Origin of the sequence: Pseudomonas silensiensis (assembly GCF_050434865.1) — a bacterium.
GTDB classification, from domain to species: domain Bacteria; phylum Pseudomonadota; class Gammaproteobacteria; order Pseudomonadales; family Pseudomonadaceae; genus Aquipseudomonas; species Aquipseudomonas fluorescens_W.
The window spans coordinates 57,158-98,864 of record NZ_JBNDJH010000030.1 but is presented as its reverse complement, the minus strand read 5'-3'; the positions used below and the strand labels follow the sequence as shown (position 1 = coordinate 98,864).

49 protein-coding genes and 4 tRNA genes (1 of these 53 only partly in view) are annotated in these 41,707 nt (G+C 55.3%); 52 read left to right on the top strand and 1 reads right to left on the bottom strand.

Annotated elements, in window-relative coordinates; translation table 11 throughout:
- The first annotated feature begins 176 nt into the window (after positions 1-176).
- The 50 genes from birA (at position 177) to bfr (ending at position 36,753) form a co-directional block, all read left to right on the top strand.
- On the top strand, positions 177-1,136 hold the full coding sequence (gene birA, locus QF010_RS30320; RefSeq protein WP_033059470.1) for a bifunctional biotin--[acetyl-CoA-carboxylase] ligase/biotin operon repressor BirA: 960 nt from the start codon (positions 177-179) through the stop codon (positions 1,134-1,136).
- Positions 1,126-1,875: a pantothenate kinase gene (locus QF010_RS30315; RefSeq protein ID WP_033059469.1), complete on the top strand. Its 750-nt coding sequence runs from the start codon at positions 1,126-1,128 to the stop codon at positions 1,873-1,875. Before birA ends, QF010_RS30315 begins: the two co-directional genes overlap by 11 nt.
- Before the next feature lie 7 nt (positions 1,876-1,882).
- Entirely contained in the window at positions 1,883-2,323 is a 441-nt protein-coding gene (locus QF010_RS30310; protein ID WP_033059468.1) for a hypothetical protein, read from the top strand.
- A gap of 142 nt (positions 2,324-2,465) precedes the next feature.
- Positions 2,466-2,550: transfer RNA gene (locus tag QF010_RS30305), tRNA-Tyr, on the top strand.
- Positions 2,551-2,573: 23 nt separating this feature from the next.
- Positions 2,574-2,647, top strand: a tRNA-Gly gene (locus QF010_RS30300).
- Positions 2,648-2,673: 26 nt separating this feature from the next.
- Positions 2,674-2,749 (top strand) — tRNA-Thr (locus tag QF010_RS30295).
- An 84-nt stretch (positions 2,750-2,833) separates the two neighbouring features.
- Positions 2,834-4,027, top strand: coding sequence for an elongation factor Tu (gene tuf / locus QF010_RS30290; RefSeq protein ID WP_019693885.1), 1,194 nt, complete (start codon positions 2,834-2,836; stop codon positions 4,025-4,027).
- Between the two features lie 53 nt (positions 4,028-4,080).
- A tRNA-Trp gene (locus QF010_RS30285) sits at positions 4,081-4,156 on the top strand.
- Between the two features lie 45 nt (positions 4,157-4,201).
- Positions 4,202-4,570: a preprotein translocase subunit SecE gene (secE, locus tag QF010_RS30280; protein WP_007896620.1), complete on the top strand. Its 369-nt coding sequence runs from the start codon at positions 4,202-4,204 to the stop codon at positions 4,568-4,570.
- Between the two features lie 9 nt (positions 4,571-4,579).
- On the top strand, positions 4,580-5,113 hold the full coding sequence (nusG, locus tag QF010_RS30275; protein WP_007896622.1) for a transcription termination/antitermination protein NusG: 534 nt from the start codon (positions 4,580-4,582) through the stop codon (positions 5,111-5,113).
- A 117-nt stretch (positions 5,114-5,230) separates the two neighbouring features.
- Complete coding sequence (gene rplK / locus QF010_RS30270) at positions 5,231-5,662, top strand: 50S ribosomal protein L11 (protein WP_003210097.1); 432 nt, start codon at positions 5,231-5,233, stop codon at positions 5,660-5,662.
- Entirely contained in the window at positions 5,662-6,357 is a 696-nt protein-coding gene (gene rplA / locus QF010_RS30265) for a 50S ribosomal protein L1 (RefSeq protein WP_007896626.1), read from the top strand. The genes rplK and rplA overlap by 1 nt, the downstream gene beginning before the upstream one ends.
- 198 nt (positions 6,358-6,555) lie before the next feature.
- Positions 6,556-7,056 carry a 50S ribosomal protein L10 gene (rplJ, locus tag QF010_RS30260; RefSeq protein WP_008145489.1) on the top strand — a complete coding sequence of 167 codons (501 nt, stop codon included), beginning with the start codon at positions 6,556-6,558 and terminating at the stop codon, positions 7,054-7,056.
- Between the two features lie 80 nt (positions 7,057-7,136).
- Entirely contained in the window at positions 7,137-7,502 is a 366-nt protein-coding gene (rplL, locus tag QF010_RS30255) for a 50S ribosomal protein L7/L12 (RefSeq protein WP_008145490.1), read from the top strand.
- A 220-nt stretch (positions 7,503-7,722) separates the two neighbouring features.
- Positions 7,723-11,796, top strand: a complete 4,074-nt coding sequence (gene rpoB / locus QF010_RS30250; RefSeq protein ID WP_033059467.1) for a DNA-directed RNA polymerase subunit beta — start codon at positions 7,723-7,725, stop codon at positions 11,794-11,796.
- A gap of 64 nt (positions 11,797-11,860) precedes the next feature.
- A complete protein-coding gene (gene rpoC, locus QF010_RS30245; RefSeq protein ID WP_007896632.1) occupies positions 11,861-16,060 on the top strand; it encodes a DNA-directed RNA polymerase subunit beta' in 4,200 nt (1,399 codons plus the stop codon).
- A 216-nt stretch (positions 16,061-16,276) separates the two neighbouring features.
- Entirely contained in the window at positions 16,277-16,648 is a 372-nt protein-coding gene (gene rpsL / locus QF010_RS30240) for a 30S ribosomal protein S12 (protein ID WP_002555494.1), read from the top strand.
- 118 nt (positions 16,649-16,766) lie between these two features.
- Positions 16,767-17,237 carry a 30S ribosomal protein S7 gene (gene rpsG, locus QF010_RS30235; RefSeq protein WP_002555493.1) on the top strand — a complete coding sequence of 157 codons (471 nt, stop codon included), beginning with the start codon at positions 16,767-16,769 and terminating at the stop codon, positions 17,235-17,237.
- A gap of 30 nt (positions 17,238-17,267) precedes the next feature.
- A complete protein-coding gene (fusA, locus tag QF010_RS30230; RefSeq protein ID WP_033059466.1) occupies positions 17,268-19,373 on the top strand; it encodes an elongation factor G in 2,106 nt (701 codons plus the stop codon).
- Between the two features lie 31 nt (positions 19,374-19,404).
- The gene (tuf, locus tag QF010_RS30225) at positions 19,405-20,598 is read left to right on the top strand and encodes an elongation factor Tu (RefSeq protein WP_008145495.1); all 1,194 of its coding nucleotides are present in this window, start codon (positions 19,405-19,407) and stop codon (positions 20,596-20,598) included.
- Between the two features lie 141 nt (positions 20,599-20,739).
- Positions 20,740-21,051, top strand: coding sequence for a 30S ribosomal protein S10 (gene rpsJ, locus QF010_RS30220; RefSeq protein WP_003186070.1), 312 nt, complete (start codon positions 20,740-20,742; stop codon positions 21,049-21,051).
- An 80-nt stretch (positions 21,052-21,131) separates the two neighbouring features.
- Positions 21,132-21,767: a 50S ribosomal protein L3 gene (gene rplC / locus QF010_RS30215; RefSeq protein WP_003186059.1), complete on the top strand. Its 636-nt coding sequence runs from the start codon at positions 21,132-21,134 to the stop codon at positions 21,765-21,767.
- Between the two features lie 12 nt (positions 21,768-21,779).
- Entirely contained in the window at positions 21,780-22,382 is a 603-nt protein-coding gene (rplD, locus tag QF010_RS30210) for a 50S ribosomal protein L4 (RefSeq protein WP_007896707.1), read from the top strand.
- On the top strand, positions 22,379-22,678 hold the full coding sequence (rplW, locus tag QF010_RS30205; RefSeq protein WP_002555488.1) for a 50S ribosomal protein L23: 300 nt from the start codon (positions 22,379-22,381) through the stop codon (positions 22,676-22,678). The genes rplD and rplW overlap by 4 nt, the downstream gene beginning before the upstream one ends.
- Positions 22,679-22,692: 14 nt before the next feature.
- Complete coding sequence (rplB, locus tag QF010_RS30200; protein ID WP_003176423.1) at positions 22,693-23,517, top strand: 50S ribosomal protein L2; 825 nt, start codon at positions 22,693-22,695, stop codon at positions 23,515-23,517.
- A 16-nt stretch (positions 23,518-23,533) separates the two neighbouring features.
- A complete protein-coding gene (rpsS, locus tag QF010_RS30195; RefSeq protein WP_002555486.1) occupies positions 23,534-23,809 on the top strand; it encodes a 30S ribosomal protein S19 in 276 nt (91 codons plus the stop codon).
- Positions 23,810-23,822: 13 nt separating this feature from the next.
- Positions 23,823-24,155, top strand: a complete 333-nt coding sequence (gene rplV / locus QF010_RS30190; RefSeq protein ID WP_003103908.1) for a 50S ribosomal protein L22 — start codon at positions 23,823-23,825, stop codon at positions 24,153-24,155.
- A gap of 13 nt (positions 24,156-24,168) precedes the next feature.
- Complete coding sequence (rpsC, locus tag QF010_RS30185; protein ID WP_003176422.1) at positions 24,169-24,855, top strand: 30S ribosomal protein S3; 687 nt, start codon at positions 24,169-24,171, stop codon at positions 24,853-24,855.
- Between the two features lie 12 nt (positions 24,856-24,867).
- The gene (rplP, locus tag QF010_RS30180; RefSeq protein ID WP_008145497.1) at positions 24,868-25,281 is read left to right on the top strand and encodes a 50S ribosomal protein L16; all 414 of its coding nucleotides are present in this window, start codon (positions 24,868-24,870) and stop codon (positions 25,279-25,281) included.
- Complete coding sequence (gene rpmC / locus QF010_RS30175; protein ID WP_008030901.1) at positions 25,281-25,472, top strand: 50S ribosomal protein L29; 192 nt, start codon at positions 25,281-25,283, stop codon at positions 25,470-25,472. Before rplP ends, rpmC begins: the two co-directional genes overlap by 1 nt.
- A 2-nt stretch (positions 25,473-25,474) precedes the next feature.
- Positions 25,475-25,741: a 30S ribosomal protein S17 gene (gene rpsQ / locus QF010_RS30170; RefSeq protein WP_003176419.1), complete on the top strand. Its 267-nt coding sequence runs from the start codon at positions 25,475-25,477 to the stop codon at positions 25,739-25,741.
- A gap of 23 nt (positions 25,742-25,764) precedes the next feature.
- Entirely contained in the window at positions 25,765-26,133 is a 369-nt protein-coding gene (rplN, locus tag QF010_RS30165; protein WP_002555479.1) for a 50S ribosomal protein L14, read from the top strand.
- An 11-nt stretch (positions 26,134-26,144) separates the two neighbouring features.
- Complete coding sequence (rplX, locus tag QF010_RS30160; RefSeq protein ID WP_033059465.1) at positions 26,145-26,459, top strand: 50S ribosomal protein L24; 315 nt, start codon at positions 26,145-26,147, stop codon at positions 26,457-26,459.
- A gap of 20 nt (positions 26,460-26,479) precedes the next feature.
- Positions 26,480-27,019, top strand: a complete 540-nt coding sequence (gene rplE / locus QF010_RS30155) for a 50S ribosomal protein L5 (protein WP_003176415.1) — start codon at positions 26,480-26,482, stop codon at positions 27,017-27,019.
- Positions 27,020-27,032: 13 nt separating this feature from the next.
- Positions 27,033-27,338: a 30S ribosomal protein S14 gene (gene rpsN / locus QF010_RS30150; RefSeq protein WP_003176414.1), complete on the top strand. Its 306-nt coding sequence runs from the start codon at positions 27,033-27,035 to the stop codon at positions 27,336-27,338.
- Positions 27,339-27,547: 209 nt separating this feature from the next.
- A complete protein-coding gene (gene rpsH, locus QF010_RS30145) occupies positions 27,548-27,940 on the top strand; it encodes a 30S ribosomal protein S8 (protein WP_003186040.1) in 393 nt (130 codons plus the stop codon).
- 12 nt (positions 27,941-27,952) lie between these two features.
- A complete protein-coding gene (gene rplF, locus QF010_RS30140) occupies positions 27,953-28,486 on the top strand; it encodes a 50S ribosomal protein L6 (RefSeq protein WP_007896774.1) in 534 nt (177 codons plus the stop codon).
- A gap of 10 nt (positions 28,487-28,496) precedes the next feature.
- On the top strand, positions 28,497-28,847 hold the full coding sequence (gene rplR / locus QF010_RS30135; RefSeq protein ID WP_003186037.1) for a 50S ribosomal protein L18: 351 nt from the start codon (positions 28,497-28,499) through the stop codon (positions 28,845-28,847).
- A gap of 3 nt (positions 28,848-28,850) precedes the next feature.
- Positions 28,851-29,351 carry a 30S ribosomal protein S5 gene (rpsE, locus tag QF010_RS30130; RefSeq protein ID WP_007943782.1) on the top strand — a complete coding sequence of 167 codons (501 nt, stop codon included), beginning with the start codon at positions 28,851-28,853 and terminating at the stop codon, positions 29,349-29,351.
- Positions 29,352-29,353: 2 nt separating this feature from the next.
- A complete protein-coding gene (rpmD, locus tag QF010_RS30125) occupies positions 29,354-29,530 on the top strand; it encodes a 50S ribosomal protein L30 (protein ID WP_003186033.1) in 177 nt (58 codons plus the stop codon).
- Between the two features lie 3 nt (positions 29,531-29,533).
- The gene (gene rplO, locus QF010_RS30120) at positions 29,534-29,971 is read left to right on the top strand and encodes a 50S ribosomal protein L15 (RefSeq protein WP_007896782.1); all 438 of its coding nucleotides are present in this window, start codon (positions 29,534-29,536) and stop codon (positions 29,969-29,971) included.
- Positions 29,972-31,300, top strand: coding sequence for a preprotein translocase subunit SecY (gene secY / locus QF010_RS30115; protein WP_003228718.1), 1,329 nt, complete (start codon positions 29,972-29,974; stop codon positions 31,298-31,300).
- Between the two features lie 27 nt (positions 31,301-31,327).
- Positions 31,328-31,444 (top strand): 50S ribosomal protein L36, encoded by a 117-nt coding sequence (gene rpmJ, locus QF010_RS30110; protein WP_002555468.1) that lies wholly within the window; start codon positions 31,328-31,330, stop codon positions 31,442-31,444.
- Between the two features lie 130 nt (positions 31,445-31,574).
- Positions 31,575-31,931 carry a 30S ribosomal protein S13 gene (gene rpsM, locus QF010_RS30105; protein ID WP_003186020.1) on the top strand — a complete coding sequence of 119 codons (357 nt, stop codon included), beginning with the start codon at positions 31,575-31,577 and terminating at the stop codon, positions 31,929-31,931.
- A gap of 30 nt (positions 31,932-31,961) precedes the next feature.
- On the top strand, positions 31,962-32,351 hold the full coding sequence (rpsK, locus tag QF010_RS30100; protein WP_002555466.1) for a 30S ribosomal protein S11: 390 nt from the start codon (positions 31,962-31,964) through the stop codon (positions 32,349-32,351).
- Between the two features lie 18 nt (positions 32,352-32,369).
- Positions 32,370-32,990: a 30S ribosomal protein S4 gene (gene rpsD, locus QF010_RS30095; RefSeq protein ID WP_003210056.1), complete on the top strand. Its 621-nt coding sequence runs from the start codon at positions 32,370-32,372 to the stop codon at positions 32,988-32,990.
- 22 nt (positions 32,991-33,012) lie between these two features.
- Positions 33,013-34,014, top strand: coding sequence for a DNA-directed RNA polymerase subunit alpha (locus QF010_RS30090; protein ID WP_003186012.1), 1,002 nt, complete (start codon positions 33,013-33,015; stop codon positions 34,012-34,014).
- A 42-nt stretch (positions 34,015-34,056) separates the two neighbouring features.
- Complete coding sequence (gene rplQ, locus QF010_RS30085; RefSeq protein WP_008145500.1) at positions 34,057-34,443, top strand: 50S ribosomal protein L17; 387 nt, start codon at positions 34,057-34,059, stop codon at positions 34,441-34,443.
- Between the two features lie 241 nt (positions 34,444-34,684).
- Positions 34,685-36,139 (top strand): catalase, encoded by a 1,455-nt coding sequence (locus QF010_RS30080; protein WP_429534536.1) that lies wholly within the window; start codon positions 34,685-34,687, stop codon positions 36,137-36,139.
- A 149-nt stretch (positions 36,140-36,288) separates the two neighbouring features.
- Complete coding sequence (gene bfr / locus QF010_RS30075) at positions 36,289-36,753, top strand: bacterioferritin (protein WP_033059463.1); 465 nt, start codon at positions 36,289-36,291, stop codon at positions 36,751-36,753.
- A 65-nt stretch (positions 36,754-36,818) separates the two neighbouring features.
- Here bfr and uvrA read toward each other — a convergent pair whose 3' ends face one another.
- Positions 36,819-39,653, bottom strand: coding sequence for an excinuclease ABC subunit UvrA (uvrA, locus tag QF010_RS30070; RefSeq protein WP_033059462.1), 2,835 nt, complete (start codon positions 39,651-39,653; stop codon positions 36,819-36,821).
- Between the two features lie 191 nt (positions 39,654-39,844).
- On the opposite strand from uvrA, the gene QF010_RS30065 reads away from it, so the two are divergent.
- The gene (locus tag QF010_RS30065) at positions 39,845-41,242 is read left to right on the top strand and encodes an MFS transporter (protein WP_046053254.1); all 1,398 of its coding nucleotides are present in this window, start codon (positions 39,845-39,847) and stop codon (positions 41,240-41,242) included.
- A gap of 9 nt (positions 41,243-41,251) precedes the next feature.
- Positions 41,252-41,707: the 5' portion of a single-stranded DNA-binding protein gene (locus QF010_RS30060; protein ID WP_010467282.1), read on the top strand. It continues 72 nt past the right edge of the window; only the first 456 of its 528 coding nucleotides appear in the window; the start codon lies at positions 41,252-41,254; the stop codon falls past the right edge of the window.

Genomic DNA, 41,707 nt, shown 5'->3' with positions numbered 1-41,707 from the left:
TAGTGTGGGGTTTCCCCATGTGAGAGTAGGTCATCGTCAAGATTAAATTCCGAAACCCCTATCTGCGTATGCAGGTAGGGGTTTTGTTTTGCCCGCAGAAAACTGCCCTGTAGGGTTTCTATGCAATGGCGCGAGGCATGGCTATCATGCGGGCCTCATTGTGAGGCGAGACTTGCATGCTGACATTGTTAAAGCTTCTTAAAGATGGCCGATTCCATTCGGGTCAGGCCTTGGGCGTCGCCTTGGGTGTCAGTCGTAGTGCCGTTTGGAAGCAGCTTCAGCATTTAGAAGCTGAGCTGGGATTATCCATTCATAAGGTGCGGGGGCGCGGCTATCAACTGGCTGCGCCATTGACGCTGCTTGATCCTGTCGAGATAAGAGAGCAGGCGCCTTCTTGTGATTGGCCTATCCTGGTTTTCGATTCAATTGACTCCACTAATGCCGAGGCTTTGCGCGCCGTAGAGCGAGGGCAGGCGGCACCCTTTCTGGTGCTTGCTGAGCGGCAAACTGCAGGTCGCGGCCGGCGTGGACGTAAGTGGGCAAGTCCATTCGCGGAAAACATTTATTACAGCCTCGTGCTGCGTATTGAAGGTGGAATGCGTCAGCTGGAAGGCTTGAGCCTAGTTGTCGGGCTCGCCGTCATGCAGGCCCTGCGCGAGCTTGGTATTTCGGGGGCTGGGTTGAAGTGGCCCAACGATGTTCTGGTCGGTCAGAAGAAGATCGCCGGGATATTGCTCGAGCTGGTGGGAGATCCTGCTGATGTGTGTCACGTTGTGCTGGGTGTAGGAATTAATGTGAACATGCAGATTACCGATGAGGTAGATCAGCAGTGGACGTCCATGCGGCTAGAGTCGGGCAAGGTGTTTGATCGAAATCACCTGGTCGGGGAGTTGGGTGCGACGCTCCAGGCATATCTGTCTCGTCATCAAGTCGACGGATTTTCAGCTATCCAGGCAGAGTGGGAGCAAAATCATCTCTGGCAGGGGCGGGCTGTGTCGTTGATCGCAGGTGTTAACCATATAGATGGCGAAGTGCTGGGTATTGATAGTCAAGGTGCTCTGCGCTTGAAGGTGGATGGTGTGGAAAAGGTCTTTAGTGGTGGTGAGCTCAGTCTGAGGTTGCGTGATGATTCTTGAGCTCGACTGCGGGAACAGTTTTATCAAGTGGCGTGTGCTCGACGCGGATGTTCGGCGGGTGGTTGGCGAGGGCGTCGTTGATTCGGATCTCGCTTTGTTGGAGGGCTTGAAAGCGCTGAAGGGACTCGCTCTCAAGTTTTGTCGGTTGGTCAGTGTCAGGACCGCCGAAGAAACCAGTGCACTGATTTCTCTGCTGACAGAAGCTTTTGGTGTGTCGGTGGTGTGTGCAGCGCCGTCCCGCGAAATGTCGGGGGTTCGTAATGGCTATGAGGAGTTTGAGCGGTTAGGGCTCGACCGTTGGCTGGCGATGCTTGGAGGATTCCATCTGGCTTCGGGTGCGTGCCTTGTGCTTGATTTTGGTACGGCTGTTACTGCGGACTTCATCTCTAAGGATGGAGAGCATCTCGGAGGATTTATATGCCCAGGTATGCCTCTGATGCGAAACCAATTGCGTACCCACACCCGTAGAATTCGTTATGGCGATCTAGCAGCCGAGCGCGCTCTGGAAAGTCTCGTTCCTGGTCGGACAACTGTCGAAGCGGTCGAGCGGGGTTGCTCGTTGATGCTGAGAGGCTTTGTCCTGACGCAGTTAGAGTTGGCGCGTAGCTATTGGGGGGGGGATTTTGCTGTGTTCCTCACTGGAGGAGATGCAGACCTGGTTTCCGAGATAGTGCCTGAGGCCAGGGTGATTCCTGATCTGGTGTTTGTAGGTTTGGCTATGGCGTGTCCCTTGTCCTGAGGTTTTTATGCGTTGGTTGTTTCTGCTGTTGCTTGTTCTCAATGTGTTCTATTACATCTGGCACCAGCAGGAGGCTCCTCTGCGCGCGAAGGATGTAACCCCTTTGAGCTTGTATAAGGGGGCACAGCAGGATATTCGCTTGTTGAGTGAGACGGCTGATGCGGCCCGTGATAAAGGAAAGTCTACGCAGGCAGATGATGGTTGCCTCTATCTGGGCGGTTTTACTCGTCAGGAAGCGGCTCAGGCTGTTGAGCGGCGATTGAGTGGTATGGAAATCAAGTTCGAGTCCTTGCTGAGGCCCCCTGCTGGGTCTGATGGTTACTGGGTGCGTGTGGCACCAGAAAGCCGGCGTTGGCTGGATGATTCGCAGCTGAAAAACCTTTCTAGAGAATTCAATGAGTTAAAACATAAAATAATGCCGTGCGAGGGGGTTGCACCCGCCGAATAGTTTGCATAGAATGGCGCCCGCTTCGCAGTGAAGACCTTTAATGGTTAACACCGCAAAGTGACGTCAACGCAGCTAACCTCAGGTTTTTAATGAGAAAATGCTTGACAGAAGGCTGGCATGATATAGAATGCCGGCTCGCTTAGGAGGGGTTCCCGAGCGGCCAAAGGGATCAGACTGTAAATCTGACGTCTACGACTTCGAAGGTTCGAATCCTTCCCCCTCCACCATTTTTAGCGAGAGCTGCAAGCTCGCGGGTATAGTTTAGTGGTAGAACCTCAGCCTTCCAAGCTGATGATGCGGGTTCGATTCCCGCTACCCGCTCCAAGTTTGCAGATCCTGCATAGCGTTACGCTCTTGTAGCTCAGTTGGTAGAGCACACCCTTGGTAAGGGTGAGGTCAGCGGTTCAAATCCGCTCAAGAGCTCCATATAACAAGGCAGATATGAAAATATCTGCCTTTGTTTTAATGGCTTGTTTGACCTGCTCAATTCTTCTCCTAGGGGTGATTTTGATGGCTAAGGAAAAGTTCGAACGTAATAAGCCTCACGTCAACGTAGGTACCATTGGTCACGTCGATCACGGTAAAACTACTCTGACTGCTGCTTTGACCCGCGTCTGCTCCGAAGTTTTCGGTTCGGCAAAGGTTGACTTCGACAAGATCGATAGCGCCCCTGAAGAAAAAGCTCGTGGTATTACCATCAACACCGCTCACGTTGAGTACGATTCGGCCGTGCGTCACTACGCACACGTTGACTGTCCAGGTCACGCTGACTACGTAAAAAACATGATTACCGGTGCTGCCCAGATGGATGGTGCGATTCTGGTTTGCTCGGCTGCTGATGGTCCGATGCCGCAAACCCGTGAGCACATCCTTCTGTCCCGCCAGGTTGGCGTTCCGTACATCGTTGTCTTCCTGAACAAGGCTGACATGGTTGATGATGCTGAGCTGCTGGAGCTGGTTGAGATGGAAGTGCGCGACCTGTTGAGTGCTTACGATTTCCCAGGTGATGACACTCCGATCATCATTGGTTCGGCGCTTATGGCGCTGAATGGTCAAGATGACAACGAGATGGGCACTACTGCCGTCAAGAAGTTGGTCGAGACGCTGGATAGCTACATTCCGCAGCCTGAGCGTGCTATTGATAAGCCGTTCCTGATGCCAATCGAGGATGTTTTCTCGATCTCCGGTCGCGGTACTGTTGTGACTGGTCGTGTTGAGCGTGGCATTGTCCGCATTCAGGAAGAAGTTGAGATTGTTGGTCTTCGTGACACTGTCAAAACTACTTGCACTGGTGTTGAGATGTTCCGCAAGCTGCTCGACGAAGGTCGTGCTGGCGAGAACTGCGGCGTATTGCTGCGTGGTACCAAGCGTGATGATGTTGAGCGTGGCCAAGTTTTGGTCAAGCCGGGCACTGTCAAGCCGCATACCAAGTTCACCGCTGAGGTTTACGTTCTGAGCAAGGAAGAGGGTGGTCGTCATACACCATTCTTCAAAGGCTACCGTCCACAGTTCTACTTCCGGACCACCGACGTGACCGGTAACTGCGAGCTGCCGGAAGGCGTTGAAATGGTGATGCCAGGTGATAACGTCCAAATGACGGTCACTCTGATCAAAACCATCGCAATGGAAGATGGTCTGCGTTTCGCCATTCGTGAAGGCGGTCGTACCGTCGGTGCTGGTGTCGTAGCTAAAGTCATCGAGTAAGTTGTTGTAATGTCTTTTTCGGGCCGGCATAATGGTCGGCCTGATTTTGTTTTAGGTCAGTAGCTCAATTGGCAGAGCGACGGTCTCCAAAACCGTAGGTTGGGGGTTCGATTCCCTCCTGACCTGCCAGATTCACTTGGTGTGTCTGGCTTTCTTTTCACAGGATCTTCATAGATGACTCCTAAAGCTGAAGCTCAAGGCTCTCGCTTCGATCTGCTCAAGTGGCTAGTAGTAGTTGCTTTGGTGGTTGTTGGCGTTGTTGGCAATCAGTATTACTCTGCTTCGCCGATCCTGTACCGCGTACTAGCTTTGCTCGTCATTGCTGCTGTAGCTGCCTTTGTAGGCCTGCAAACAGTCAAGGGCAAGTCTTTCTTTGTACTGGTTAAGGAAGCTCGCACCGAGATTCGTAAAGTCGTATGGCCAACTCGCCAAGAAACCACGCAGACCACGTTGATCGTTGTGGCTGTTGTGCTGGTTATGGCGTTGCTGTTGTGGGGGCTTGATTCCCTGCTCGGCTGGCTTGTTTCCTTGATTGTCGGCTAAGGGTGTCCCGTGGCTAAGCGTTGGTACGTTGTGCATGCTTACTCCGGTTACGAGAAGCATGTCATGCGCTCGTTGGTCGAGCGCGTAAAGCTGGCTGGCATGGAAGATGGCTTTGGCGAAATTCTGGTTCCCACTGAAGAAGTGGTTGAAATGCGTAATGGCCAGAAACGCAAAAGCGAGCGCAAGTTCTTCCCAGGTTATGTGCTGGTTCAGATGGACATGAATGAGGGTACTTGGCACTTGGTCAAGGATACTCCTCGGGTGATGGGTTTTATCGGAGGTACTGCTGATAAGCCTGCACCTATCACAGATAAAGAGGCGGAAGCGATTCTGCGTCGCGTTGCTGATGGTAGCGACAAGCCGAAGCCGAAGACGTTGTTCGAGCCGGGTGAGTCGGTACGTGTCAATGACGGTCCGTTTGCCGACTTTACTGGCACGGTCGAAGAAGTTAACTACGAGAAGAGCCGGATCCAAGTGGCAGTGCTCATTTTCGGTCGCTCTACTCCGGTAGAGCTAGAGTTCAGCCAGGTCGAAAAAGTCTAGCTGAACAAGCATCCCAACCCCGCAGCCCTAGGCTGTGGGGTTTTGTCGTCACTGGGATAAACGCGCAAGTAACCGGGGAGCCTTTCGAGGCGTTCGAACCCGTAATTGGAGTGCCTCATGGCCAAGAAGATTACCGCTTACATCAAGCTGCAAGTGAAGGCCGCTCAGGCTAACCCAAGCCCACCTGTTGGTCCTGCTCTGGGTCAGCACGGCGTGAACATCATGGAATTCTGCAAGGCTTTCAACGCCCGTACTCAGGGTATTGAGCCAGGTCTGCCGACTCCAGTGATCATCACTGTCTACAGCGACCGTAGCTTCACTTTCGAAACCAAATCCACACCTGCTTCGGTTCTGCTGAAGAAAGCTGCTGGTCTGACTAGCGGTTCCGCTCGTCCGAACACCGTTAAGGTTGGCACCGTTACCCGTGCTCAGCTGGAAGAAATCGCGAAAACCAAAAACGCGGATCTGACTGCAGCTGATATGGACGCGGCCGTGCGTACTATCGCCGGTTCTGCTCGTAGCATGGGCCTTAACGTGGAGGGTGTGTAATGGCTAAGTTGACCAAGCGTCAAAAGGCTATCGCCGGCAAAATCGAAGCAGGCAAGTCTTACAACTTTGTAGACGCTGCTGCTCTGCTGGCTGAGCTGTCGACCGTCAAGTTCAGCGAGTCGTTTGACGTTGCTGTAAACTTGGGTGTTGACCCGCGTAAATCCGACCAGGTCGTTCGTAGCGCTACTGTGCTGCCACACGGCACTGGCAAGACTGTTCGCGTTGCAGTGTTCACCCAGGGTCCAGCTGCTGAGGCCGCTTTGGCTGCCGGCGCTGACCGTGTAGGTATGGACGATCTGGCTGCCGAAATGAAAGGCGGCGACCTGAACTATGACGTAGTTATCGCATCCCCGGATGCAATGCGCGTTGTTGGTCAGTTGGGTCAGATCCTGGGCCCACGTGGCCTGATGCCTAACCCTAAAGTTGGCACCGTAACGCCAGACGTAGCTACCGCGGTTAAGAACGCCAAGGCTGGTCAGGTTCGTTATCGCACCGACAAAAACGGCATCATCCACACCTCCGTTGGCAAGGTTGGCTTCGACGCCGTCAAGCTGAAGGAAAACGTTGAAGCCCTGATCGCTGATCTGAAGCGTATCAAGCCAGCTTCCTCGAAAGGTATTTACGTCAAGCGCGTTACCCTGAGCACCACCATGGGTCCAGGCCTGGTCATCGACCAAGGTTCGCTCGACGCGTAAGACACAGGTTGGCGCAAGCGATTGCGCCAATTGAAAGATTGGGGTCCCTGCCTGGCGGGGGCTATCCAAGACCGTAGGCGACGCAAGTCTTAAACCTCAAGCCTACGCAGATGGTGCTCCCGGTTCCTTACCGAATCAGACACCAAAACGACATCTGGCCTCGGTTGGATGAAACGGTAACAAGCAGGAGTTTTTCCCGTGGCAATTAAACTTGAAGACAAGAAGGCCATCGTCGCTGAAGTCAACAAGGCTGCCCAAGTTGCTCTGTCCGCTGTCGTGGCTGATGCCCGTGGCGTAACAGTAGGCGCTATGACCGGACTCCGTAAAGAGGCTCGTGAAGCTGGCGTTTACGTACGTGTTGTACGTAACACCCTGCTCAAGCGCGCCGTTGCTGGCACTCAATATGACGTGCTCAACGACGTGTTCACCGGCCCGACCTTGATTGCATTCTCCAAAGATCATCCGGGCGCTGCTGCTCGTATCTTCAAAGAGTTCGCAAAAGGTCAGGATAAGTTCGAGATCAAGGCAGCTGCGTTCGAGGGCAAGTTCCTCGCAGCTAATCAGATCGACGTACTGGCAAGCCTGCCGACCCGTGACGAAGCAATTTCTCAGCTGATGAGCGTGATTCAAGGCGCAACCAGCAAATTGGCTCGTACTCTGGCGGCTCTTCGCGACCAGAAAGAAGCTGCCGCAGCCTAAGGCTGAGCGACTCCTTTCAGCGTTTATTGTTTATTTCGACGGCCGCGTAGGCTGTCACCCCAATACAGGAATTTATAGTCATGTCTCTGACTAACGACCAAATCATCGAAGCAATCGGCGAAAAATCCGTTCTGGAAATCGTTGAGCTGATCAAGGCCATGGAAGAGAAGTTCGGCGTTTCCGCTGCCGCTGCTTCCGCTGGTCCAGCTGCTGTCGCTGCCGTTGTTGAAGAACAAACTGAATTCAACGTCATGCTGCTGGAAGCTGGCGAGAAGAAAGTTAACGTGATCAAGGCAGTACGTGAACTGACCGGTCTGGGCCTGAAAGAAGCCAAGGCTGTAGTTGACGGCGCTCCTGGCGTTGTTCTGGAGGCTGTTTCGAAAGACGCAGCTGACAAAGCAAAAGCCACTCTGGAAGAAGCAGGCGCTAAAGTCGAGCTGAAATAAGCATCGACTTTGCGTCTCCAGCCCGAGCGTTAAGCGAAAGGCTGATGGCTGGTGGCTCTTGCCACCGGCCTTTTTCCGTTATTGGCAGCCGACTGGGTTGGTGCTGATAACGGGCTGTAACCACCCGATGCGGTGGCGCAAACCATGGGGTTTGCACGATTTTCTGGCTGCTCCCGTCGGGAGGGGCCAAACAAGCAGGTGACCAAGCTGGGGAACGCTGATGGCTTACTCATATACTGAGAAAAAACGTATCCGCAAGGACTTTAGCAAGTTGCCGGACGTCATGGATGTGCCGTACCTCCTGGCCATCCAGCTGGATTCGTATCGTGAATTCTTGCAAGCGGGAGCGACTAAAGATCAGTTCCGCGACGTGGGCCTGCATGCGGCCTTCAAATCCGTTTTCCCGATCATCAGCTACTCCGGCAATGCTGCGCTGGAGTACGTCGGTTATCGCCTGGGCGAGCCGGCATTTGATGTCAAAGAATGCGTATTGCGCGGTGTAACTTACGCCGTACCTTTGCGGGTAAAAGTGCGCCTGATCATTTTCGACAAAGAATCGTCGAACAAAGCGATCAAGGACATCAAAGAGCAAGAAGTCTACATGGGTGAAATTCCCCTGATGACTGAGAACGGTACTTTCGTAATCAACGGTACCGAGCGTGTAATCGTTTCCCAGCTGCACCGTTCCCCGGGCGTGTTCTTCGACCACGACCGTGGCAAGACGCACAGCTCCGGCAAACTGTTGTACTCGGCGCGCATCATTCCTTACCGCGGCTCGTGGCTGGACTTCGAGTTCGACCCGAAAGACTGCGTATTCGTGCGTATCGACCGTCGTCGCAAGCTGCCTGCATCGGTACTGCTGCGCGCGCTCGGCTATACCACTGAAGAAGTGCTCGACGCGTTCTACACCACCAACGTTTTCCATCTGAGCGGCGAAACTCTCAGTCTGGAACTGATTGCTTCGCGTCTGCGTGGTGAAATTGCTGTTCTGGATATTCAGGACGAGAAGGGCAAGGTCATCGTTGAGGCTGGTCGTCGTATTACTGCGCGCCACATCAACCAGATCGAAAAAGCCGGTCTCAAGACTCTGGAAGTGCCTCTGGACTACGTCCTGGGTCGCACTACCGCCAAGGCCATCGTGCATCCGGCAACCGGCGAAATCCTGGCAGAGTGCAACACCGAGCTGAACACCGAGATCCTGGCAAAAATCGCCAAGTCCCAGGTTGTTCGCATCGAAACTCTGTACACCAACGATATCGACTGCGGTCCGTTCGTCTCCGACACTCTGAAGATCGACTCCACCAGCAACCAATTGGAAGCGCTGGTCGAGATCTATCGCATGATGCGTCCAGGCGAGCCGCCAACCAAAGACGCTGCCGAGACTCTGTTCAACAACCTGTTCTTCAGCCCTGAGCGCTATGACCTGTCTGCGGTCGGCCGGATGAAGTTCAACCGTCGTATCGGTCGTACCGAGATCGAAGGTTCGGGCGTGTTGTGCAAAGAAGACATCGTTGCGGTGCTGAAGACTCTGGTCGACATCCGTAACGGTAAAGGCATCGTCGATGACATCGACCACCTGGGTAACCGTCGTGTTCGCTGCGTAGGCGAAATGGCCGAGAACCAGTTCCGCGTTGGCCTGGTACGTGTTGAGCGTGCGGTCAAAGAGCGTCTGTCGATGGCTGAAAGCGAAGGCCTGATGCCGCAAGACCTGATCAACGCCAAGCCAGTGGCTGCGGCGGTGAAAGAGTTCTTCGGTTCCAGCCAGCTTTCCCAGTTCATGGACCAGAACAACCCGCTGTCCGAGATCACCCACAAGCGTCGTGTTTCTGCACTCGGCCCTGGCGGTTTGACTCGTGAGCGTGCTGGCTTTGAAGTTCGTGACGTACACCCGACTCACTACGGTCGTGTATGCCCGATTGAAACGCCGGAAGGTCCGAACATCGGCCTGATCAACTCCCTGGCCGCTTATGCGCGCACCAACCAGTACGGCTTCCTCGAAAGCCCGTACCGCGTGGTGAAAGACGCTCTGGTCACCGACGAGATCGTGTTCCTGTCCGCCATCGAAGAAGCTGATCACGTGATCGCCCAGGCTTCGGCCACGATGAACGACAAGAAAATGCTGATCGACGAGCTGGTAGCTGTTCGTCACTTGAACGAATTCACCGTCAAGGCGCCGGAAGACGTCACCTTGATGGACGTTTCTCCGAAGCAGGTAGTTTCGGTTGCAGCGTCGCTGATTCCGTTCCTCGAGCACGATGACGCCAACCGTGCGTTGATGGGTTCGAACATGCAGCGTCAAGCTGTACCAACCCTGCGCGCTGACAAGCCGCTGGTCGGTACTGGCATGGAGCGTAACGTAGCTCGTGACTCCGGCGTTTGCGTCGTGGCTCGTCGTGGTGGCGTTATCGATTCCGTCGACGCCAGCCGTATCGTGGTTCGTGTTGCAGATGATGAAGTTGAAACCGGTGAAGCTGGTGTCGACATCTACAACCTGACCAAATACACCCGCTCCAACCAGAACACCTGCATCAACCAGCGTCCGCTGGTGCGTAAAGGTGATCGGGTTCAGCGTAGCGACATCATGGCTGACGGCCCGTCCACCGACATGGGTGAACTGGCGCTGGGTCAGAACATGCGCATCGCGTTCATGGCCTGGAACGGTTACAACTTCGAAGACTCCATCTGCCTGTCGGAACGAGTTGTTCAAGAAGACCGCTTTACCACGATCCACATTCAGGAACTGACCTGTGTGGCACGTGACACCAAGCTTGGGCCAGAGGAAATCACTGCAGACATCCCGAACGTGGGTGAGGCTGCACTGAACAAGCTGGACGAAGCCGGTATCGTTTACGTAGGTGCTGAAGTTGGCGCAGGCGACATCCTGGTTGGTAAGGTCACTCCGAAAGGCGAGACCCAGCTGACTCCGGAAGAAAAACTGCTGCGTGCCATCTTCGGTGAAAAAGCCAGCGACGTTAAAGACACCTCCCTGCGCGTGCCTACCGGCACCAAGGGTACCGTCATCGACGTACAGGTCTTCACTCGCGACGGCGTTGAGCGTGATGCTCGTGCACTGTCGATCGAGAAGACTCAACTCGACGAGATCCGCAAGGACCTGAACGAAGAGTTCCGTATCGTTGAAGGCGCGACCTTCGAACGTCTGCGTTCCGCTCTGGTAGGCCACAAGGCTGAAGGCGGCGCAGGTCTGAAGAAAGGTCAGGACATCACCGACGAAATCCTCGACGGTCTTGAGCACGGCCAGTGGTTTAAACTGCGCATGGCTGAAGATGCTCTGAACGAGCAGCTCGAGAAGGCTCAGGCCTACATCGTTGATCGTCGCCGTCTGCTGGACGACAAGTTTGAAGACAAGAAGCGCAAACTGCAGCAGGGCGATGACCTGGCTCCGGGCGTGCTGAAAATCGTCAAGGTTTACCTGGCAATCCGTCGCCGCATCCAGCCGGGCGACAAGATGGCCGGTCGTCACGGTAACAAAGGTGTGGTCTCTGTGATCATGCCGGTTGAAGACATGCCGCACGATGCCAATGGCACCCCGGTCGACGTCGTCCTCAACCCGTTGGGCGTACCTTCGCGTATGAACGTTGGTCAGATCCTTGAAACCCACCTCGGCCTCGCGGCTAAAGGCTTGGGCGAGAAGATCAACCGGATGATCGAAGAGCAGCGCAAAGTCGCTGAGCTTCGTAAATTCCTCGACGAGATCTACAACCAGATCGGCGGTCGTAACGAAGATCTGGATAGCTTCTCCGACCAGGAAATCCTGGATCTGGCGAAGAACCTGCGTGGCGGCGTTCCAATGGCCACTCCAGTGTTCGACGGCGCCAAGGAAAGCGAAATCAAGGCCATGCTGAAACTGGCAGACCTGCCAGAAAGCGGCCAGATGCAGCTGACCGACGGCCGTACCGGCAACAAGTTCGAGCGCCCGGTTACTGTTGGCTACATGTACATGCTGAAGCTGAACCACTTGGTAGACGACAAGATGCACGCTCGTTCTACCGGTTCGTACAGCCTGGTTACTCAGCAGCCGCTGGGTGGTAAGGCGCAGTTCGGTGGTCAGCGTTTCGGGGAGATGGAGGTCTGGGCACTGGAAGCATACGGTGCTGCTTACACTCTGCAAGAAATGCTCACAGTGAAGTCGGACGATGTGAACGGCCGTACCAAGATGTACAAAAACATCGTGGATGGCGATCACCGTATGGAGCCGGGCATGCCCGAGTCTTTCAACGTGTTGATCAAGGAAATTCGTTCCCTCGGCATCGATATCGATCTGGAAACCGAATAACACGTGACGCGAATCGAGAGCGGGGCAGGATTGCCCGCTCTCTGCTCCGCCAGGAGGAAAGGCCTTGAAAGACCTACTGAATTTGCTGAAAAACCAGGGTCAAGTCGAAGAGTTCGACGCCATCCGTATTGGATTGGCATCGCCTGAGATGATCCGTTCGTGGTCGTTCGGTGAAGTTAAAAAGCCGGAAACCATCAACTACCGTACGTTCAAACCTGAGCGTGACGGCCTGTTCTGCGCCAAGATCTTTGGCCCGGTAAAGGATTACGAGTGCCTGTGCGGTAAGTACAAGCGCTTGAAGCACCGTGGTGTGATCTGCGAGAAGTGCGGCGTTGAAGTTGCGCTGGCTAAAGTTCGTCGTGAGCGCATGGCGCACATCGAGCTGGCTTCCCCGGTTGCCCACATCTGGTTCCTGAAATCGCTGCCGTCCCGTATCGGCTTGCTGATGGACATGACCCTGCGTGATATCGAACGCGTTCTCTACTTCGAGAGCTATGTCGTTATCGATCCAGGCATGACCACTCTTGAAAAAGGTCAGCTGCTCAACGATGAGCAGTACTTCGAAGCGCTGGAAGAGTTTGGCGACGATTTCGATGCCCGTATGGGTGCCGAGGCTGTCCGTGAACTGCTGCACGCTATCGATCTGGAGCACGAGATTGGTCGTCTGCGTGAAGAAATTCCGCAAACCAACTCCGAAACCAAAATCAAGAAGCTGTCCAAGCGTCTGAAGTTGATGGAAGCCTTCCAGGGTTCCGGCAACCTTCCAGAATGGATGGTGCTGACCGTTCTGCCGGTTCTGCCGCCAGATCTGCGTCCACTGGTCCCGCTGGATGGCGGTCGCTTCGCGACTTCCGACCTCAACGATCTGTATCGTCGAGTGATCAACCGTAACAACCGCTTGAAGCGCCTGCTTGATCTGTCCGCTCCGGACATCATCGTGCGCAACGAAAAGCGTATGTTGCAGGAAGCTGTCGATGCATTGCTCGATAACGGTCGTCGTGGTCGCGCTATCACTGGTTCCAACAAGCGTCCTCTGAAATCCCTGGCTGACATGATCAAGGGTAAACAGGGTCGTTTCCGTCAGAACTTGCTCGGTAAGCGTGTTGACTACTCCGGTCGTTCGGTAATTACCGTAGGTCCGACCCTGCGTCTGCACCAGTGCGGTCTGCCGAAGAAGATGGCTCTCGAGCTGTTCAAGCCGTTCATTTTCGGCAAGCTGGAAATGCGTGGTCTCGCTACCACCATCAAAGCTGCCAAGAAGATGGTCGAGCGCGAGCTGCCTGAGGTTTGGGACGTTCTCGCTGAAGTGATCCGTGAACACCCGGTTCTCCTCAACCGTGCACCGACCCTTCACCGTCTGGGTATCCAGGCGTTTGAACCGGTACTGATCGAAGGTAAGGCTATCCAGCTGCACCCGTTGGTCTGTGCTGCGTACAACGCCGACTTCGACGGCGACCAAATGGCCGTGCACGTACCGCTGACACTGGAAGCCCAGTTGGAAGCGCGTGCGTTGATGATGTCGACCAACAACATTCTGTCGCCAGCCAACGGTGAGCCGATCATCGTTCCGTCGCAGGACGTTGTATTGGGTCTGTACTACATGACTCGTGAAGCGATCAACGCCAAGGGCGAAGGTCGTGTGTTCGCGGATCTGCAAGAAGTTGACCGTGTGTTCCGTGCCGGCGAAGCCGCACTGCACGCTAAAGTCAAAGTGCGGATCAACGAAACCGTCAACGATCGTGATGGTGGCAGCGTCAAGAACACCCGTATCGTCGACACCACTGTCGGCCGTGCGCTGTTGTTCCAGGTTGTTCCACCTGGCCTGTCGTACGACGTCGTCAACCAGCCGATGAAGAAAAAGGCGATCTCCAAGCTGATCAACCAGTGCTACCGCGTGGTTGGTTTGAAAGAGACCGTGATCTTCGCTGACCAGTTGATGTACACCGGTTTTGCCTATTCGACCATTTCCGGCGTTTCCATCGGTGTTAACGACTTCGTTATCCCGGATGAAAAAGCCCGCATCATCGGTGCTGCTACCGACGAAGTGAAAGAGATCGAAAGTCAGTACGCCTCCGGCCTGGTAACTCAGGGCGAGAAGTACAACAAAGTGATCGACCTTTGGTCCAAGGCGAACGACGAAGTTTCCAAGGCGATGATGGCCAACCTCTCGAAAGAGAAAGTCATCGACCGTCATGGCGTCGAAGTCGACCAGGAATCCTTCAACTCGATGTACATGATGGCCGACTCGGGCGCACGGGGTTCTGCTGCGCAGATCCGTCAGCTCGCCGGTATGCGTGGCCTGATGGCCAAGCCGGATGGTTCCATCATCGAAACGCCGATTACTGCGAACTTCCGTGAAGGTTTGAGCGTACTTCAGTACTTCATCTCCACTCACGGTGCTCGTAAAGGTTTGGCGGATACCGCGTTGAAAACTGCGAACTCCGGTTACCTGACTCGTCGTCTGGTAGACGTGGCGCAGGATCTGGTAGTAACCGAGATCGATTGCGGCACTGAACATGGCCTGGTAATGACTCCGCACATTGAAGGCGGTGACGTTGTTGAGCCACTGGGTGAGCGCGTATTGGGTCGTGTTATTGCCCGTGACGTGTTCAAGCCAGGTACCGAAGAAATCATCGTTCCTGCCGGCACGCTGGTAGACGAGAAGTGGGTCGAGTTCATCGAGCTGAACAGCATCGACGAAGTGATCGTGCGTTCGCCGATCAGCTGCGAAACCCGCTACGGCATTTGCGCCAAGTGCTACGGCCGTGACCTGGCTCGTGGTCACCAGGTGAACATCGGTGAAGCGGTCGGCGTTATCGCTGCCCAGTCCATCGGTGAGCCGGGTACCCAGCTGACCATGCGTACGTTCCACATCGGTGGTGCGGCAAGCCGGACCTCCGCAGCCGACAGCGTTCAGGTGAAGAATGGCGGTACCGTCCGTCTGCACAACCTGAAACACGTTGAGCGAGTGGATGGTTGCCTGGTTGCTGTGTCCCGTTCCGGTGAGCTGGCAATCGCTGATGACTTCGGTCGTGAGCGCGAGCGTTACAAGCTGCCGTACGGTGCTGTGATTTCGGTTAAAGAGGGTGACAAGGTCGACGCTGGCGCAATCGTGGCCAAGTGGGATCCGCACACTCACCCAATCGTTACCGAAATGAAAGGTACCGTGACCTACGTGGGCATGGAAGAAGGCATCACGATCAAGCGTCAGACTGACGAATTGACCGGTATGACCAACATTGAAGTACTCGACGCCAAAGACCGTCCAGCTGCCGGTAAAGATATCCGTCCTGCTGTGAAGATGGTTGATGACAACGGCAAGGATCTCTTGCTGCCGGGTACCGACGTAATTGCTCAGTACTTCCTGCCTGCTAACGCCCTGGTCGGTGTAGCGGACGGTGCGAAAATCGCGATCGGTGATGTTATCGCTCGTATTCCGCAAGAGACTTCGAAAACCCGTGACATCACCGGTGGTCTGCCGCGTGTTGCCGACTTGTTCGAAGCCCGTCGTCCGAAAGAAGCCTCGATTCTGGCTGAAGTCAGCGGCACCATCGCGTTCGGTAAAGAGACCAAAGGCAAGCGCCGTCTGGTCATTACCCCGAACGACGGTAGCGATCCGTACGAAGAGCTGATTCCGAAGTGGCGTCACCTGAACGTCTTCGAAGGCGAACAGGTAAACCGCGGCGAAGTTATCTCCGACGGCCCGAGCGATCCACACGACATCCTGCGTCTGCTGGGTGTGAGTGCGCTGGCCAAGTACATCGTGAACGAGATCCAGGACGTTTATCGTCTGCAAGGCGTGAAGATCAACGACAAGCACATCGAGACCATCCTGCGTCAGATGCTGCGTAAAGTTGAGATCGCTGAATCCGGCGATTCCAGTTTCATCAAGGGCGACCAGATGGAATTGACTCACGTTCTGGTAGAAAACGAACGTCTGGCTGGCGACGAGAAATTCGTTTCCAAGTTCACTCGCGTGCTGTTGGGCATCACCAAGGCGTCGTTGTCCACCGAATCGTTCATCTCGGCGGCTTCCTTCCAGGAAACCACTCGCGTACTGACCGAAGCGGCGGTAACCGGCAAGCGCGATTACCTGCGCGGCCTGAAAGAAAACGTGGTCGTGGGTCGTCTGATCCCGGCTGGTACCGGTCTGGCTTATCACAGCGAGCGCAAGCGCCGCCGTGATGCTGACAAACCGTTGCGCGTAAGCGCCAGTGAAGTGGAAGCTGCACTGACCGAAGCGCTGAACTCGAGCGGTAACTGAGTTCTGCGGTAAATAAGCGTAAGGCCCTGGCCATTCCGTTCATCGAATCGAGACAATTTGTCGAGGTTGGATGAGAGGGGAGGTCGGGGCCTTGCCTTGACTGGGGGCAAGATCCTCTTTAGACTCTTGTACCCCTAAATTTGGCGGGAATTCGTTCCTGCCATTTTGCTTTTCTTGCAAGACAATAGCGTCGCAAGACAACAGTGGAGCTAGTAGATGGCAACTATCAACCAGCTGGTACGTCAGCCGCGTAAGCGTATCGTCGAGAAATCCGACGTGCCTGCGCTGCAGAACTGCCCGCAACGTCGTGGCGTATGCACCCGTGTGTATACCACCACGCCGAAAAAACCTAACTCGGCACTGCGTAAAGTATGCCGTGTGCGTCTGACCAACGGTTTCGAGGTTTCCTCGTACATCGGCGGTGAAGGCCACAACCTGCAAGAGCACAGCGTGGTACTGATCCGCGGCGGTCGTGTAAAAGACTTGCCAGGTGTTCGTTACCACACCGTACGCGGTTCTTTGGATACTTCCGGCGTTAAAGGTCGTAACCAGGGTCGTTCGAAGTACGGTACCAAGAAGCCTAAGTAGTAGCGGCTTTTTGTAAAAACTGATTTTCTATTTTTCTGAGTCGATAAGAGTAAGGTCGGAGGCGTCCCGAAAGGGCACCGATTCCGAGCGAACCTGAAGACCGTTTGAGGGCTTATCCATGCCAAGAAGACGCGTAGCAGCCAAGCGCGAAGTGCTTGACGATCCAAAATACGGAAGCCAAATCCTGGCCAAGTTCATGAACCACGTGATGGAAAGCGGCAAGAAAGCCGTTGCCGAGCGTATCGTTTATGGCGCGCTGGAGAAGGTTAAAGAACGCAAGAACAGCGACCCCCTGGAAATCTTCGAGAAAGCTCTCGACGCCATCGCTCCGCTGGTCGAAGTAAAGTCGCGCCGTGTAGGCGGTGCTACTTACCAGGTTCCGGTTGAAGTTCGTCCGTCCCGTCGTAACGCCCTGGCAATGCGCTGGTTGGTAGACTTCGCCCGCAAGCGCGGCGAGAAGTCTATGGCTCTGCGTTTGGCTGGCGAACTGTTGGACGCTGCCGAAGGTAAAGGTGCTGCAGTTAAGAAGCGTGAAGACGTGCACCGTATGGCTGAAGCCAACAAGGCTTTCTCGCACTACCGCTTCTAATTTTAGCGTCACTAATTTTGCGAGGGCTTTATGGCTCGTACAACACCGATTAATCGCTACCGTAACATCGGTATCGTTGCTCACGTGGATGCTGGTAAAACCACCACCACCGAGCGCGTCCTTTTTTACACCGGCAAAAGTCACAAAATGGGCGAGGTGCATGACGGCGCCGCGACCACGGACTGGATGGTGCAGGAGCAGGAGCGTGGTATTACCATTACTTCTGCTGCTATTACCGCCTTCTGGCAGGGTTCCGAGAAGCAGCACAAAGACCAATACCGCTTCAACGTCATCGACACCCCGGGCCACGTTGACTTCACTATTGAAGTTGAGCGTTCCCTGCGTGTTCTCGACGGCGCGGTCGTTGTGTTCTGCGGCACCTCGGGTGTTGAGCCTCAGTCGGAAACCGTATGGCGTCAAGCCAACAAGTACGGCGTTCCACGTCTTGTTTACGTAAACAAGATGGACCGTGCTGGTGCGAACTTCCTGCGCGTGATCGGTCAGATCAAGCAGCGTCTGGGGCACACTCCGGTACCAATCCAGTTGGCTATCGGTTCCGAAGACAACTTCCAGGGTCAGATCGATTTGATCGCTATGGAAGCTGTTTACTGGAATGACGCTGACAAAGGCATGGTTCCAGTTCGCAAGCCTATCCCTGCTGAGCTGCAGGAATTGGCTGACGAATGGCGCGGCAACATGGTTGAAGCTGCGGCTGAAGCCAGCGAAGAGCTGATGAACAAGTACCTCGAAGGTGAAGAACTCACCAACGCGGAAATCAAGGCCGCTCTGCGTCAGCGTACTATCGCTGGTGAGATCGTTCTGGCTGTTTGCGGTTCTTCCTTCAAGAACAAGGGTGTTCCCCTGGTTCTCGACGCCGTTATCGACTACCTGCCTGCTCCTACCGACATTCCTGCCATCAAGGGTACTGACCCGGATGACGAGACCAAGGAAATGGAGCGTCACGCAGACGACAGCGAGCCGTTCTCGGCTCTGGCGTTCAAGATCGCTACCGACCCATTCGTGGGTACCTTGACCTTTGTTCGAGTTTACTCGGGCGTGTTGGCCTCCGGCGACGGCGTGATCAACTCGGTTAAAGGCAAGAAAGAGCGCGTGGGTCGTATGGTGCAAATGCACGCAAACGCCCGCGAAGAAATCAAGGAAGTACGCGCTGGTGACATCGCGGCCTTGATCGGCATGAAGGACGTCACCACTGGTGAAACTTTGTGCAACGCTGACAAGCCAATCATCCTGGTTCGCATGGACTTCCCGGAGCCGGTTATTTCGGTTGCCGTAGAGCCTAAGACCAAGGACGACCAGGAAAAAATGGGTATCGCGCTGGGCAAACTTGCTCAGGAAGACCCGTCTTTCCGCGTCAAGACTGATGAAGAGACTGGTCAAACGATCATCTCCGGCATGGGCGAGTTGCACCTGGACATCCTGGTTGACCGGATGCGCCGTGAGTTCAACGTCGAAGCCAACATCGGTAAGCCTCAAGTTTCGTACCGTGAGCGCATCACGAAGAGCTGCGAAATTGAAGGCAAGTTCGTTCGTCAATCCGGCGGTCGTGGCCAGTTCGGTCACTGCTGGATTCGTTTTGCTCCTGCTGACGAAGGTCAGGAAGGTCTGCAATTCCTGAACGAAGTAGTGGGTGGTGTGGTTCCTAAGGAATACATCCCGGCTATCCAAAAGGGTATCGAAGAGCAGATGAAGAACGGCGTTGTTGCCGGCTATCCGCTGATCGGCCTGAAGGCTACCGTGTTTGATGGTTCCTACCACGACGTCGACTCCAACGAGATGGCGTTTAAGGTGGCTGCTTCCATGGCGACCAAGCAACTGGCCCAGAAGGGCGGTGGTGAGTTGCTTGAGCCGATCATGGCGGTAGAGGTTGTTACGCCTGAAGACTATATGGGTGACGTGATGGGCGACCTTAACCGTCGTCGCGGCATGATCCTGGGTATGGAGGACACGGTTTCCGGCAAAGTGATTCGCGCCGAGGTTCCGTTGGGTGAGATGTTCGGTTACGCAACCGACGTTCGTTCCATGTCCCAAGGTCGCGCAAGCTACTCTATGGAATTCAAAAAATACAATACAGCTCCGTCGCATATCGTCGAAACTGTTACCAAAAAACAAGGCTGATTCAGCCCCTTTAGGCTAGGAGTTAATTGTCGTGGCTAAAGAAAAATTTGACCGTACCCTCCCGCACGTCAACGTTGGCACCATCGGTCACGTCGACCACGGTAAAACCACGCTGACCGCTGCTCTGACTCGCGTCTGCTCCGAAGTTTTCGGTTCGGCTGTTGTTGCTTTCGATAAAATCGACAGCGCTCCAGAAGAAAAGGCTCGTGGTATCACCATCAACACCGCGCACGTTGAATACAACTCGCTGATCCGTCACTACGCTCACGTTGACTGCCCAGGTCACGCTGACTATGTGAAGAACATGATCACCGGTGCTGCTCAAATGGACGGCGCTATCCTGGTTTGCTCGGCCGCTGATGGTCCGATGCCACAAACCCGTGAGCACATCCTGCTGTCCCGTCAGGTTGGCGTTCCGTACATCGTTGTCTTCCTGAACAAGGCTGACATGGTTGACGACGCTGAGCTGCTGGAACTGGTTGAGATGGAAGTGCGCGATCTGCTGAGCACTTACGACTTCCCAGGTGACGACACTCCGATCATCATCGGTTCGGCTCTGATGGCTCTGAACGGCCAAGACGACAACGAAATGGGCACCACTGCCGTTCGTAAACTGGTTGAGACTCTGGATAGCTACATCCCAGATCCAGTTCGTGTTATCGACAAGCCGTTCCTGATGCCAATCGAAGACGTATTCTCGATCTCCGGTCGCGGTACTGTTGTAACTGGTCGTATCGAGCGCGGTATCGTCAAGGTTCAGGATCCACTGGAAATCGTTGGTCTGCGTGACACTACCGTCACCACCTGCACCGGTGTTGAAATGTTCCGTAAGCTGCTCGACGAAGGTCGTGCTGGCGAGAACTGCGGCGTGCTGCTGCGCGGCACCAAGCGTGACGACGTTGAGCGTGGCCAGGTTCTGGTCAAGCCAGGTTCGGTTAAGCCGCACACTACCTTCGAAGCTGAAGTGTACGTGTTGAGCAAAGAAGAAGGCGGTCGCCACACTCCGTTCTTCAAAGGCTACCGTCCACAGTTCTACTTCCGGACCACTGACGTGACCGGTAACTGCGAACTGCCGGAAGGCGTTGAAATGGTAATGCCAGGCGACAACATCAAAATGGTTGTCACCCTGATCAAAACCATCGCAATGGAAGATGGTCTGCGTTTCGCTATTCGTGAAGGCGGTCGTACCGTCGGCGCTGGCGTCGTAGCCAAAATCATCGCTTAATAAGTGATGACTTGAAAAAGCCCCCGCCTAGCGGGGGCTTTTTTATTGGGTTGACACTGTGGTAGCCCGTCTATAGAATTGCGCCTCCTTTTAACGGGCGTATTGCGCTCGCTGGGAATAGCAGCCGGAGTCTGAAATCCAATGCAAAATCAGCAAATCCGTATCAGGTTGAAGGCTTTTGACCATCGCCTGATCGACCAATCCACCCAGGAAATCGTGGAAACCGCGAAACGTACTGGTGCTCAAGTGCGTGGTCCAATTCCACTGCCTACCCGTAAAGAGCGGTTCACCGTTCTGGTCTCCCCGCACGTCAACAAAGACGCGCGTGACCAGTATGAGATCCGTACTCATAAGCGTGTTCTGGACATCGTCCAGCCAACGGATAAAACCGTTGATGCTCTTATGAAGCTTGATCTTGCGGCCGGTGTGGAAGTGCAGATCAGCCTCGGCTAAGACTCGGTCTTAGTCGTGTAACGCTCTGAAATGGGCGGCCATAGCGGGTGAAAGCCCCGTACACTCATGAGGTTTACAACATGACTATTGGTGTAGTCGGTCGTAAATGCGGTATGACCCGTATTTTCACCGAAGAAGGTGTCTCCATTCCGGTCACGGTCATTGAGATCGAACCGAATCGCGTCACCCAGTTCAAAACTGAAGAGACCGATGGCTATCGTGCAGTGCAAGTCACTGTAGGCGAGCGTCGTGCTTCGCGTGTTACAGCTGCTCAAGCTGGCCACTTCGCTAAAGCGAACGTTGCCGCTGGTCGTACCGTAATGGAATTCCGTCTTGAAGAAGGCGAGTACCAGGCCGGCGATCTGATCAACGCTGAAATCTTCGCCGCTGGTCAACTGGTTGATGTAACCGGTCAGTCCAAAGGTAAAGGCTTCCAGGGTACGATCAAGCGTTGGAATTTCCGCGGGCAAGATAATACCCACGGTAACTCCGTATCCCACCGCGTTCCAGGCTCTATCGGCCAGTGCCAGACTCCTGGTCGTGTATTCAAGGGCAAAAAAATGTCCGGTCATATGGGCGCTGAGCGCGTGACCGTGCAGTCCCTCGAAGTAGTGCGCGTGGACGCTGAACGCAATCTGTTGTTGGTCAAGGGCGCTGTTCCTGGCGCTACTGGCGGCAACTTGGTTGTACGTCCAGCAGCCAAGGCTCGCGGTTAAGGGGAAGCTGACATGCAATTAAATGTAAATGACGCTCAAGCGATCGAAGTTTCCGAACTGACATTTGGCGGCGAATTCAACGAGACGCTCGTTCACCAAGCAGTCGTGGCCTACATGGCCGGCGGCCGTCAAGGTAGCAAGCAGCAAAAGACCCGTTCCGACGTTCGTGGTGGCGGTAAGCGCCCATGGCGTCAGAAAGGTACTGGCCGTGCTCGTGCCGGTACTATCCGTAGCCCAATCTGGCGTGGCGGCGGTACCACTTTCGCAGCTCGTCCTCAGGATCACACCCAGAAGCTGAACAAGAAGATGTATCGCGCAGCAATGCGTTCCATCCTTGCTGAGCTGGTGCGTACTGATCGTCTGGTTGTGGTTCAGGACTTCGCTGTTGATGCACCGAAGACCAAAGATCTGCTGAACAAACTGACCGGCATGGGCCTGACTGACGTCTTGATCGTGTCTGAAGTAGTTGATCAGAACCTGTACCTGGCTGCTCGTAACCTGCCACACGTTGATGTACGTGACGTGCAAGGTTCCGATCCAGTTAGTCTGATCGCATACGACAAGGTGTTGATCACCGTGTCGGCCGTGAAGAAATTCGAGGAGCTGCTGGGATGAACCAGGAACGCGTATTTAAAGTTCTGCTTGGCCCGCACGTTTCCGAGAAGGCTACGGTTCTGGCTGACAAGAAAGGCCAGTTCGTTTTCAAGGTTGCAACTGACGCAACCAAGCTGGAAATCAAGAAGGCCGTCGAAAGCCTGTTCAGCGTGAAAGTAGAGCGTGTTACTACCCTGAATGTTCTGGGTAAGAGCAAGCGCACTGCTCGCGGTCTGGGCAAGCGTAATGACTGGAAGAAGGCAGTTATCTCCCTTCAGCCAGGCCAAGATCTCGATTTCAGCAGCAGTGCTGAGTAAGGAAGGGGTGCATCATGGCAATCGTTAAATGCAAACCGACTTCCCCTGGCCGCCGTTTTGTGGTCAAGGTGGTCAACCAGGAGCTGCATAAAGGCGCTCCTCACGCACCGCTGCTCGAGAAAAAATCGAAGACTGGTGGTCGTAACAACAATGGTCGCATTACCACTCGTCACATCGGTGGTGGCCATAAGCAGCATTATCGTCTGGTCGATTTCCGTCGCAACGACAAAGATGGCATCTCTGCCACTGTCGAGCGTATTGAATACGATCCAAACCGTACTGCTCACATCGCTCTGCTGCTGTACGCAGATGGCGAGCGTCGCTACATCATCGCCCCTAAAGGCGTGAGTGCTGGCGACCAGCTGATCGCAGGTGCTCTGGCACCGATCAAGCCGGGCAACGCTCTGCAACTGCGTAACATTCCAGTTGGTAGCACCGTACACGGCATCGAATTGAAGCCAGGTAAAGGCGCGCAAATCGCTCGTTCCGCTGGTGCTTCGGCTCAGCTGATCGCTCGTGAAGGTGTCTACGTGACCCTGCGTCTGCGTTCTGGTGAGATGCGTAAAGTGCTGGCTGAATGCCGCGCGACCCTGGGTGAAGTCTCGAACTCCGAGCACAGCCTGCGTTCGCTGGGTAAAGCTGGTGCCAAACGCTGGCGTGGCGTTCGCCCAACCGTTCGTGGTGTTGCCATGAACCCGGTTGACCACCCACATGGTGGTGGTGAAGGTCGTACCTCTGGTGGTCGTCATCCGGTATCGCCATGGGGCTTCCCGACTAAGGGCGCGAAGACTCGTGGTAATAAGCGTACCGACAAAATGATCGTCCGTCGTCGCAAGTAAATAGAGGGATACGACAGTGCCACGTTCTCTGAAAAAAGGTCCTTTTATTGATCTTCACCTACTGAAGAAGATCGAAGTGGCGGCGGAAAAGAACGATCGCAAACCAGTGAAAACCTGGTCGCGTCGTTCGATGATCCTGCCACAAATGGTCGGTTTGACCATTGCAGTGCATAACGGTCGTCAACATGTTCCAGTTCTCGTGAACGAAGACATGGTCGGCCACAAACTGGGCGAGTTTGCCGGTACCCGCACATATCGTGGGCACGTGGCAGACAAGAAAGCCAAGCGTTAAGGGGTAAGGAACGATGGAAGTAGCCGCTAAGTTGTCGGGCGCTCGAATCTCCGCCCAGAAAGCCCGCTTGGTCGCCGACCAGATCCGCGGGAAGAAGGTGGGCGAAGCGCTCAACCTGTTGGCTTTCAGCAGTAAGAAAGCCGCCGAGATCATGAAGAAAGTGCTGGAGTCGGCCGTAGCCAACGCCGAGCATAACGAAGGCGCAGACGTTGATGACCTTAAAGTCAGCACCGTTTTCGTCAACGAAGGGCGTTCGCTGAAGCGAATCATGCCACGTGCCAAAGGCCGTGCTGATCGCATCGTCAAGCGGTCTTGCCATATCACTGTCAAGGTTGCTGACAAGTAACGGAGTCGAAGAGATGGGTCAGAAAGTACATCCCATTGGCATTCGCCTGGGAATCGTCAAGGAGCACACCTCCGTCTGGTACGCAGACGGTCGGACTTATGCGGACTATTTGTTCGCTGATCTGAAGGTGCGCGAGTATCTCCAAGACAAACTAAAAAGCGCGTCCGTAAGCCGTATCGATATCCATCGTCCGGCTCAGACTGCACGTATCACCATCCACACCGCTCGTCCAGGTATCGTTATCGGGAAGAAAGGTGAAGATGTTGAGAAACTGCGTCAGGACCTGACCAAGCAAATGGGTGTGCCTGTGCACATCAATATCGAAGAGATCCGCAAGCCGGAACTCGACGGTATGCTGGTTGCGCAGAGCGTAGCTCAGCAGCTGGAGCGTCGCGTAATGTTCCGTCGCGCTATGAAGCGCGCTGTTCAGAACGCCATGCGCATTGGTGCCAAAGGCATCAAAATCCAAGTGAGCGGTCGTCTCGGCGGTGCTGAAATTGCACGTACTGAATGGTATCGCGAAGGTCGTGTGCCACTGCACACCCTGCGTGCCGACATCGACTATGCCAACTACGAAGCTCACACCACTTACGGTGTGATCGGTGTAAAGGTTTGGATCTTCAAAGGCGAAGTAATTGGTGGTCGCCAAGAAGAACTGAAACCACAAGCACCAGCGCCTCGTAAAAAAGCTGCTAAGTAAGGGGTACGCCAAATGTTGCAACCAAAGCGTACGAAGTTCCGCAAGCAGATGACAGGCCACAACCGTGGTCTGGCACAGCGCGGTAGCAAAGTCAGCTTCGGCGAGTTCGCGCTGAAGTCTGTAGCTCGTGGTCGTCTCACCGCTCGTCAGATCGAGTCAGCGCGTCGTGCTCTGACCCGTCACGTTAAACGTGGCGGCAAGATCTGGATCCGTGTATTCCCGGACAAGCCTATTTCCAAAAAGCCACTCGAAGTTCGGATGGGTAAAGGTAAGGGTAGTGTGGAGTACTGGGTTGCCCAGATTCAGCCAGGCAAAGTCCTGTATGAAATCGAGGGTGTTACTGAAGAGCTGGCGCGTGAGGCTTTTGCCTTGGCTGCTGCAAAGCTGCCGCTCGCCACTGCCTTCGTTAAACGGACGGTGATGTGATGAAAGCGAACGAACTTCGTGAAAAAGACGCGCCGCAGCTTAACGAGCAACTGCTCGGCCTGCTGCGCGACCAGTTCAATCTGCGTATGCAGAAAGCAACTGGCCAGTTGGGGCAGTCTCACCTGCTCCGGCAAGTTAAGCGTGACATCGCTCGCGTGAAGACTGTGCTCAAACAGCAGGCAGGTAAGTAATCATGGCTGAAGCCGAAAAAACCGTCCGTACGCTGACTGGCCGTGTTGTCAGCGACAAAATGGACAAGACCATCACCGTTCTGATCGAGCGTCGCGTTAAGCACCCGATCTACGGTAAATACGTTAAGCGTTCGACTAAGCTGCACGCGCACGACGAAACCAATCAGTGCCACATCGGCGACAAAGTCACTATTCGTGAAACTCGTCCTTTGGCCAAGACTAAGTCTTGGGCGCTGGTTGATGTTCTCGAACGCGCTGTGGAAGTCTAAGGACTAGGGGTCGGAGAAATTATATGATTCAGACTCAATCCATGCTCGATGTGGCCGATAACAGCGGCGCTCGCCGTGTTATGTGCATCAAGGTGCTGGGTGGCTCCCATCGTCGTTACGCTGGTATCGGTGACATCATCAAAGTTACCGTGAAGGAAGCAATTCCTCGCGGTAAAGTGAAAAAAGGCCAAGTGATGACTGCTGTTGTAGTCCGCACTCGTCACGGCGTACGTCGTGCTGATGGCTCCATTATCCGCTTTGATGGCAATGCTGCTGTTCTTCTGAACAACAAGCAAGAGCCGATCGGCACCCGTATCTTTGGGCCAGTGACCCGTGAACTTCGTACTGAGAAGTTCATGAAGATCGTCTCGCTCGCCCCAGAAGTGCTGTAAGGAGATCCGACATGCAAAAGATTCGTCGTGACGACGAGATCATCGTGATCGCCGGCAAAGACAAAGGTAAGCGCGGTAAGGTGCTTAAGGTTCTCGCTGACGACCGTCTGGTCGTTGGTGGTCTGAACCTGGTCAAGCGTCATACCAAGCCTAACCCGGCGTCGGGCGTACAAGGCGGTATCGTCGAGAAAGAAGCGCCACTGCACGCTTCCAACGTTGCCATTTTCAACGGCGAAACCAACAAGGCTGATCGCGTTGGTTTCAAAGTAGAAGACGGTAAGAAAATTCGTGTCTTCAAGTCGACCCAAAAAGCGGTTGATGCTTGAACACTGCTAGGTAGAAGACCATGGCACGACTAAAAGAGATTTACTGGAAGGAAATCGCACCGAAGCTTAAGGAAGAACTTAAGCTTTCGAACGTGATGGAAGTTCCACGCGTTACCAAAATCACCCTGAACATGGGTCTGGGCGAAGCGGTCGGTGACAAAAAAGTCATCGAGCACGCTGTTGCCGATCTGGAAAAGATCACCGGTCAGAAAGTCGTTGTGACTTACGCTCGGAAATCCATCGCTGGCTTTAAAGTCCGTGAAGGTTGGCCGATCGGCGTCAAAGTGACTCTGCGCCGTGAGCGTATGTACGAATTCCTGGATCGTCTGCTGTCGATCTCCCTGCCTCGGGTCCGCGACTTCCGCGGCCTGAATGCCAAGTCCTTCGATGGTCGTGGTAACTACAGCATGGGCGTTAAAGAGCAGATCATCTTCCCGGAAATCGACTACGACAAGATCGATGCTCTCCGCGGTCTGGACATTACCCTGACCACCACTGCCAAGAACGATGATGAAGGTCGCGCGCTGCTGCGTGCTTTCAAATTCCCGTTCCGCAACTGATTGGAGTAGGAAAATGGCCAAGATGAGCATGAAAAACCGCGAGCTGAAGCGTCAGCTCACGGTTGCCAAGTACGCCAAAAAGCGTGCAGCACTGAAAGCAATCATCGTTGATCTGAACGCAAGTCCAGAAGCACGTTGGGAAGCTACAGTAGCTCTGCAGAAGCAGCCACGTGACGCAAGCGCCTCGCGCATGCGTAACCGCTGCCGCCTGACCGGTCGTCCACACGGCGTTTACCGCAAGTTCGGCCTTGGCCGTAACAAACTGCGTGAAGCTGCAATGCGTGGTGACGTACCTGGTCTGGTTAAAGCCAGCTGGTAAGCACTATCAAAGTCTCGGTGGTCCGGATCGCAAGATCCTGACCACCGGTGACCTTGAACTTGAATCAAGCCCCTATTGGGGCTTGATTCATTTGTGGGGTGTGTCTAGAATACCCGGCTCGCCTGAGCCCGTGCTTTTTTCGCATGGATGAGCTCGGCGACAAGTAGTAGCCGCAAGGCTAATTTTTTTGTATTAGGAGCGTCTAGCCCATGAGTATGCAGGACCCGTTAGCGGACATGCTAACTCGAATCCGTAATGCCCAGATGGCTGAAAAGTCCGTCGTAAGCATGCCATCTTCTACTTTGAAGGTAGCTGTTGCCAAAGTCCTGAAGGACGAAGGTTACATTGCGGGTTATCAGATCAGCAGCGAAATCAAACCACTGCTGTCCATCGAGCTGAAGTACTTCGAAGGCCGTCCGGTTATCGAAGAAGTGAAGCGCGTTAGCCGTCCAGGCCTGCGTCAGTACAAGTCCGTCGATGATCTGCCAAAAGTTCGTGGCGGTCTCGGTGTGTCTATCGTCTCCACCAACAAAGGTGTGATGACGGATCGTGCTGCGCGCGCTGCCGGTGTCGGCGGCGAAGTTCTTTGCACTGTGTTCTAAGGGGGGATAAGCATGTCACGCGTCGCTAAGAACCCCGTTAAGCTGCCAGCCGGTGTCGAAGTAAAATTCGCAGGCCAACAGCTTTCGGTGAAGGGTGCCAAGGGCACTCTCGAACTGAACATCCATTCGTCCGTTGAGATCGTTGAAGAAGCTGGTGAGCTGCGTTTCGCTGCTCGCAATGGCGATCAACAAACTCGCGCAATGGCTGGTACCACTCGTGCGTTGGTAAACAACATGGTCCAAGGCGTAAGCCAAGGCTTCGAGCGCAAGCTCCAGCTGGTCGGTGTTGGTTACAAAGCGCAAGCAAAAGGCACAGTGCTGAACCTGGCTCTTGGCTTCTCGCACCCAGTGGATTATGAACTGCCGGAAGGCATCACCGCTGAGACTCCTAGCCAAACCGACATCCTGATCCGGGGTATCGATAAGCAGCTGGTAGGTCAAGTGGCCGCCGAGATCCGCGACTTCCGTCCACCAGAGCCGTACAAAGGCAAAGGTGTGCGCTACGCGGACGAAGTCGTCCGTCGTAAAGAAGCCAAGAAGAAGTAGGGCATAGCAAATGACCGACAAAAAAGTTACTCGACTGCGTCGCGCTCGCAAAGCACGCCTGAAAATGCACGAACTCGAAGTCGTGCGTCTCTGCGTGTTCCGCTCGTCGCAGCACATCTACGCCCAGGTCATTTCGGCCGACGGCAACAAAGTCCTGGCATCTGCCTCGACTTTGGATAAAGAACTGCGTGATGGCGCCACTGGCAACATCGACGCGGCCACTAAGGTTGGCCAGCTGGTCGCTACGCGTGCTAAAGCCGCTGGCGTCTCGCAGGTGGCTTTCGACCGCTCTGGCTTCAAGTACCATGGCCGCGTCAAGGCGCTGGCTGATGCTGCTCGTGAAGCTGGGCTGGAGTTCTAAGTTATGTCAAATAACGACCAAAAGCGCGACGAAGGCTACATTGAGAAGCTGGTTCAAGTTAACCGCGTAGCCAAAACCGTTAAAGGCGGCCGTATCTTCACTTTCACCGCGTTGACCGTGGTGGGTGATGGTAAAGGGCGTGTTGGCTTCGGCCGTGGCAAGTCGCGTGAAGTGCCTGCTGCGATCCAGAAGGCAATGGAAGCTGCTCGCCGCAACATGATCCAAGTTGATCTGAACGGCACCACTCTGCAGTACGCAATGAAGTCCGGTCACGGCGCTTCGAAGGTGTACATGCAGCCTGCTTCTGAAGGTACCGGTATCATCGCTGGCGGCGCTATGCGTGCTGTCCTCGAAGTTGCTGGCGTTCAGAACGTTCTGGCCAAGTGCTACGGCTCGACTAACCCGGTAAACGTGGTTCACGCCACTTTCAAAGGTTTGAAAGCTATGCAGTCTCCTGAATCCATTGCCGCCAAGCGTGGCAAAAGCGTCAAGGAGATCTTCTGATCATGGCTACCGTTAAAGTTACGCTGATCAAAAGCATGACCGGCCGCATCCCTAACCACAAACTGTGCGTTAAGGGTCTGGGTCTGCGTCGCATCGGTCACACTGTAGAAGTACTTGATACTCCCGAGAATCGCGGGATGATCAACAAGGCTTACTACATGCTGCGTGTCGAGGGTTAATCGATGAAACTCAATGATCTGAGTCCAGCGCCGGGTTCCCGTCGCGAAAAGCATCGTCCGGGCCGTGGTATCGGTAGTGGTTTGGGTAAGACCGGTGGCCGTGGCCACAAAGGTCAATCCTCCCGCTCCGGTGGCACCATTGCTCCAGGCTTTGAAGGCGGTCAACAGCCGCTGCATCGTCGCCTGCCGAAGTTCGGTTTCGTTTCCCTGAAAGCCATGGACCGCGCAGAAGTGCGTCTGTCCGAGCTGGCTAAAGTGGAAGGCGACATCGTCACCGTGCAGTCCCTGAAAGATGCCAACGTGATCAACGTCAACGTACAGCGTGTGAAAATCATGCTGTCCGGCGAAGTTACTCGCGCTGTCACCATCGGAAAGGGAATCGGCGCCACCAAAGGTGCGCGTGCGGCTATCGAAGCAGCTGGCGGCAAGTTCGAGGAATAAATGGCTAAGCAAGGTGCTCTCTCTGCGCTCGGCAAAGGCGGTATGTCTGAACTCTGGGCTCGTCTGCGTTTTCTGTTCCTGGCGATTATCGTCTACCGAATAGGCGCACACATCCCGGTTCCAGGTATCAACCCGGACCGACTCGCGGACCTGTTTCGACAGAATGAGGGGACCATTCTTAGCTTGTTCAACATGTTTTCCGGCGGCGCGCTGGAACGGATGAGCATCTTTGCGCTGGGGATCATGCCGTACATTTCGGCATCGATCATCATGCAACTGATGACCGCCGTCAGCCCGCAGTTGGAACAGTTGAAGAAGGAAGGTGAAGCTGGCCGTCGCAAGATCAGCCAGTACACCCGCTACGGCACTGTCGTCCTCGCTCTCGTTCAGGCAATTGGCATGTCCATTGGTCTGGCAGGGCAGGGCGTTGCGTTCACTGGTGACTTTGGCTTCCATTTCGTCGCGGTATCCACTTTTGTGGCTGGTGCGATGTTCATGATGTGGCTGGGTGAGCAGATTACTGAGCGTGGTGTTGGCAACGGTATCTCGATGTTGATTTTTTCGGGTATCGTCGCCGGTCTTCCGAGAGCGATCGGGCAGTCTTTCGAGTCTGCGCGTCAGGGTGATATCAACATCTTCGCCCTGGTTGCCATCGGTTTGCTGGCAGTAGCGATTATCGGTTTCGTGGTGTTCATTGAGCGTGGTCAGCGTCGTATTGCTGTTCACTACGCCAAGCGTCAGCAGGGCCGCAAGGTCTTCGCTGCGCAGACTAGCCACTTGCCGCTGAAGGTGAACATGGCCGGCGTTATTCCGGCCATTTTCGCGAGCAGCATTTTGCTGTTCCCGGCTTCGTTGGGTGCCTGGTTCGGCCAGTCTGAAGGTATGGGCTGGTTGCAGGACATCTCGCAGTCGATCGCTCCTGGTCAGCCGTTGAATATTCTGCTGTTTAGTGCAGGGATTATTTTCTTCTGCTTCTTCTATACGGCGTTGATGTTCAATCCGAAAGACGTAGCGGAAAACCTGAAGAAGTCCGGTGCCTTTATTCCGGGCATCCGTCCAGGTGAGCAGTCTGCGCGCTACATTGATGGCGTTCTGACTCGCTTGACCATGTTCGGTGCTCTTTACATGACGGCCGTGTGCCTGTTGCCCCAGTTCCTGGTGGTTGCAGCAAACGTACCGTTCTACCTTGGCGGGACCTCGTTGCTGATCGTCGTCGTGGTTGTGATGGACTTCATGTCCCAAGTACAATCGCACCTCGTTTCGCACCAGTACGAATCCCTGATGAAGAAAGCCAACCTGAAGGGTTACGGCAGCGGCATGTTGCGCTGAGTACCCATAAGGTTCGAGGAGTTGGTGATGAAAGTTCGTGCATCGGTGAAAAAGCTGTGCCGTAACTGCAAGATTATTCGCCGCGAAGGTGTTGTTCGAGTAATTTGCAGCGCGGAACCGCGTCACAAACAGCGCCAAGGCTGAGTGTGATTGTGCTTCAAGCCCGGCAGCTAGTGCGCTGCCGGGTTGATTATTTGTTATTACAGCGATATTATCTCGCGCCCTATTTCTTGGCTTCCGGGGCGTAGGTAGCTGTCAATTGGAGTCCCACTGAATGGCCCGTATTGCAGGCGTTAACATTCCAGATAACAAGCATACTGTTATCTCGCTGACCTACATCTATGGTGTTGGTCGCACTACTGCACAGAAGATCTGTGCAGTGACTGGGGTAAACCCAGCCGCAAAGATCAAAGATCTGAGCGACGAGCAGATTGAACAGCTGCGTGGCGAAGTGGCGAAGTTCACCACTGAAGGTGACCTGCGTCGCGAAATCAACATGAAAATCAAGCGTTTGATGGACCTCGGTTGCTATCGCGGTCTGCGTCATCGTCGTGGTCTTCCAGTGCGCGGTCAGCGTACCAAGACTAACGCGCGTACCCGTAAAGGTCCGCGTAAGCCGATCCGCAAGTAATCGCCCCAGCGAATCGACAGGAAATTAATCATGGCTAAACCTGCTGCTCGTCCTCGTAAAAAAGTTAAAAAGACAGTGGTTGATGGCATCGCCCACATCCATGCATCTTTTAACAACACAATCGTGACCATCACCGACCGTCAAGGCAACGCTCTTTCCTGGGCTACCTCCGGTGGTTCGGGTTTCCGCGGTTCCCGCAAGTCCACCCCGTTTGCTGCTCAAGTAGCTGCTGAACGTGCTGGTCAAGCTGCGCTGGAATACGGTCTGAAAAACCTCGACGTTAACGTCAAAGGTCCAGGCCCAGGTCGTGAATCTGCAGTCCGCGCTTTGAACGGCTGTGGCTACAAGATCGCCAGCATCACCGACGTGACGCCAATCCCGCACAACGGGTGCCGTCCGCCGAAGAAGCGCCGCGTGTAATCCAGGAGATTGTAAAGAATGGCTCGTTACATTGGTCCAAAATGCAAACTCGCTCGTCGCGAAGGCACCGATCTCTTCTTGAAGAGCGGCGTGCGCGCGATTGAATCGAAGTGCAACATTGAAGCAGCACCTGGTATCCACGGCCAACGCCGCGGTCGCCAGTCCGATTACGGCACCCAACTGCGTGAAAAGCAGAAGGTCCGTCGTATCTACGGCGTTCTCGAGCGTCAATTCAGCGGCTACTACAAAGAAGCTGCTGGCAAGAAAGGCGCAACTGGCGAAAACCTGTTGCAACTGCTCGAATGCCGTCTGGACAACGTTGTATACCGTATGGGTTTTGGCTCTACTCGTGCCGAATCCCGTCAGCTGGTATCGCACAAATCCGTAAGCGTTAACGGTCAGACCGTAAACGTGCCGTCGTACCAGGTTCGTGCTGGTGACGTGGTCGCGATTCGCGAGAAAGCAAAGAACCAACTTCGCATTGTCCAAGCTCTCGATCTGTGTGCCCAACGTGGCCGCGTAGAATGGGTAGAAGTAGACACTGAGAAGAAGTCGGGCGTTTTCAAGAACGTTCCTGCTCGCAGTGATCTGTCCGCCGACATCAACGAAAGCCTGATTGTCGAGCTCTACTCCAAGTAAGGGCTAGAAAATAGGTGCATCCATGCAGATTTCGGTAAATGAGTTCCTGACACCCCGCCATATTGATGTGCAGGTTGTCAGTCCAACCCGCGCCAAGATCACTCTCGAGCCTCTCGAGCGTGGTTTCGGCCACACCCTGGGCAACGCGCTGCGCCGCATCCTGTTGTCCTCAATGCCCGGCTGCGCAGTAGTCGAGGCCGAGATTGACGGTGTGCTCCATGAGTACAGCGCCATCGAAGGTGTACAGGAAGACGTAATTGAAATCCTGTTGAACCTTAAAGGTCTGGCTATCAAGCTGCACGGCCGTGACGAAGTTACGCTGACCTTGTCGAAGAAGGGTTCGGGGGTGGTTACCGCTGCCGATATTCAGCTGGATCATGATGTCGAGATCGTTAACCCCGATCACGTAATCGCTAACCTGGCGTCTAACGGCGCCCTGAACATGAAGCTCACCGTAGCTCGTGGTCGTGGTTATGAACCGGCAGACTCGCGTCAGAGCGATGAAGACGAAAGCCGCAGCATCGGTCGCTTGCAGCTTGACTCTTCGTTCAGCCCGGTTCGCCGTATCGCATACGTGGTGGAAAACGCCCGTGTCGAACAGCGTACTAACCTGGACAAGCTGGTTATTGATCTGGAAACCAACGGTACTCTGGATCCTGAAGAGGCAATTCGCCGCGCTGCAACCATTCTGCAACAGCAGTTGGCTGCGTTCGTCGACCTCAAAGGTGACAGTGAGCCAGTGGTTGTCGAGCAGGAAGACGAGATCGATCCGATCCTGCTTCGCCCGGTTGACGATCTGGAACTGACTGTACGTTCGGCTAACTGCCTTAAGGCGGAAAACATCTACTACATCGGTGACCTGATTCAGCGTACCGAAGTAGAGCTGTTGAAGACTCCGAACCTTGGCAAGAAATCCTTGACTGAAATCAAGGACGTTCTGGCCTCCCGCGGTCTGTCCCTCGGCATGCGCCTCGACAACTGGCCGCCTGCAAGTCTTAAGAAGGACGACAAGGCGACTGCCTGATCGTCGTAATCACCGAACGTTGTGTTTGGTAAGGAATGAACCATGCGTCATCGTAAAAGTGGTCGTCACCTGAGCCGCACTAGCTCGCACCGCAAGGCCATGTTTCAAAACATGGCAGTGTCGCTGTTCGAGCACGAGCTGATCAAAACTACACTGCCGAAAGCTAAAGAACTGCGTCGCGTTGCTGAGCCGCTGATCACTTTGGCCAAGACAGACAGCCTGGCTAACCGCCGTCTGGCTTTCGACCGTACTCGTTCGAAAGCTATCGTTGGTAAGCTCTTCAACGACCTGGGCAAGCGTTACGCTACCCGTGAGGGTGGCTACCTGCGCATCCTCAAGTGCGGTTTCCGCACTGGCGACAACGCGCCTATGGCGTACGTCGAGTTGGTTGATCGTCCTGCCGGTGGTGAAGCTGTATCCGCTGAGTAAGACGTCAGTCTGAAACGAAGAACCGGGCCTAGTGCCCGGTTTTTTGTGTCTGTAAGAAACGCGCTGTTTATACAAGCTTTCCTGCGATCCATGCCGTCATGCTGCGAACGGGATTCGTTGGTAGTATTTTTCTATTGATCTCTGCAAATTAATGAATTTGTAGCCTTCCTGATCAATGGTCAATACTCCGTCCCAAGCCGATTAGCCGGCAGTTCAAAATACTGACAAAGGAAGAGATCGCATGAGCCAAAATAAAACACTTACCACTGCCAGTGGCGCTCCTGTCGCTGATAACCAGAATTCCCGTTCCGCCGGCCCTCGTGGCCCGCTGCTGCTCGACGACTTTCACCTGATCGAGAAGCTTGCCCACTTCAACCGTGAAAACATCCCTGAGCGCCGTGTACATGCCAAAGGTTCCGGTGCTTACGGTACGTTCACCGTAACTCGGGACATCACCGAGTACACCAGCGCCAAACTGTTTGAGTCTGTCGGCAAGCAAACCCCAACCTTCCTGCGGTTTTCCACCGTGGGCGGCGAGCGCGGTTCTGCTGATACCGAGCGCGATCCACGTGGTTTCGCCCTGAAGTTCTACACCGAAGAAGGCAACTGGGACATCGTCGGCAACAACACGCCCGTGTTCTTCATCCGTGATCCTTTGAAGTTCCCGGACTTTATTCACACTCAAAAACGTCTTCCACAAAGCAACCTGAAAAGTGCGCAAATGATGTGGGACTTCTGGTCGCACTCACCTGAGGCGTTGCACCAGGTCACCATTCTGTTCTCGGACCGCGGCATCCCCGATGGCTACCGTCACATGCACGGCTTCGGCAGCCACACCTACAGCCTGATCAACGCCAATGGTGAGCGTCACTGGGTGAAATGGCACTACAAGACCAAGCAAGGGATTAAAAACCTGGCGCCAGCAGAGGCAGCACGCCTGGCCGGTACCGATCCGGATTACGCACAGCGTGATCTGTTCGGCGCGATCGAGCGCGGTGATTTTCCGAAATGGCGCGTGTGCATCCAGATCATGACTGAGGCTCAGGCCGCAGCGCACTACGAGAACCCGTTCGACGTGACCAAGACCTGGTCGCAGAAAGAGTTTCCGCTGATCGAAGTGGGCGAATTGGAGCTTAACCGCAACCCGCAGAACTATTTTGCTGAAGTCGAGCAAGCCGCTTTCGGTCCGAGCAACATGGTCCCGGGTGTCGGTTTGTCGCCTGACCGTATGCTGCAAGGGCGAGTGTTCGCTTACGCCGATGCTCACCGCTACCGTATTGGCACCAACCACCAGCAATTGCCGGTGAACGCGCCTCGCAGTCCGGTGAACAGCTATCAGCGCGACGGTTCGATGGCGTTTGGCAGCAATGGCGGTGCGACACCTAACTACGAGCCGAACAGCTACGTCGAATCACCGAAACAAGCTCCTCGCTATGCAGAGCCAGCGCTGGCGCTGAGTGGTGCGGCTGATCGTTACGATCATCGCGAAGATACTGACTACTACAGCCATGCGGGTGCGCTGTTCCGTCTGATGAGTGATGAGCAGAAAGCCCTGCTGGTCAACAACATCGCCGGTGCCATGGCCGGGGTTTCCAGCGACGTGATTGATCGTCAATTGCAGCATTTCTTCAGGGCCGACCCGGCGTACGGAGAAGCAATCGCAACGGCGTTGGGCGTACAGCTTAACGAAGTCTAAACGAGAAGCAGAACCGCCCTCATTAGGGCGGTTTTTGCGTTATTTAAACCACTTTTCTCAGAATATCTTCGCTTTTATAGCGCGAGCAGAGTGACCAAACAGTCTGCTTGGTTCAAACTACAGACTTTCAAGCAGGGAGATGTAGGGCGATGCAAGGCCACCCAGACGTAATCGATTACCTCAACACGTTGCTGACCGGCGAACTGGCGGCGCGTGATCAATATTTCGTCCACTCGCGGATGTATGAGGACTGGGGTTTCACCAAGCTCTACGAACGTATCAACCACGAGATGGAAGAAGAGGCCGGGCACGCTGATGCCCTGATGCGCCGAATTCTGATGCTCGAAGGTACGCCACGCATGCGTCCGGACGACCTTGATGTCGGCACTTCTGTGCCGGACATGCTCGCCGCTGACCTGCGGCTGGAATACAAGGTCCGCGCCGCGCTCTGCAAAGGCATCAAGCTCTGCGAGCAGCACAAGGACTATGTCAGCCGCGAGATGTTGCGGGTTCAGTTGCATGACACCGAAGAAGACCACACCTACTGGCTCGAAAAGCAGATGGGTCTGATCAAGCTGATCGGTCTGGAAAATTACCTGCAATCGCACGCCTGATTGCACCGGGTACAAAAAAGCCCCTGTCACCGATGAGGTGACAGGGGCTTTTTCATGGGCCTGATTCAGGCTTTGTCGCGAGCCAGCAGCGGCTTGAGGTAGAAACCCGTGTGAGACTGCTTCATCTCGGACACTTCTTCCGGCGTACCGACGGCAATGATCTGGCCGCCCTTGGAACCGCCTTCCGGCCCCAGGTCCACCAACCAGTCGGCCGTCTTGATCACATCCAGATTGTGCTCGATCACCACCACGGTGTTGCCGTGGTCACGCAATCGATGCAATACGTCGAGTAGCTGCTGAATATCCGCGAAGTGCAGGCCAGTTGTCGGCTCATCGAGGATATACAGCGTCTTGCCGGTGTCGCGCTTGGACAATTCGCGGGACAGCTTCACCCGTTGGGCTTCACCACCCGACAGCGTGGTCGCTGACTGCCCGAGCTTGATGTACGACAGGCCGACATCCATCAGCGTCTGAAGCTTGCGCGCCAGGGCCGGCACCGCGTCGAAGAACACCCGCGCTTCCTCGATCGTCATCTCGAGGGTTTCGTGGATGCTCTTGCCCTTGTACTTGATCTCGAGGGTTTCGCGGTTGTAGCGCTTGCTCTTGCAGACGTCGCACGGGACATAGATGTCCGGCAGGAAGTGCATTTCTACCTTGATCAGACCATCGCCCTGGCAGGCCTCGCAGCGCCCACCCTTCACGTTGAAGGAGAAGCGTCCAGGGCCGTAACCGCGGGAGCGGGACTCCGGCACGCCAGCGAACAGTTCGCGAATCGGGGTGAACAACCCGGTGTAGGTCGCCGGGTTGGAGCGTGGCGTTCGACCGATCGGGCTCTGGTCGATGTCGACAACCTTATCCAGATGCTCCAGACCTTTGATGCTGTCGTGAGCTGCCGCTTCGAGCGTCGTCGCACCGTTCAATGCCGTAGCGCTAAGCGGGAACAGGGTGTTGTTGATCAGCGTCGACTTGCCCGAGCCGGATACGCCGGTTACACAGGTCAGCAGGCCGATCGGGATGTCCAGATCGACATCGCGCAAGTTGTTGCCACGGGCGCCCTTGAGGGACAGCGACAACTTCTTGTTACGCGGCGTGCGTTTGGCCGGGACTGCAATTTTAACCCGGCCCGACAAGTACTTTCCGGTCAACGAATCAGGATGAGCCATGACTTCGGCTGGCGTGCCTTCGGCGACAATGTGTCCGCCGTGTACACCTGCGCCCGGACCGATATCCACCACGTAGTCAGCCAGGCGAATCGCATCTTCGTCGTGCTCGACCACGATCACCGTGTTGCCGATGTCCCGCAGGTGCTTGAGCGTACCGAGCAGCCGATCGTTGTCCCGTTGGTGCAAACCAATCGACGGTTCGTCGAGGATGTACAGAACGCCCACCAGTCCGGCGCCGATCTGGCTGGCCAGACGGATACGCTGCGCTTCACCACCGGACAACGTGTCCGCACTGCGGTCCAGCGACAAATAGTCCAGGCCAACGTTGACCAGGAACTGTAGTCGCTCGCGAATTTCCTTGAGAATCTTGTCAGCAATTTCGCCACGGCGGCCGGTGAGTTTCAGCACGCCGAAATATTCACAGGCATCGCCAATCGGCAGATTGGTCACCGCCGGCAGCGTCTTCTCGCCAACCCACACATGCCGCGCCTCACGACGCAGGCGAGTACCACGGCAATCCGGGCAAGGCTGGGTGCTGAGGAACTTGGCCAGCTCTTCACGCACCGAGGCGGACTCGGTTTCGCGGTAGCGACGGTCCAGATTCGGCACGATGCCTTCGAACGGGTGCGAGCGTTTGACGATGTCGCCGCGGTCGTTCAGGTATTTGAAGTCGACGTTCTGCGAACCGCTGCCGTGCAGGATGAACTTCTGCTGATCGGCCGTCAGTTCGTTGAACGGCACTTCCAGGCTGAACTTGTAGTGTGAAGCCAACGAGCCGAGCATCTGGAAGTAATAGACGTTGCGCCGGTCCCAGCCACGAATCGCGCCTTCCGCGAGCGTCAGTTCGCCATTGACCAATCGCTTGATGTCGAAGAACTGCTTAACACCCAGGCCATCACACGTCGGGCAAGCGCCGGCCGGGTTGTTGAAGGAGAACAGCTTGGGTTCCAGTTCGCTGATGGCATGCCCGCAGATCGGGCAGGCGAAGCGTGCGGAGAAGATGATTTCCTCGCCGGGCTCGTCGTCCATCGGCGCGACCAGGGCGATGCCGTCTGCCAGCTTCAGCGCAGTCTCGAACGACTCGGCCAAACGCTGTTGCAGGTCGGCGCGTACCTTGAAGCGGTCGACCACCACATCGATCGAGTGCTTCTTCTGCTTGTCCAGCTTCGGCAATTCGTCCAGCTCGCAGAGCCGTCCGTTGACCCGGGCCCGCACAAAGCCTTGGGCGCGCAGTTCTTCGAAGACCGAAAGGTGTTCGCCTTTACGCTCGCGGATCACCGGGGCCAGCAGCATCAGCTTGCTGCCCTCCGGCTGGGCGAGGACCAGGTCGACCATCTGGCTGACGGTCTGGGCTTCCAGCGGAATGTCGTGATCCGGGCAACGCGGGATACCCACGCGAGCGTAAAGCAGGCGCAGGTAATCGTAGATTTCGGTGATGGTGCCGACCGTCGAGCGCGGGTTGTGCGAGGTCGATTTCTGCTCGATGGAAATGGCTGGCGACAAACCTTCGATGGTGTCGACGTCAGGCTTTTCCATCATCGACAAAAATTGCCGCGCGTAGGCCGACAGCGATTCGACGTAGCGGCGCTGGCCTTCGGCGTACAGCGTGTCGAATGCCAGGGATGATTTTCCGGAGCCGGACAGGCCGGTGATGACGATCAGTTTGTCCCTGGGCAGGGTCAGGTCGATGTTCTTCAGGTTGTGGGTTCGGGCCCCACGAATCAGGATCTTGTCCAAAGTGGCCTCGCTCGGCGGGCGTCGAAAACGTAGGAGTATACGGCCAAATACTGGATGGATGCACACTATCGAATGAGCGGGTTACAGGCTTACATGAAGAGTCTGTCAGCAGAGCGCGTCAAAGCGTCGCGATATACCCCGTCAATCGATGGGACTGGTAGAATCGCCGCCGGTTCACATGAGGTTTTTCCATGCACGATCCCCACAGCGAACGCATGAGTGGCAGCGAGACCCGCGCAGCAAGCGGTCTGGCCCTGGTGTTCGCCTTCCGTATGCTTGGCATGTTCATGGTGTTGCCGGTACTGGCGACCTATGGGATGGATCTGGCAGGAGCGACCCCGGCCCTTATCGGGCTGGCGATTGGCGCTTACGGCCTGACCCAGGCGATCTTTCAAATTCCCTTCGGCTTTATTTCCGACCGCATCGGTCGTCGCCCGGTGATTTACCTGGGGCTGATCGTCTTCGCCCTCGGTAGCGTGCTGGCGGCCAATGCCGACTCGATCTGGGGCGTGATCGCCGGACGAATCCTGCAAGGCGCCGGAGCGATTTCCGCGGCAGTGATGGCGTTGCTGTCAGACCTGACCCGCGAACAGCATCGGACCAAGGCCATGGCCATGATCGGTATGACGATCGGTCTGTCGTTCGCTGTCGCCATGGTTGTAGGACCGTTGCTGACCCGCGCCTTTGGCCTGTCCGGGTTGTTCCTCGCCACGGGCGGCATGGCGCTGTTCGGCATCGTGATCGTGATGTTCATGGTGCCGCGCTCAACCGGGCCGTTGCAGCACCGTGAATCCGGCGTTGCGCGCCAGGCGCTGATACCGACGCTCAAGCATCCAGACCTGCTGCGTCTGGACCTGGGCATTTTTGTGTTGCACGCGATGTTGATGTCGAGCTTCGTTGCATTGCCTTTGGCGCTGGTCGAAAAAGCCGGTTTGCCTAAAGAGCAGCACTGGTGGGTCTACCTCACTGCGCTGCTGATTTCCTTCTTCGCCATGATCCCGTTCATTATCTACGGCGAGAAGAAACGCAAAATGAAACGAGTTTTATTGGGCGCGGTGCTGACGCTGATGCTCACTGAGCTATTCTTCTGGCAGTTCGGCGATAGCTTGCGGGCTCTGGTGATCGGGACGGTGGTGTTCTTCACTGCGTTCAATCTGCTGGAAGCTTCGTTGCCATCGCTGATCAGCAAGGTTTCACCAGCAGGCGGCAAAGGCACGGCGATGGGGGTTTATTCCACCAGTCAGTTCCTCGGTTCGGCACTGGGCGGGATCCTCGGCGGCTGGTTGTTCCAGCATGGCGGTCTGTCGGTTGTATTCCTTGGATGCGCCGGCCTGGCTGCCCTCTGGCTGGCCTTTGCTGTTACCATGCGCGAACCACCTTATGTCACGAGCCTGCGCTTGCCGTTGTCGCCCGAGGCGATCCGCGAAGCGGGTCTGGTTGAGCGCCTGAAGGCCGTCGTAGGGGTAACAGATGCGGTGATCGTTGCTGATGAAGCGGCGATTTACATCAAATTGGACACAGAACTATTGGATCGCACGACCCTTGAGCGCCTGGTGAACAACCCGGCCGAGGCAGCGTGCGTAGCCTAGGAGAACGTTATGGCCCGTGGGGTTAACAAAGTCATATTGGTCGGCACTTGCGGCCAGGATCCCGAAGTTCGCTACTTGCCTAACGGTAACGCCGTGACCAACCTGAGTCTGGCGACCAGCGAACAGTGGACCGACAAGCAAACCGGTCAGAAGGTCGAGAAGACCGAATGGCACCGTGTGTCGATGTTCGGCAAAGTTGCCGAGATCGCCGGCGAGTACCTGCGTAAAGGTTCGCAGGTCTACATCGAAGGCAAGCTGCAGACCCGCGAGTGGGAAAAAGACGGTATCAAGCGTTACACCACCGAAATCGTGGTCGACATGCAAGGCACCATGCAACTGCTCGGCGGCCGTCCACAACAGGGCGACCAACAAGGCGGGGGCAATAACTACCAGCAGTCCGCCCCGGCCCCACGCCAGCAGGCTCCGCGTCCGCAGCAGTCGGCTCCGCAACAGTCGCGTCAGGCT

Excerpts from the sequence above, each read along its gene's own strand:
- birA (WP_033059470.1), top strand. The coding sequence starts at position 177 with ATGCTGACATTGTTAAAGCTTCTTAAAGATGGCCGATTCCATTCGGGT.
- QF010_RS30315 (WP_033059469.1), top strand. The coding sequence starts at position 1,126 with ATGATTCTTGAGCTCGACTGCGGGAACAGTTTTATCAAGTGGCGTGTG.
- QF010_RS30310 (WP_033059468.1), top strand. The coding sequence starts at position 1,883 with ATGCGTTGGTTGTTTCTGCTGTTGCTTGTTCTCAATGTGTTCTATTAC.
- tuf (WP_019693885.1), top strand. The coding sequence starts at position 2,834 with ATGGCTAAGGAAAAGTTCGAACGTAATAAGCCTCACGTCAACGTAGGT.
- secE (WP_007896620.1), top strand. The coding sequence starts at position 4,202 with ATGACTCCTAAAGCTGAAGCTCAAGGCTCTCGCTTCGATCTGCTCAAG.
- rplK (WP_003210097.1), top strand. The coding sequence starts at position 5,231 with ATGGCCAAGAAGATTACCGCTTACATCAAGCTGCAAGTGAAGGCCGCT.
- rplA (WP_007896626.1), top strand. The coding sequence starts at position 5,662 with ATGGCTAAGTTGACCAAGCGTCAAAAGGCTATCGCCGGCAAAATCGAA.
- rplL (WP_008145490.1), top strand. The coding sequence starts at position 7,137 with ATGTCTCTGACTAACGACCAAATCATCGAAGCAATCGGCGAAAAATCC.
- rpoB (WP_033059467.1), top strand. The coding sequence starts at position 7,723 with ATGGCTTACTCATATACTGAGAAAAAACGTATCCGCAAGGACTTTAGC.
- rpsL (WP_002555494.1), top strand. The coding sequence starts at position 16,277 with ATGGCAACTATCAACCAGCTGGTACGTCAGCCGCGTAAGCGTATCGTC.
- rpsG (WP_002555493.1), top strand. The coding sequence starts at position 16,767 with ATGCCAAGAAGACGCGTAGCAGCCAAGCGCGAAGTGCTTGACGATCCA.
- fusA (WP_033059466.1), top strand. The coding sequence starts at position 17,268 with ATGGCTCGTACAACACCGATTAATCGCTACCGTAACATCGGTATCGTT.
- rpsJ (WP_003186070.1), top strand. The coding sequence starts at position 20,740 with ATGCAAAATCAGCAAATCCGTATCAGGTTGAAGGCTTTTGACCATCGC.
- rplC (WP_003186059.1), top strand. The coding sequence starts at position 21,132 with ATGACTATTGGTGTAGTCGGTCGTAAATGCGGTATGACCCGTATTTTC.
- rplD (WP_007896707.1), top strand. The coding sequence starts at position 21,780 with ATGCAATTAAATGTAAATGACGCTCAAGCGATCGAAGTTTCCGAACTG.
- rplW (WP_002555488.1), top strand. The coding sequence starts at position 22,379 with ATGAACCAGGAACGCGTATTTAAAGTTCTGCTTGGCCCGCACGTTTCC.
- rplB (WP_003176423.1), top strand. The coding sequence starts at position 22,693 with ATGGCAATCGTTAAATGCAAACCGACTTCCCCTGGCCGCCGTTTTGTG.
- rplV (WP_003103908.1), top strand. The coding sequence starts at position 23,823 with ATGGAAGTAGCCGCTAAGTTGTCGGGCGCTCGAATCTCCGCCCAGAAA.
- rpsC (WP_003176422.1), top strand. The coding sequence starts at position 24,169 with ATGGGTCAGAAAGTACATCCCATTGGCATTCGCCTGGGAATCGTCAAG.
- rplP (WP_008145497.1), top strand. The coding sequence starts at position 24,868 with ATGTTGCAACCAAAGCGTACGAAGTTCCGCAAGCAGATGACAGGCCAC.
- rpmC (WP_008030901.1), top strand. The coding sequence starts at position 25,281 with ATGAAAGCGAACGAACTTCGTGAAAAAGACGCGCCGCAGCTTAACGAG.
- rpsQ (WP_003176419.1), top strand. The coding sequence starts at position 25,475 with ATGGCTGAAGCCGAAAAAACCGTCCGTACGCTGACTGGCCGTGTTGTC.
- rplN (WP_002555479.1), top strand. The coding sequence starts at position 25,765 with ATGATTCAGACTCAATCCATGCTCGATGTGGCCGATAACAGCGGCGCT.
- rplX (WP_033059465.1), top strand. The coding sequence starts at position 26,145 with ATGCAAAAGATTCGTCGTGACGACGAGATCATCGTGATCGCCGGCAAA.
- rplE (WP_003176415.1), top strand. The coding sequence starts at position 26,480 with ATGGCACGACTAAAAGAGATTTACTGGAAGGAAATCGCACCGAAGCTT.
- rpsN (WP_003176414.1), top strand. The coding sequence starts at position 27,033 with ATGGCCAAGATGAGCATGAAAAACCGCGAGCTGAAGCGTCAGCTCACG.
- rpsH (WP_003186040.1), top strand. The coding sequence starts at position 27,548 with ATGAGTATGCAGGACCCGTTAGCGGACATGCTAACTCGAATCCGTAAT.
- rplF (WP_007896774.1), top strand. The coding sequence starts at position 27,953 with ATGTCACGCGTCGCTAAGAACCCCGTTAAGCTGCCAGCCGGTGTCGAA.
- rplR (WP_003186037.1), top strand. The coding sequence starts at position 28,497 with ATGACCGACAAAAAAGTTACTCGACTGCGTCGCGCTCGCAAAGCACGC.
- rpsE (WP_007943782.1), top strand. The coding sequence starts at position 28,851 with ATGTCAAATAACGACCAAAAGCGCGACGAAGGCTACATTGAGAAGCTG.
- rpmD (WP_003186033.1), top strand. The coding sequence starts at position 29,354 with ATGGCTACCGTTAAAGTTACGCTGATCAAAAGCATGACCGGCCGCATC.
- rplO (WP_007896782.1), top strand. The coding sequence starts at position 29,534 with ATGAAACTCAATGATCTGAGTCCAGCGCCGGGTTCCCGTCGCGAAAAG.
- secY (WP_003228718.1), top strand. The coding sequence starts at position 29,972 with ATGGCTAAGCAAGGTGCTCTCTCTGCGCTCGGCAAAGGCGGTATGTCT.
- rpmJ (WP_002555468.1), top strand. The coding sequence starts at position 31,328 with ATGAAAGTTCGTGCATCGGTGAAAAAGCTGTGCCGTAACTGCAAGATT.
- rpsM (WP_003186020.1), top strand. The coding sequence starts at position 31,575 with ATGGCCCGTATTGCAGGCGTTAACATTCCAGATAACAAGCATACTGTT.
- rpsK (WP_002555466.1), top strand. The coding sequence starts at position 31,962 with ATGGCTAAACCTGCTGCTCGTCCTCGTAAAAAAGTTAAAAAGACAGTG.
- rpsD (WP_003210056.1), top strand. The coding sequence starts at position 32,370 with ATGGCTCGTTACATTGGTCCAAAATGCAAACTCGCTCGTCGCGAAGGC.
- QF010_RS30090 (WP_003186012.1), top strand. The coding sequence starts at position 33,013 with ATGCAGATTTCGGTAAATGAGTTCCTGACACCCCGCCATATTGATGTG.
- rplQ (WP_008145500.1), top strand. The coding sequence starts at position 34,057 with ATGCGTCATCGTAAAAGTGGTCGTCACCTGAGCCGCACTAGCTCGCAC.
- QF010_RS30080 (WP_429534536.1), top strand. The coding sequence starts at position 34,685 with ATGAGCCAAAATAAAACACTTACCACTGCCAGTGGCGCTCCTGTCGCT.
- bfr (WP_033059463.1), top strand. The coding sequence starts at position 36,289 with ATGCAAGGCCACCCAGACGTAATCGATTACCTCAACACGTTGCTGACC.
- QF010_RS30065 (WP_046053254.1), top strand. The coding sequence starts at position 39,845 with ATGCACGATCCCCACAGCGAACGCATGAGTGGCAGCGAGACCCGCGCA.